A 56,035-nucleotide genomic window follows, 5' to 3' on the forward strand; every position below is an offset into this window, starting at 1 on the left:
CGCTTCGTATGTCATTCGCTGACCGTTTTGGCTCCCGGGCTCAGCAGGCAGGCATCGCCATAGGAATAGAAGCGATAGTGCTGCGCGATAGCATGGGCGTAGGCGGCGCGCATCACATCCAGCCCGGAAAACGCCGAGACCAGCATGAAGAGCGTGGAGCGCGGCAGGTGGAAATTGGTCATCAGCCGGTCGACATAGCGGAAGCGGTAGCCCGGCGTGATGAAGATATCCGTGGCGCCCTTGAAGGGATGGAGCACGCCCTCTTCGTCCGCTGCGCTTTCCAGAAGCCGCATGGCCGTTGTGCCGACCGCGACAACCTTGCCGCCGCGCGCCTTCACCTCGTTCAGGGCATCCGCGGTCGCCTGATCGATGATGCCGGTCTCCGAATGCATCACGTGATCGGCGGTGTCCTCCACCTTCACCGGCAGGAACGTCCCCGGCCCCACATGAAGCGTGAGCCAGTGGCGCTCAATGCCGCGCTTGTCGAGAGCCTCCATCAATCCGTCGGTGAAGTGGAGCCCGGCCGTTGGGGCCGCAACCGCGCCCTCCTTCTTCGCATAGATGGTCTGATAGTCTTTCCGGTCGCTCTCTTCGGCGGGACGCTTGGAGGCGATGTAGGGCGGCAGCGGCATGGCGCCGTGACGGGCGATCGCCTCGTCGAGCGCCGGTCCAGAGAGATCGAAGGCCAGGGTCACGGCACCGCCCTCACCTCGGGAGTCCACCGTCGCGTCGAGACGGCCGGAGAGGCAGACATCGCCTTCGCCGCCGAAGCTGATGCGGTCGCCCTGCCGGAGACGCTTGGCCGGCCGGGCGAATCCGTGCCACCGGTTCTCGCCGGCCCGTTCGGTCAAGTTGACCGTGATGAACGCTTCCGCGTCTTCGCGCCGGCGGACGCCTTTCAGCTCCGCCGGGATCACGCGGGTATCGTTGAAGACGATGGCATCGCCCGGACCCAGCAGTTCCGGCAAATCGCGAACCGTGCAGTCCCTTAACGCGCCGGTGGCGCCATCGACGGCGAGCATCCGCGCGGAATCCCGCGGGCTGACGGGGCGAAGAGCGATCAGCTCCTCAGGCAGGTCGAAATCGAAGAGATCGGTGCGCACGAAGATCAGCGGCTAGAGAAGCCGCACCATAAGCGCGCCCACGACCACCAGGACCGCGCCGGTGACGCGGCCGACGGAGAGATCGCGCTCCAGAAGATCGAACAGGGCGAAGCGGTCGAGAAGCAGCGCTGTGAAAAGCTGGCCGGCAATGGCGAGCGCCATGACCGCAGCAATGCCGATCTTGGGCGCCAGCACAATGGTCATGGTGACGAAGCCTGCGCCAAGCAGCCCGCCTGCAAAGATCATATAGACCGGCATGGCGGCGATCGCGCCGAGATTGGTCTCGCTGCGCGCAAACAGCGCGGTGAGCAGGATTAGGGCGACGGTGCCCACGCAGAAGGAGAGCGTGGCGGCGGCGATGGGGCTCCCGAGATGGGTGGCTGCCTGGGCGTTGATCGGCGCCTGCAGCGCAATGAAGCCGCCGCCGACAAACGCCACCAGGGTGAGCAAAATCGCCTGCAGCCCCATTGCTTTGCTCTTTCGTTCTGCCGCCTCTTCTGAGCTGCCGCGCCCTACTGGACGTCGGCGGCCACGCGGACGGTTTCCATCTTGTCCGGGTTCGCCGGCGGCTCGCCGCGGGTGATCTGATCGACATTTTCCATGCCGTCGACGACCTTACCCCAGACCGTGTACTGGCCGTTCAAGAAGGGGCCGTCGGCGAACATGATGAAGAACTGGCTGTTGGCGCTGTCCGGGTGCTGGGCGCGGGCCGCACCAACGGTGCCGCGGGTGAACGGCTCTTGCGAGAACTCCGCCGGTACGTCCGGATAGTCGGAGCCGCCCATGCCGGTCCCGTCGGGATCGCCGGTCTGGGCCATGAAGCCCTCGATCACGCGGTGGAAGATAACGCCGTCATAGAAGCCCTCCCGGGCGAGCTTCTTGATGCGCTCCACGTGCTTGGGCGCGAGGTCGGGACGCAGCTCGATGGTCACCGGGCCTTTGGTCGTCTCGATAATCAGAGTGTCTTCTGTGCTAGCGGCCATGGGGGCCTCCCTTGTCTTGCTGTTGCGGCGCTTGCTTACTGCTGAAGCGCTTGTTTGGCTTTTTCTTGCGATGCCGCGTCGGCGTCCGCCGCGATCTGCATCTTCACGATCTTGTCCGGGTTCTGCACGGTGCCAGAGGGCGGCGCGCCGCGCTTGATCGCATCGACATGCTCCATGCCGTCGACCACCTCGCCCCAGACCGTGTACTGGCCGTTCAGGGACGACGCCTCATCGAACATGATGAAGAACTGGCTGTTGGCGCTGTCGGGATCCTGGCTGCGGGCCGCGCCGACCGTGCCGCGCACGAAGGGCTCGTTAGAGAATTCGGCCGCGACGTCCGGATAGTCGGAGCCGCCCATGCCGGTGCCCGTCGGATCGCCGGTCTGGGCCATGAACCCGTCGAGCACCCGGTGGAACACGATGCCGTCGTAGAAGCCTTCCCGGGTCAGCTTCTTGATGCGCTCAACATGGTTGGGCGCCAGGTCGGGACGAAGGAGAATGGTGACCCGGCCGTCCTTCAGATCGAGAAGCACGGTGTTCTCAAGGGTCTTCTCGGGCGCTGCCTGAACAGTCGTCGCGACAGGCGCGAACGCGAACAGCAAGCCGGCGACAAGCGCGATACGGGCGAAAATCATTTGGACAGTTTCCTCTTGAATGCGTCTGCGACGCAGGCCGGAACGAAGGGCGTGACGTCGCCTCCCATTTGGGCAATTTGCCGAACAAGGGTGGCGGTGATGTGTCGTGTGCCGGGCGACGAGGCCAGGAACATGGTTTCGAGCTGGGGGGAAAGCGCGGCGTTCATGCCGGCCATCTGCATCTCATAATCGAAATCGGCGGCGTCGCGCAGGCCCCGGATGATGATGGTCGCGCCTTCAGCCTTGGCCGCATCGACAACGAGCTTGTCGAAGGTCGCGATCTCGACGTCAAGCCCGGTATCCTTGGCCACTGTGTGAAGGCTCTGCTTGGCGAGATCGATGCGCTCGCCGGCGGAGAACATGGGATGCTTCTGGTGATGGATGCCGATAGCGATCACCAACCGGTCCACCAGCCGGGCGGCCCGGCGCACGATGTCGACATGGCCGAAGGTGATGGGATCGAAGCTTCCGGGATAGATGGCTGTTCGCATACGGCAGGAACTCCGGGCGCCCGAACCGGAATCATCCCCGATGGATGACGTTCGCGGCGCGTGAGCGCCCTTCTAGCCGGGCCGTACCGTTTTCGGCAAGACCGCAGGGGCGATTGGGTGAAGCGATCGTGTAGCGCACAAAAAGAAAGGCCCGGCGAATGCCGAGCCTTTCCATTTGAGCGAAGTCAGCTGTATGCCGACAATCTATCGGCTACAGGCCCCCTAAGACATCGCTCAAATTGAATCGGTAGCCGACGCCGGCGGAGACGATCAACGGATCTAGATCCACATCGCCGCTGATGCCTGTGCCGGCCCAGTCCACGTCGGTGTTGAGCCAGGTCTTCTTCACATCGGCGTTCAGGTACCAGCCATTGCCCAGGGAATAGTCCATGCCGGCTTGAAGGGTGAAGCCTAAGGCATCGTCGATATTTACTTTGGTGGCGCCAAGGGCGTTCGAGCCGGTGCCCTCGTCGAAGAAGGCGATGTACTGCAAGCCCGCACCGACATACGGCTTGAACTTGCCGCCCGGGTTGAAGTGGTACTGAGCGGTCAGGGCCGGCGGGAAGATCCAGGTGTCGGCAATCTCGCCCAGCGCTGCGATGGAGCCGGTGGCTTTCACATCGTGCTTGGCAAAGCAGCAGAACAGCTCGAGGGCCAGATTGTCGGTGAAGAAGTAGGTCAGCGTCGCCGCCGGGATGACCTCGTCGCTCACCTCGGCGCCGGCGCCGGGAATGACGGTGCCGCCCGCCTTCACAGTAGCGTCCGTGTCGGGCAGCACGCCGGTCACCAGGCCGCGCACCATGAAGTCCCCATGCTCGTCGCCAGCCGTTGCCGGCCCGCTTGCGAAGGTCGCTCCGGTGAGCGCCAGCGCCGCGACGAGTGCAATCGTCAGTTTGTTCATCTCAACGTCCCCCAAATTCCCGGTCGGGCCCGCCCCCGGCGAATCCCGCGTGGTTTTTCTATTTTTGTGACAGAAGGGCTGGGGCATGCCAGTCCCGATCCTGCAACTCGGCTGATAAAGATCAGATCGAGATAAGTTCGGCTCGCTACTGTTGCGCCCAAGCAACGTTTTTGTCGCCTGCGGTCAAAAGCTTGGAGCCTGTCCAAAATGCCGCAGAAGAAAGCTCGTCCGCAGCTCCGAAGCACCCCATCTGTCGTAATAGGGCAACACAAAATGAGGGGGCGGCCCCCTGGAAAAGAGAGCCGCATTAGCTGAAATGAACGCGCCCGATTGGGGCAGAATTCCCAGACCGATCGTCGAACAAGCTTCCATCATCCGCACACGGCCGGGACAGACCCTGGCGAATAAAGTCGACGGCGACGAAGCCGTCTATGTGGTCCGCTCCGGAGCACTGATGCAGTCTCTGACACTGACCCACGCGCTCCGCCAGATCACCGCAATCTTCCATCCCGGAACCATGGTTCGGACAGCCTCCGCGCCGTCCAGCCTGGCCAGGATCGTCGCGGTCCGCGCCGGAGAAATCTTGCGGCTGCGCTGGCCGGTCTTCTCCGAGCTCATGGAGAGCAATACCGAGATCTGCCGCTATTTCTGCCGGGTCACCGCGCTGGAAGACGCGCTAAAAGCCATCCACATGGCTGCGCTCGGAAGGTTCGATACCCAGCAACGGGTCGCAACCTATCTGGTGGAGCTCGCCATGCGCAGCGGCGTGCGGAACACTGCCGGCAACCCCGTCTGCGAGATGCCACTGTCCCGCGCCGAGATGGCCGATTATCTGGGGCTGAACGCCGATACCCTGTCCCGCACCATGTCGGGCCTCCGGGCCAAGGGACTGATCCGCCACGAGGACCGGAACCGGACGGTGGTCTGTCAGTTCGACGCCCTGGCGGCGCTCACCCCGGCAGCGGAGGCGCTCACGACCCTGCTCGGCTAACGAGCGGGGGCACGCCTCCCACATGTCTCCTGTCCTGTGACAGCAGAGCCTACGCTTCGGACTCGTCGTCCGAATTGTCCTCGGAATCGCCGCCAGACTCGTCCTGCGGCTCGCCGTCCTCCTCGTCGTCATCTTCCTCGCCATTCTCGACATCCGCCGGGATGTGCTCGATGGAGACGACCTGCTCGTCGCTGGCCGTGGAGAAGACGGTGACGCCCTGGGTGGAGCGGCCGACGATGCTGATATCGATGACCGGCACCCGGATCAGCTGACCCCGGTTGGTGACCAGCATGATCTGGTCGTCCTCCTCCACGGGGAAGGAGCGGATCAGCTTGCCGTTCCGGGCGTTGACGGTCATGGCGATGATGCCTTTGCCGCCGCGTCCCGAGGTCCGGTATTCGTAAGCGCTCGTGCGCTTGCCGAAGCCGTTCTCGGAGATGGTGAGCACGAATTGCTCGTGGGCGCTGAGCTCGGCGTAGCGTTCCGGCGTCAGCACGACCTCTTCGTCGCTGCCTTCCTCCCGATCGGTCTCCGGCTCCATCTCCGCGCCGCCGCGGCGGATCTGGTTGGCCTGGCGAAGATAGGTCGCGCGCTCCGCGGGACTCGCATCGACATGGGTCAGGATCGACATTGAGATCATCGAATCGCCCTTGGCCAGACGGATGCCACGGACGCCGGTGGAGTCACGGCCCTTGAAGACGCGCACATCGGTGACGGGGAAGCGGATCGCCTGCCCCTTCGCCGTGGTGAGCAGCACATCCTGCGCTTCGCTGCAGGTGTGGACGTCGACGATCCAGTCGCCCTCGTCCAGCTTCATGGCGATCTTGCCGTTCTGGCGCACCTCGACGAAGTCGGAGAGCTTGTTGCGGCGAACCGCACCGACATTGGTGGCGAACATCACGTCCAGATCGGCCCAGCTGTCCTCGTCCTCCGGGAGGGGCAGGATGCTGGTGATGTTCTCGTCCTTGCCGAGCGGCAGCAGGTTCACGAGCGCCTTGCCGCGGGCCTGGGGCGCTGCGACGGGCAGCTTCCAGACCTTCATCTTGTAGACCATGCCACCGGAGGTGAAGAACAGGACCGGCGTGTGAGTGCTGGCGATGAAGATGCGAGTGACGAAATCCTCGTCCCGGGTCGACATGCCGGAGCGGCCCTTGCCGCCGCGGCGCTGGGCCCGGTAGGTCGAAAGCGGCACGCGCTTGATGTAGCCCTTGTGGGACACGGTCACGACCATGTCCTCGCGGGCGATCAGATCCTCGTCCTCGACCTCGCCTTCCGCATCGACGATCTCGGTCTTGCGCGGCGTGTCGAACTTGTCGCGCACCTCTGCGAGCTCGTCCTTCACGATGTCGATGATGCGGGCGCGGGAGCGCAGGATGTCGAGATATTCCTGGATCTCGTCTCCGAGCTTGTGGAGCTCGTCTCCCACCTCGTCGCGTCCCAGCGCGGTGAGGCGATGGAGGCGCAGATCGAGGATGGCGCGGGCCTGCTCCTCGGAAAGCTTGTAGGTGCCCTGCTCCGAAACCTTGTGTCGCGGATCGGCGATCAGCTCGACCAGGGGCGCGATATCGCGAGCCGGCCAGTCGCGCTCCATCAACTGCTCGCGGGCCGTGGCCGGGTTGGGCGCTTGGCGGATCAGCTTGATGATCTCGTCGATATTGGCGACCGCGATGGCGAGTCCGACCAATACGTGGGCCCGGTCGCGGGCCTTCTTCAGAAGGTACTTGGTGCGCCGGCCGACGACCTCTTCGCGGAAGTCGGTGAAGGCGGCGATCATATCCTTCAGATTGAGCTGCTCGGGGCGCCCGCCATTGAGCGCGACGAGGTTGCAACCGAAGGTGCTCTGGAGCTGCGAAAAGCGGTAGAGCTGGTTCAACACCACATCCGCCATGGCATCGCGCTTGAGCTCGACAACAACTCGCATGCCCTGGCGGTCGGACTCGTCGCGGATGTCGGAGATGCCTTCGATGCGCTTTTCGCGGACCAGGTCGGCGATCTTCTCGATCATCGAGGCCTTGTTCACCTGATACGGGATCTCGGTGATGATCAGGGCCTCGCGGTCCTTGCGAACCATCTCCGTGGAGACCCGGCCGCGCATGACCACGGAGCCCCTGCCCTTATGGTACGCGGAGCGGATGCCCATGCGGCCCAGGATGATGCCGCCAGTCGGGAAGTCCGGACCGGGCAGAATTTCGATCAGCTCGTCGATGGTGATGGCCGGATTGTCGAGATAGGCAAAGCAGGCGTCGATCACCTCGCCCAGATTATGGGGCGGGATGTTGGTCGCCATGCCGACGGCGATGCCACCGCCGCCATTGACCAGCAGATTCGGGAACTTGGCCGGCAGAACGACCGGCTCCTGCTCGCGGCCGTCGTAGTTGTCCTGGAAATCGACCGTGTCCTTGTCGAGATCGTCGAGCAGCGACATGGCCGGCTTGGCGAGCCGCACCTCGGTGTAACGCTCGGCCGCCGGCGGGTCGCCATCCACGGAGCCGAAATTGCCTTGGCCGTCGAGCAGCGGCAGGCGCATGGAGAATTCCTGCGCCAGGCGGACCAGCGCGTCGTAGATCGCCTGGTTACCATGGGGGTGGTACTTACCCATGGTGTCGCCGGTCACGCGGGCGGACTTATTGTAAGGCCGGTCCGGCGTGTAGTTGTTCTGGAACATCGAGTAGAGAATGCGTCGATGCACCGGCTTCAGCCCGTCGCGCACATCGGGCAGCGCACGGCTGACGATGACGCTCATCGCATAGTCCAGATAGGACCGCTTCATCTCGTCGACGAGCGAGATGGGGCTGATGTCAGAGGGGTCTCCGGACCCTTCCGGCGATTCCGTGTTGTCGTCGTCAGTCAATGGCCGAAAACCGTTACTCGAAGGCGGGATGAACGCGGCGGAGGCGAAACGCTACGAAGCGCGCTCACCGGTGCCGAAAAGGTGCGTTCCTGAAGGGCCCTGTATACCCGATTTGGCGCTTTCACCGCAACTCTTCGAACCGTCATTTGCCGGCCTCTTTTTCGGCACTTTTCGTGAATTATTTCAGCAACTTGTCGATTCGCTTAAAGGCTGCCTCCGCGGCGGCCTTCCGCGGCTCGGCATGAGTGGATCGAGACGGGGCGGCACTTTGTCAGAATGCGGAACGATTCTGTGCGGGCGGCGTTGACCCGCTCTGTCCGCACGGAGACGATCGAAGCCTTATTTCAAGGCATTTCGCTGTCCCGAACATTGCGGAGAAAGAACATATGAAGCGCTTTTTTATTGGCCTGTCTGCCGGCGCGCTACTTTGCGCCAGCACCGCTTTTGCTCAGCAAGCCGAGGAAGAACCCGTCGCACCGCCTCACCCGACAGAGACCATGGAGCAATCGAAGAATGCCGGTCAGGTGAACGGCGTTCCGGCCAAGACGGCGCGTTTCATCACCGAACAGGCGCCGACCGATGCGCTCGCAAGCGATCTGATCGGCGAGCCCGTGCTGAACCCGGCCCGGGAGACGGTCGGCGAGATCAACGACGTGATCGGCGGCGATGACGGCCGGATTCGCGGTGTGGTTATCGGGGTCGGCGGGTTTCTCGGTATTGGCGAGAAGAATGTGGCCGTCCACTATGAGGATGTGGTGGTGACCCGGAACGACAACGGCTCCATCGAGATCCTGGCGAACCTGACCAAGGACACGTTGAGCGCTGCACCTGCCTATCACCGGCTGGAAGAGCAGAGCGTGGTGCCTAAGGACGGCGGTGACGCGAAGCATACCTATTGAGCCGCAACGCTGAAGCACGGCGGCACGGGCACCGAAAACCACGCTCCACGGGCTGAGGGGCAGAACTTAAGGAGGGGCAACGAACATGGCTTCAGGTTCGCATAAGGTGATCTATGCGGCGCTCGGCGCCAATTTCATCATCGCGGTCAGCAAGTTCGGCGGAGCTTTCTATACCGGCTCCTCGGCCATGTTCTCAGAGGCCGTCCACTCGGTGGTGGATACGGGCAATCAGGGCTTGCTGTTGCTCGGCATCAGCCGCTCGAAGCGTCCACCTGACCGCATCCACCCCTTCGGCTATGGCGCTGAGGTCTTCTTCTGGGCCTTCGTCGTCGCCATCCTGATCTTCGCCGTCGGTGCGGGCATCTCCTTCTACGAAGGGGTGATCAAGCTGCTCGAGCCCCACCCCATCACCAACGCCTGGGTGAACTACATCATCCTGACCGGCGCCATGGGCTTTGAGGCCTTCGCCTGGTGGATCGCCTATAAGGAGTTCCGCGCTTCCCAGGATACCCAGCGCGCGTTCCGGCCCTTGCAGGCCGTGCGGCAATCCAAGGATCCTACGGTGTTCACGGTGCTTTTCGAGGACACGGCCGCCCTGCTCGGCCTGGTCGCGGCACTGGTCGGCGTTTTCCTGAGCGACTTCTACGGAATCGTTTGGGCGGACGGTGTCGCATCGCTCGTGATCGCCGCCATTCTTGCGGGCGCTGCCATCCTGCTGGCCTACGAGACCAAGGGGCTCCTGATCGGCGAGGCGGCGAGCCGTCCGGTGACCGAAAGCATCCGCAAGATGGTCGAAGCGTCACCGAAGATTCTGCACATCAACGAGTTTCGAACCATGCATCTGGCGCCGCGGGAGATCCTATTGGCGCTGAGCGTCGACTTCGCCGACGAGATGAGCTCGGTGGAGGTGGAAGAGGCCGTGAGCCAGTTGGAGATGAAGATCAAGAAGGCGCATCCCAATGTCTCGCGCATCTTCATCGAGGTGCAGTCCGAGCGCCGGCATGACCAATTCGCCGCAGAGGAAGAGAATAACCGCTCGGAGTCTTGAAGCACTCCTCGTCCCCGCCCACGTGGCGATTGCCTGCGGCCGGGCCCCTATCGGGTCCGGGCCGCGAGCACCCAACGCGCCCACCCCGTCAAGAAGGGACATTTCATGCGCCAGCTTCTGCTCGCCCTCCTCTTTTCCTTTTCTCTCGCCGCTTCCTTCGCCCTGCCCCTGACCGTCCCGGCGGCGCATGCGGCCGACTACATCCTCGACCCGGCCCATACCCAGGTGCGCTTCTCCTGGCACCATTTCGGATTTTCCGTGCCGGAGGCCAACTTCAACGAGGTGACCGGCACCTTGAAGGTGGACGACGAGGATCCGAGCACGGCTGAGCTCTCCGTCACCATCCCGGTAAAGAGCATCGACACCCATGTCCCGGTGCTAAATGAGCACCTCCTCACCAAACCTGAATACTTCAAGGTCGAAGAGCATCCGGACATCACGTTCGAGAGCAAAGAAATCCGCAATGTCAGCGAGGACGGGAAGCGCTTCGAGGTCGTCGGCACCCTCACCGTGAACGGGATCGCGAAAGAGGTCGTGCTGGATGCCAAGCTGAACAAGAAGGGGCCGCACCCGATGTTCGACGGCGCCCCGGCGGCTGGCTTCAATGCGACCACCACTCTGAAGCGCTCGGTTTTCGGCCTGGACGCCTATGTGCCCAATGTGAGCGACGAGATGGAGGTGCGCATCACGGCGGAGGCCATCGAGGCGGACGCCTATGCCAAGAAGATGGAAGAGCGCAAAGCCCAGCAGGAGTAGCGGCCGCGCTTACGACCCCTTCGACTCCTGCGGGTCGAGCTCCGGCTTCCGCCGGCCGCCGCGCCACAAGTCCAGCCGCCCCCGAACATTGGTGGCAAAGGACGCGGCGCGCCGGCTGGTCGCCTCTTTGCGCTGGAGGGCCGGATGTTCCACCAGATGCCAGGAGAGCGCGGCCACGCCCAACGTGATGGGAAAGCTGATCGCGAACAGCGCCGGAGCGGCGATGGCGGGCATCAGTGTCACGATGGTCTGCTGAATCGGCCAGCACAGGATGTAAAGGCCGTAGGAATAGTCGCCCAGCCGGTTGAAGCCGCGCAGCGGACCGCCGGGCACCAACGCCACCCAAAGCACGCCATAGGCCAGCGCGACGTGGAAGGTGAACTCCGCGATTGACGTCTGGCTGGTCGCCGCGGCCAGGACGCCCAAGCCGATCATCCAGATCCAATTCAGGCGAATCCGGTCGGCGAAGACATAGCAGGCGCCGCCCAGGAAGAAGCTCAGCCCGAACCGGGCGAGGCTGTCGATCGCCGCCATTTGGCCGCGCAGATCGGTTCCGAAGGTGACGAGCAGATAAGCGGCAAGGAGCGCGGCCAGCGTATAGACGATCCGTCGATGCATCAGCGCGCCGACAAGGGCGAGCCCGCCCAGGATGCCGTAGCAGATCGCTTCGTAGCGAAGCGTCCAAAGGGGCGAGTTCACGATCCCCTGCTGGCGCACGTCGTCGAACACGCCCGGCAAGGTTTCCGAGTGGCTCACGAGCATCCCGGTCAGCGGGGCGTAGATCCAGGCTTTCAGATCGCCGAAATATTCGGAAAAGCTCCGGTCGCTGATCAGGGGCCCGAGCACGAAGGCGATGACGAAGGAGACGACGAGCAGCGCCGGGAAGAGCCGTAGGACACGCGCGATGGTGAAGTCCAGAACCGTCGGACGGGTCAGCACGCTGCGGGTGACAAGGAAGCCGGAGACGACGAAGAAGACGTCCACGGCGATGCGGCCCAGAGGCACTACGAGCAGGTCGATGGTGAGCGGCCCGAGAACGAGCAGCCGCGGCTCGCCCGTGCCCGCAAGAGCGACGGAATGATCCAGCAGAACCACCGTTGCGGCCAGGAAGCGGATCAGATTGAAATTGTTGTCCCGTCCGGTCAGACGCGCGGCGATGGTCGGCGCCTGGAAAGGCCGGTTATCGGTCGCGTTTTCTGGTCGGTTCGGGTCCATTCCACATCTTAACGATTGGCCCCGCGCCCGTCCGGATGATTAGAATCAGAGTTAAATTCTGCAGCCTGTCTTAGGCCTCTGGCAGGAGACGTAACCGCCCTGCCATTTCATGGCCTTAGAACGGGATTTCGTCGTCGAGCTCCTTGTCGTAGGAGCCGCCGCCCAGAGCGCTGGTGCGGCCGAAATCGCCATCGTCAGACGAGCGCCCGCCGGAACCGCCGCCGCTATCGCTCATCCCACCGCCGCCCTGGCGGCTGTCCAGCATCGTCAGGACCGAGTTGAAGCCCTGGAGGACCACTTCGGTGGAATAGCGCTCCTGACCGGACTGGTCCTCCCATTTGCGGGTCTGCAGCTGGCCTTCCAGATAGACCTTGGAGCCCTTGCGTAGATACTGCTCGGCAATCCGGCACAGGCCTTCGTTGAAGATCACCACGCGGTGCCATTCGGTCCGCTCGCGGCGCTCGCCGGAATTCTTGTCGCGCCAGCTATCGCTGGTCGCCACGCGCAGATTCGCAATCGGCCGCCCGTCCTGAGTGTGACGAATCTCCGGATCGGCCCCGAGATTGCCGATCAAAATCACCTTGTTCACCGATCCGGCCATTGCCTAAACCTCCGTCGTGGTCACCCGGTCGTCGCCGAGTGTTCTTACTTGATCATTTTGGCTTAGCCCCGACCCTAGCCCGCGGCGGGTTGTCTCCGCCAGAGCCGCCGGCACTCGTCCACAGGCCAATCAAACACTATCTATCCTGCGGGCGCTCAAGCCGTCTCGAGGAATGTACTGGTTTTGTTCTTGTGCGTCCAGAGGCCTTAAACCCGAAGATTGCCCCGCGAGGGTAATATGCCTTATGAAACGCCTGCCCGTCCTTGTCGATTAGGACAAGAGAGGCCCGGCTGGGACAGCCCCCGCCGCGGGCAAAGAACGCTCCGAGAAGAGGATAAGAATGCAGCGTAGCGCGCCATCGCATCTCTCCCCTGCGCAGCTGAAGAAGCGGCGCCGCCAGGACCCACGCGTCAAATATTTCGGGTTCACCTGGCGCCAGTGGGAGTTTCTGTTCGTCCTGTTCGGCAACTGGATCTTCGCGCTCGCCTTCCTGATCGTCTGCAAGCTGGTCTGGGATTGGCAGCCTGCCCAGTGGGAAACGACCGGCGACAAGATCGGCCTGGTGATCAAGGATTCGGTCTTTGCGATCCTGCCCGGCGTGATCGGCATCTGCATCGTGGCGGCGCAACGGCTTAACCCGAACATGTTCGTGGGCCAGATGGCGAAGCCGAACTCCTCGCTCGACATCAACACCCGGTTCATCCTGAACACCTTCGAGCAGTTCACCGCCTATTTCGTGGCCCATGCGGCGCTGGCGATCTATTCGCCGCCGGAAGAGGCGCGCACGGTGGTGATCCTGACGGCGCTCTTCGTGCTCGGCCGTATCCTGTTTTGGATCGGCTACCACAAGAACCCGCATCTCCGGGCCTTCGGCTTCGGGCTGACCTTCTATCCGACGGTCGCGGCCTATATTTGCCTGGTCATCTACATGACGACGGGAATCCGCGTCCCGCTTTAAACAAGCGACCCAGATCCGAGCCGCCCGGTGACCATGGAGCACTCCGTTCGACCCGCGTCATCCTGAGGTGCGAGCGGAGCGAGCCTCGAAGGAAGACGTGGCCCGCATGCTTCGAGGCGCGCCTTTGGCGCGCACCTCAGCATGACGGGGTCTGAGAAACTGGCATAGCTTTTGGCCTGCGAGGCCCCCGCCCTAGCCTCCGTGCTTGAAGACGCCGGCCTGCCATTCCTTGATCCAGTCCATAGGCCAGAGCAGCATCACGACGTTCAGGGTGAGGTTGTCGCGGATCATCACCCCAGTGAACAGCTCCAGAGCCACCGCCACGGTCACCGTTAGCCAGACGGGCCATCTGGAAGCCAGCCAGAACCCCAACACCATGGCGAGGATGTCCATCACCGAGTTGATGACGCTGTCGCCGTAGTAGTCGAGAGCGATGGTGGCGTCCCGATAGCGCTGAATCACTGCGTCGGTGTTCTCGACGATCTCCCATCCGCATTCCACCAGAAGCGCCAGGACCAGCCGCGCGCCGAAGGACAGCCGCCTGCCGAAAGCGAGCCACAGCAGACCGTAGAAGATGAAGCCATGGATGACGTGGGAGGGCGTGTACCAGTCGGTAAGGTGCTGGGAGTTCTCCGAGCTCACCACCTCGCCGTGCCAGAGCTTCACGTAACCGCATTTGCAGATGGGCACACGGCCCATGGCGAGCAGGATCGCGGCTGTGGCGAGGATAATTCCGGTGGCGGCGAGAAGGTAGGCAGTCTGCTGGCGGGTGAGTCGCATGACGGCGGAGTGTGGCCGAACGCTCCGCGCCGCGCTACGGCCTTTCGCGCGAGCGCCCTGCCCCCTATCCTCTGCCCCTAAACCTACCTGCGAATCCCGGACCGACCATGAAACAGACCCAAGCCCTGGCGCTGATGAAGACCGGCGCGAGCGTCTTCCTCACCGGGCAGCCGGGCAGCGGCAAGACCCACACGGTGAACCGCTACATCGCCGCGCTTCGCCAGGCGAGGATCCCGGTCGCTTACACGGCCTCGACGGGAATCGCGGCCACCCACGGCAACGGCATCACCATCCATGCCTGGAGCGGCATCGGGGTGAACAGCTCTTTGAGCCGTCGCGACCTGGATAAGATCGCGTCCAACCGGCGCGTGGCTTCGCGGATCGAGAAGACCCGGGTGCTGATTATCGACGAAATCTCCATGCTGCCGGCCTACGCCCTCGATCTGGTCGATGCGGTCTGCCGCCATGTGCGCAAGAACGCGGCGCCCTTCGGCGGGCTCCAAGTCATCCTCGTGGGCGATTTCTTCCAGCTTCCGCCAGTGGTGCGGCGGGAGACGAACGATGCCTCGCTGTTCGGCGACATGGAGGAGACCGGTCCGGTGTTCGCATACGGCTCCGCCGCCTGGCGGGATCTGGCGCCGACGGTGTGCTACCTGTCGGAGCAGCATCGCCAGAGCGACCATGGCTTTCTCGATTTGCTGTCGGCCATCCGCCGCAACGAGTGCGGACGGGAGCATCAGGCTATCCTGCAACAGCGGACTATTACCCGCGATGCCCTCCCCTCCGACTGCACCCGGCTCTTCACCCACAATGCCGGCGTGGACGAGATCAACGGGCGCGAGCTGCGCAAGCTCGCGGGCGAAGAGAAGCGCTTCGTCATGCATGCCAAGGGGCCGGAGGTGTTTGTGAACACCCTGAAGCGCGGCTGCCTCTCGCCGGAGCAGCTCATCCTGAAGGAAGGCGCCGTGGTGATGTTCACCAAGAACGATCCCGCCTTACGTTTCGTGAACGGGACGCTCGGCGAGGTAATCTCTTTCGACGACGAGACCGGCAACCCGATCATCCGCACACGCACAGGCAAGATGATCGTGGCTGAGCCGACCAAGTGGAAGATCGACGAGAACGGCACGGAGCGGGCCTCCATCACCCAGCTTCCCCTTCGCCTCGCCTGGGCCATGACAGTGCATAAGAGCCAGGGCATGTCTCTGGATGCGGCGGTGATCGACCTCTCCCGGGCCTTCGAATACGGCCAGGGCTACGTCGCGCTGTCGCGCCTCCGGGGTCTATCCGGACTTCACTTGCTGGGGCTGAACGCCCGCGCCCTTCAGGTGCATCCGGCAGCCGTGGAGCAGGACGAGACCTTCCAGTCTCTCTCCCAGACGGCGCTGCAGGCGGCGCATGAGGCCGGCTCGGAAGCCATCGCCTCGAAACAGCGGGAATTCCTGGCCGATGCGCTGGAGGGCGTCGAAGCCACGGAGGCTGCCGCCTCGCCGCACGTGGCAGCGGCCCGGGCCGACGGTCATGCGAAGGCCTATGCGCCCTGGAGCGAGGACGAGGAGAAGGCTTTGATCCGGCGCCACGAGGCGGGCGAGAGCGTCTCGGCGATCGCCGCCGCCCACGGGCGCAAACCCGGCGCCATCCGCTCGCGGCTCAAGAAGCTGGAGCTGATTTGAGCCTCCCGGCAAGCGCCCGTCATCCTGAGGTGCTCGCATCGCGAGCCTCGAAGGAGACGACTCCATGCTTCGAGGCATGGCTTGCAGCCATGCACCTCAGCATGACGTGGTTGATTGGGGCGAACGCCTGGATCCAAACACACCCGCAGCGCGTATTAGCTGGATGCCGGCGTTCGTCGGCATGACGAAGACCATCAAGCCGTCGCACCCCTCTTGTTCCTTTGGATAGACGCGCTTAAGCCTTGCGGACGGCCTATCGCCCCCCGACATTGGTGCTCATGACATCCAAGACCATTTCCGTGCGCGGCGCGCGGGAACATAACCTGAAAAACGTGACCCTGGACCTGCCGCGGGAAGAGCTCGTGGTGATGACCGGGCTGTCCGGCTCCGGCAAGTCTTCGCTCGCCTTCGACACGATCTATGCGGAGGGCCAGCGGCGCTATGTGGAGTCGCTGTCGGCTTATGCGCGCCAGTTCCTGGACATGATGCAGAAGCCGGATGTGGACTCCATCGAGGGTCTGTCCCCGGCGATCTCCATCGAGCAGAAGACCACCTCGAAGAACCCGCGCTCCACGGTCGGCACGGTCACCGAAATCTACGACTATATGCGGCTGCTGTTCGCGCGGGTGGGCGTGCCCTATTCGCCGGCTACCGGCTTGCCCATCGAGAGCCAGACCGTCAGCCAGATGGTCGACAAGGTGCTGGAGCTTGAGGAAGGCACGCGGCTCTATCTGCTGGCGCCGATCGTGCGCGGCCGCAAGGGCGAGTACAAAAAGGAGCTGGCGGAGCTTCTGAAGAAGGGCTTCCAGCGGGTGAAGATCGACGGCGCGTTCCACGAGATCGGCGACGCCCCTGCCCTGGACAAGAAGTTCAAGCACGACATCGACGTGGTGGTGGACCGCATCGTGGTGCGTGACGACATGGCGACACGGCTGGCCGACAGCTTCGAGACGGCGCTGGCCTTGTCCGACGGGATCGCCGTGGCCGAGTTCGCTGACGCACGCGATGAGAAAGGCGAGCCGGAACGGCTGATCTTCTCCTCCCGCTTCGCCTGCCCGGTCTCCGGCTTCACCATCGAGGAAATCGAGCCGCGGCTGTTCTCTTTCAACAACCCGTTTGGCGCCTGCCCCGCTTGCGACGGGCTCGGCACGGAGCTCACCTTCGAGGCCGATCTCGTGGTGCCCGACGAGAGTTTGAGCCTGGACCGCGGCGCCATCACCGCCTGGGCACGCACCGGCGCCTCCTCCCCCTATTACCAGCAGACGCTTTCGGCCATCGCCAAACACTACAAGCAACGCATGACGACGCCGTGGAAGGATCTGCCGGAGGAGTTCCGCGCGGTGCTGCTGTTCGGCTCCGGCGACGAGGAGATCACCTTCACCTATGACGACGGGGTGCGCCGCTATTCGACCACCAAGCCGTTCGAAGGGGTGATCACCAATATCGACCGGCGCTGGCGGGAGACGGAATCCAATTGGGTGCGGGACGAGCTTTCCCGCTACCAGTCGAGCCAGCCCTGCCAGGTCTGCAACGGCTACCGGCTGAAGCCCCAGGCGCTCGCGGTGAAGATCGCCGGGATGCATATCGGCGAGGTTTCGGAGATGTCAATCCGCCAGGCGAACAAATGGTTCGACCAGGTGGGCGAAACGCTCTCCCCCCAGAAACAGGAAATCGCCAGCCGCATCCTGAAGGAGATCCGCGAGCGCTTGCGCTTCCTGAACGATGTCGGCCTCGACTACCTCACGCTCTCCCGCGCCTCCGGCACCCTGTCCGGTGGCGAGAGCCAGCGTATTCGCCTCGCCTCCCAGATCGGCTCAGGGCTCACGGGCGTGCTCTACGTGCTGGACGAGCCCTCCATCGGCCTGCATCAGCGGGACAACGCCCGCCTGCTGGAGACGCTCAAAGCCTTACGCGATCTCGGCAACTCGGTGATCGTCGTGGAGCATGACGAGGACGCCATCCTGGAGGCCGACTACGTCGTCGATATGGGCCCCGGCGCGGGCATCCATGGCGGCCAGGTGGTCTCCGAAGGCACGCCGGCCCAGATCATGGCCGATCCCGAAAGCCTCACCGGGCAATATCTCACGGGGATGAAGCAAATCCCCCTGCCGAAGAAGCGGCGGGAGCCGGGGCGCAAGAAGGTCTCGGTGATCGGGGCGCGGGAGAACAACCTCAAGAACGTCTCCGCCGATATCCCGCTCGGGCTGTTCACCTGCGTCACCGGCGTCTCCGGCGGCGGCAAGTCCACCTTCCTCATCGAGACGCTCTACCGCGCCGTGGCCCGCAAGCTGACCGGGGCGCGGGAGATCCCCGGCGCCCATGACAAGATCGAGGGGCTGGAGCATCTGGACAAGGTCATCGATATCGACCAGAGCCCGATCGGCCGCACGCCGCGCTCCAACCCGGCCACCTATACGGGCGCCTTCACGCCGATCCGCGAATGGTTCTCCGAGCTGCCCGAAGCCAAGGCGCGCGGCTACAAGCCCGGGCGCTTCTCCTTCAACGTGAAGGGCGGGCGCTGCGAGGCCTGCCAGGGCGACGGGCTGATCAAGATCGAGATGCACTTCCTGCCGGACGTCTTCGTCACCTGCGATGTCTGCAAGGGCAAGCGCTATAACCGCGAGACCCTGGACATCAAGTTCAAGGGCAAGTCCATCGCCGACGTGCTCGACATGACGGTCGAGGAAGCGGCGGACTTCTTCAAGGCGGTGCCGGTGATCCGGGACAAGCTGGAGACCCTGAAGCGGGTGGGCTTAGGGTATATCCATGTGGGCCAGCAGGCGACGACGCTATCGGGCGGCGAGGCCCAGCGCATCAAGCTCTCGCGCGAGCTCTCGAAGCGCGCCACGGGCCGCACCCTCTATATCCTCGACGAGCCGACCACGGGCCTCCACTTCCACGACGTGGCGAAGCTCCTGGAGGTGCTCCACGAGCTGGTGAACCAGGGGAACACGGTCGTCGTCATCGAGCATAATCTGGAGGTGATCAAGACCGCCGATTGGATCCTCGATCTCGGCCCGGAAGGCGGCGACGGCGGCGGCCGCATCGTCGCCGAAGGCACGCCGGAGGATGTGGCCAAGGTGCCGGAGAGCTATACGGGGCAGTACCTCAAGGAGCTACTCGGCCGGCGGAAGAAGACGGGGAGTGCGGCGGCGAAGGCGGGCGCGGCCGAGGCTGCGGAGTAAACTCAGTTAGCTTACTTGATCGACCGAACATGCTCTCGAATGTGCCGTTTCAGGCTCTTGCCGATTGCACGTCCGAGCAGAACGGGTACCGCGTTGCCAATATGCCGTGCAGTGTCACCAATCCGAATTTCTCCCTCAGCACTAAATTCATAGTAGTCAGGAAACGATTGGATTCTGGCGGCCTCCCTGAGGGAGATAGCTCGATCCTGTACCGGGTGACCGAATCTACCGGTACCAAGCGTTGTGCAATGAGTTGTCATGGTGGGAGCAGGACTATCCCAACGCATCCGACCATACACAGTCGACATGTACGACCGGCCAGAGGCACGCCGGTAGCAATCCGGCATCAGATCTTGGCTCCAACTTTTGGCGCTGCCACCATCTTCGGGGGTCGCCCTGATACGTTTCTTGTTAAGCTGGCTCAGTCTGCTCGATCTGTGTAGCGGATCGTTTGCGTCTGCAGCCCCATCTGCTAGCGGCGGCAAGTCAGAAATTGCCTGCCGAACCGTGACTAAATTTTCTTCCCGATGGGTCTCATCGATCAGTTTGATCGGACCAAGCTTGGATGCGAGCAAGACGAGCCGCTGACGTTTCTGCGGAACACCGAATCTGGACGCATCAACGGTTCTAAAGGAAACGTGGTAGTCTAAGCGGCGCAGTATCTTGATAAAGGTCGCGAAAATTTCATACTTCGCCTCGTTGGCAAGATCCGGCACATTTTCCATTGAGACGATCTCAGGCTTCACTTTCCTGATAAGCTGCGTAAACCGATAAAGTGGGTACCATCTCTCACGCGCTTGCAAGGGATCGAGGTCGCGCCGATTTAGGGATGAGTAAGGCTGACATGGAGCGCATCCGACGAGCACACGCACGGAGGCGTCGCCGAAGAGGTCGAGTAGCTCACCAGACGTGAAGCGAGCAATGTTGCGCTTGATGAAAGTTGAGCCGTTGTTTTTTTCGAACGCGTACTCGCAGGTACTATCATTGTCTACACCGGCGACAACCTGAAGCCCCTCAAGCAGTAGACCGTGCGATAGGCCCCCCACCCCGCAAAAGAGGTCAACAACTTTTACTCTCCCTCTGGCGAAACACCGAGGAGCTTTGAAAGTGGTAGCGGGCATGAGTTTAAGAGCCGCGGTTAAACATGAACAATTTGCCGAATCGGTTCGGCACCACGAATGTGGGGTACATAAACTTGAGCCCCTCCCCCCCCCTCGCTTCCAGCGGCTGATTCGGTGGCAAATATCCAGAGGGTTGGACGGTCAGCTTGCCTCGCCTCGGTCAATGCAGCGCCAGAGAGAACACCTGTTGATATGAAGCCTCCCTCATCGACGCGACGGTCAGCGGTGCGGAATCGCAAAATTATGCGGTTCTGAAAAGACCCTGCCACCTTTCGGATAACTGTCGCAATCGAGGGGTCACGCCAAGTATTTTTGGACCGAGTCTTTATTAGGCGCACCAGAGCCTCTGCTTCATTCGGAGATATTTCCGCTCCATCGCCGGCCAGCTGTTCGATCTCGGCCTCATTGGCGTCGTCTGCACCGAAATGGCTGCCCAATATCTGGAGCATTCGCTCGTAGGCTGCTTCCGCCTGCGGCACGATCACGTAGTTGGGATAGATTTGTTTTCCGGGATTGAGTGTATCAACTTTGTTGACGTCGAGTACGCCCGTTCGCGTCGTCCGCAGGTTAAAGGTGTACTCGATTGGAAACGTCTCGGGGTGCTCCTGATGACCTTCTATGAATTCTCTCAAGTCCGCGTCGGATTGGTGAATATCGCGGAACCGGTAGTAGAGCTGACGCGGAACAAATAAGCGCGTGTAGGCCAAGGTTCTCTCGCGATAGCCAAACATTCGGGCGTGTTGATGCATCGTATCGAGCTGCGACACCCGCGAGGTGCGTACGTAGTAAGTCACGAGGAGATCGCGAATTGCGATCCCGCGTCCAAGCGTGTTGCCTCCGATGAGGAAATTCATGCCTCGTCCGTAGGCAATTCCTTGGCGCTTCACGCGAGCGTTTATTACCAGTAGGCGACGCGACGGCAGGTATTGGACAATTGTCTGCTTAACGTCGTCGAACGGAGGTGCGTCGGGGCCGAGTGTCTGTCGAAGGTCGTCGTATGCACTCCGAAGCTCTGCCTCGATGCCTTCGCTATTGTCGAGAAGCGCGGAATAAACCTCCGTCAAAAATACATTGATGCGTTCTTCCGCAATCTCCTGCTCATCATTCTTCAGGCTTGGATGGCAAAGATAAGAGAAGCCCTTCTCAGGTAGATTTATGTTGATAATGGCGGAAGCCGCTGACACGAGAAAAAACAGTAACGATCTTCGGAGACCTTCAGGCATTGGTTGCGCGCGATCGAGGAGTTGAGCCTGTTCTCCAGCGCCCACCAATGAAATGTAGTTTGGATTATCTTCCGGCTCATCCGAGCGGAAGAAGGTATCGCCACCCGTGTATGTATTTCCCGGGGGAAGCATGACTATGAACGAAGGCCGATGGGACGATTCGGCACTCTGCAAAAGCACTGCCTGTGGAGTGCCGGTGACGCTCACATAGACGTTACGGGGAACTGCTGTGCGTAGCCGAGTCTGGATAACCTCGTTTATTCTACTTGGTGCGACTGCTATCCTAGATGTCGATCTCCTCCGCGTGTTCGTATCAAGCGAAGCTTGGTCACCCTCATCATCGAATACGAGCGTAGGGTACTGCTCTGCTCCAATCGCTCGCAAAAAATCAGCTATGTTATGAAGGCTGGTACTACCTTTGGAGCAAACCAACAGTAGATGACCATTTCCTTGCTCAAGGTGCACCCTCGTGTTGGGAACCTCCCTCTCAAGGTCGTTATCTTTCGTGAACATCATCAGCCCAGGCAGGCCGATGGAAAAATCTCCGTGCGTCTGATGGACGAGGTCATTGATATTGCTTGTCATGACCACCGAGATCCGGAAGCCGTTGTCGAACGCCATGGCCGTGCTTGCGATCATCGCGCGAGTCTTGCCGCTTTGGATGCGGCCATAAACCAGCCCGGTAATCTGCGTATTGGGTATTCGGGCCTCGTCTAATTCGCCGGCCGGCGTCGTTCCATAGGAATTGACGACAGCACGAATGATATTCGTCGCATTGCGCTCGGCATCCAATCGCTCGTCGCCCTCAAGCTGTAACGCATCAAGGGTCTGCCGGAAAAATGGACCGTCAACAATCATTGGAACGTCTTCAGGTAGGAATCACAACTTATACTAGCATGACAGATATAATGTCCAAGGCCGAAAGAAGCGTACGGATGAGTCTCGTACGCTGAGCGCGGAGCTTTATCCGCTGGGGTTCCACCAACCTTATCCCCACCCGGGAAACCTGCCGTATCGTCCCCTCAACTCGTCCTGTTAAGGGGCGTTGTCGCGAAGGCGTTCGTGATGCGGGACGGGGTGCGGCGCCTGCGGGCGTGCCTTTTACGCGGGGCGCGCCCTTTCACATCGAAGACCACTTGGGCGGCGGCGGGGCTCCCCCGGAGCCATTACGAGCCCCTGCCAAGACGCACAGGTTTGAGTGCCGGCGTGTAGAGACCGGAGAATGACCGGGATCGAAGCGGGGGCCCCGCCGAAGACACCACCATGCGCTGAGCAAGCGGCCCGCGGATGCCCGGGTCGAGCCCGGGCATGACGGGTGAGGATGGGGCGGGCGCCTTCACGCTTAGAGGTGCCAACACACGCCCAGAGCAAGCGGTCAGGTAACGGCATGGATCACCGGGTCGCTCGACGCCTTGCCGGCGCTTTGCGCCGGGGCGTCGCGGCCCGGTGATGACGTGAGTGGAAGGCCTAGAGAGGTCCCCGCATGGCGGGCTTCGAGGCCCGGCTCTCATCCTGAGGTGCATGCCGAAGGCGTGCCTCGAAGGACGGCCGGGCATCCCGGATCGGGTCCGGGACAGGCTCTCAGCATGACGCGACGCGGATTGGGTTCGCTGGCCCTGGCCTGCACCCTTCGAGACGGGCCTTCGGCCCCCTCAGGGTGAGGAGATGGGCCGGTGCGGATGTCGGGCTGCTGGGCCGCCGCGTCAATCCTCATGGTGAGGGCGCGCCGGAAGGGCGCGCGTCTCGAACCATGAGCCCCCCACCGTTAGAGGAAGCGGCCTGCCCCGACCGCCCGATTTCCCCTTGTCCGGCCAGCCCCGCGTGCATATTTATGGGCTATCGGCGTTTCGCCGCAGGCTGACCGTTTTTCGCTCGCGCCCGGTCAGGCTTTTCCAACCATTCTTGAGACCACGGCAAGCAGGTTTTAGACTTCGCGCGTGCCGTAAGGTGCTCATTGCGCGGGCGCCGATGTGAGAGACTGACTGCATGGATCCCGAACACGAAGCGCCCCACGACGACGTCGTCTACCCTTCCGCCATTCCCTTCGTTCTGCTCCACCTGGCCTGTTTCGCGGCGATCTGGACCGGGGTGACGGTGGAAGCCGTGGTGCTGTGCATCGCGCTCTACTGGCTGCGCATCTTCGCCATCGGCGCCGGCTATCACCGCTATTTCTCCCACCGCGCCTATTCCACCAGCCGCGTCTTCCAGTTCGCGCTCGCCTTCCTGGCTCAGAGCACGGCGCAGAAGAGCGTGCTGTGGTGGGCGTCCAAGCACCGGCATCACCATCTTCATTCGGATACCGAGAACGACGTGCATTCGCCGCGCCATACGGGGTTCTTCTATAGCCATGTGGGGTGGATCTTCGCCGCCAAGCACGACGAGCCCGAGCTTGAGCTGGTCGGCGACCTGACGCGTTACCCCGAGATCGTATGGCTGCATAAGCTGGAGCTGCTTCCGGCGATCCTGCTGGCTGCGCTGTGCTTCGCCATCGCCGGGTGGTCCGGTCTCATCGTCGGCTTCGTCTGGAGCACAGTGCTGGTCTATCACGCCACGTTCTGCATCAACTCGCTCGCCCATGTTTCGGGCAGCACGCGCTACGTGACGGGGGACGATTCCCGCAACAACTGGCTGCTCGCGATCTTTACCATGGGCGAAGGCTGGCACAACAATCACCACGCCTATCAGAGCAGCGCGCGGCAGGGCTTCCGGCGCTGGGAGATCGATCCGACCTATTACATCCTGAAGGGTCTGGAGCGGGTGCGCCTGATCTGGGACGTGAAGACGCCGCCGGCCCATGTACTGCGCAACGAGCAGCGGCTCGGCTCCAAGGTGGTGCGCAAGGCGGCGGAGCAGCTCGCCGGGCAGTTCAACGCCGAGCGGATCGCCCTAGCGCTGGCCTCGACCTTGCGCAGCTCGGAGCTTTCCATGCTCCAGGCCCATCACCGCACCACCGAACTTTTGGCGACCATGCACCTGCCCCATATGCCGACCCGCGACGAGCTCGTGGCGACGGCGCGGCAGCTCTTCGCCAAGACGCCCTCCCTCGACGAGATTATCGACAAGGCCCACGAGATGTTGCTGGCCTCGGTCAGCGCGCGGCTCAACTCGGAGCTTTGTGAAGACGGCGGCGCAGCGGGACGCGGCTCGCGGTCTTAAAGTCTCGCTAGCGCCTCAGCCCAGATCACTCGGGTCACGCGACGCCGACCGGCGCATTACGCCGGGGCGTCGCGGCCCGGTGATGACGATAGTGGGGTGTCCGAGTCCTAAGCGCGGGCGGCGACCCAGACGCCGTTGCATTTGCCCGACGGGCCGACGCCATGCCACTTGCCTTGGGCCTGCTGGCGGCCGAAGCGGCCGGTGCCCCAGGCGGTGCGCGGGCCGGCGATGCCCTTGATCTTCACATTCCCGGCCGGCCCCACATGACCGCCGAGATGGATCTTGTGAAACACGAAGCGGCCGCCGGTGGCGGAGATCTCCCCGCCGGTCACAGCGACGTCGATCTTGATCTTTCCGCAATGGCCGGTGGTGGTCTGAAGCAGCATGTCCCACTTGCCGTCGAAGCGGCTGGCATGGGCCGACGGAACGGCGAGCAGCGCGAGAGAAGCGGCCGCGAGCGCGGCGACGGAAAGGCGGGTGGCGGTCTTATTGGTGACGGTCTTGCGAGAGGCAGTCTTGGTTTTGGTAGAGGCAGTCTGGGAAATCATCGTAGTCCTCATGAGTGAGGTGAGTGAGTTGACGCAACGCGTGCACGCCCGGTCCTTCGAGCCCTGCGTGCACGAGGCTTTTAAGCCTGCAACTCAAGAAGCTGCGCCCGTTTTGTTACCAAAAGAATACGACAAAACGCCCGGACCGTGAGGTCCGAGCGCTTCCGTTTGTCCGGTTTGGCGGATGCTTGTCCGGCGATCGGTCTGATCGTTCAGCCGCCTAGAACGTGATCCAGACACCGTCGCGGTAGTAGCCGCGGCCCTCGCCCGGGTCGCGCCAGCGGTAGCGGTCGGCCTGGGCCTGATCCCACTCCCAGTCGTCGCCATAGATATGGAGCTGGGCCCGGTTCGGGTAATCGTGCTTCTTCTTCACCCGCCAGCAATCGCCGGCTTCGTTGCAGACCACGGCGGCCTGCGCGCTGCTCGTCACGATGATCGCCATGCCCAGCAGGGCCGTGGCACCCAATACAATCGCTTTCAGCATCGTTCTTCTCCTCCTCCTCGCGCCTCGAAACCAAAACGCCGCGTCTCGCGGTTTGGTTGCGCAGGAGAATCCCGACAACTTTCTTCAATTTCAGTGGTTTAGCGATCGCGCGTGGATGCCTGGGAATGGATCGCCACGACCCGCACTGCCCTGGCCTTCCAAAAGACCCAGGAAGATTCGGCAATCGTTTTGCTCTAAACATGACTATTTTAGTCTTGTTTGTCACAAAACCGTTACCTAGACCGGAAGAAGGGAAAAAATCGTTCTGGTTCGGTGATTTGGACGGGTTTCTTAGGGCGTCGGCCGACCTCATTCGGCATGCCATATTACGCTTGCGGAGGCCTTTAGGCTTCACCCACCGCTATTGCCGGATCGCTCTCTTCACTGCCGCGGCGCGACTTCTAGAATTCGCCGCCGGGCAGAGTCTCTGGAGCGCGAAGCTCCATGAACTGTCCGCGCGCGATTACGCCCGCGTAGACGCCCTTCCCTCGGCCATCGCCGCTTACGAGACTGCAACCGCCTATCCCGGCAGTCCGGCCGCCTGGCATCTGAAGCTCGCGCAGCTGCTGATAAAGTCCAAGCATTTCAAGCAGGCCGCGATGGCCTATGAGACTGCAGTGTCGCGGGACGGCAGGGAGGCGTCGTGGCATTACGAGCTCGGCCGTGCCCACGAACTCTCGCAAAACTGGGCCAGCGCGGAGGCGGCCTTCGCCGGCGCGGTCGCGCGGGACGATGTGCGCGCAGATTATCACGCCAAGGTCGGGCAAATGCGCAGCTTCCAGCAGAACTGGGACGGCGCCACCGAGGCCTATCTCGCCGCGCTTGAGCGCGATCCAGACAAGGAGAACTATCGCTACCAGGCGGCCCGCTATCTCTCTCAGGCCGGCCGTGCGGCCGAGGCAGAGGAGATCATGGAGCCGGTCTGCGCGGAGAACGACGCTCTGCTGCGCGACTTTCTGAAATCCCGCTATCCCGGCCAGGACGTCCCCTTTAGCGCCCGCACCATGCTGGTAGGCGGCGCCCAGACCCGCTCAGCGAGAGAGATTCAGGTGGAAGGGCCGAACGGGGTGGAGCTCTTCTTCGAGCATACGGTGCAGGATCCTGCCCGCAGCGCAGGCCGCCGGAAGTTCTACGAAGACATGTGGCAGGCCACGGGCCGCGGAACGCCGGACCTTCTGCCGGAGCTGCATCACTATGTTGTCGGCGCGCGGTTCGCCTATTTCCTCTACGACTTTCTGCCAAGCCATACCTCGGCCCAGCCCCTGGACCGGGCTCAGTCGATGGCCATCGTGGACCGGCTCAGCGAGATCACCACGCGGCTGCTGCCGATCCTCGGCGAGCCGGACAACAAAGCGGCGATCTATGCGCAGATCAGCCATGTGAATGCGCAGACCTATCTCGCGGTGGCAGCGCGGCATCATGCAGACGGGCCGGAGGAGGCGGAGGATCTGCGCGCGCTTTCGGCGCGATGGCCGTCGCACAAGGCGAGGTTCAAGGCGCTGCCCCAGACCCTCGTTCATGGCGATCTGCATCACGGCAATCTCCTTCTGGATCACGCGGGCCGGATCAAGATCATCGATTGGGACCTGAGCGGGGTTGGGCCGATGGGCCTAGATCTCGTCCACTTCTTCGCCGGAAGAATCGACGCGGACGGGCTGGATGATCTCGCCGACCGGTATTTCGACGCGGTGGAGCCAGCGTTCAGCCGGTCAGACCGGCGCTACACGGTGGCCCTTCTGTCTGTGATGTGGTCGATCGCCAAGAACCGGCGCCCGGACCAGAAATGGATCCACGCGCTGGCGACAGCGTGAGGCGAAAGCCGTTCCCCATTCCTCGTGCTTCAAGCCACCGAAGATGACGCCCGCGATCTGCTATAAGGGCGGAAAACCAAACGCGCCCAATCACTCTAGGGAGGAACGAGAATGGCCGGACCGACTTTGCGACACCTGCTTGTGCTGCCCGATGCCCCTGCCCCCATTTCCGACAGCGTGCTGGTGCTGATCGACTGTCAGCAGACCTATCGCGAAGGCATCATGAAGCTTGAGGGCGTGGAGCCTGCGCTTCACGAGGCCGCGGTGCTGCTCAAGCGGTTTCGCGATGCAGGCCGGCCGGTGATCCACATCATGCACGACGCGGGACCGGACACGCCTTACGACGTGAACGCGCCGATCGGCCAGATCGCGGAATCCGTCGCGCCGATCGAAGGCGAAACGGTGATCGTGAAAAACCTGCCGAGCTCGTTCGAGGGTACGGACCTGGACGATGAGCTGAAGCGGCTCGGCGCAAAGAACGTCGTCTATGCCGGCTTCATGACCCATATGTGCGTGAACTCGACCGCGCGGGCCTCCTTCAATCGCGGCTATGCCACGACGGTGGTGGCGAACGCCACGGCCACGCGGGACCTGCCCGAACGGTGGGCCGGTAAGACGGTGCCGGCGGCAGAGGTGCAGGAGGCTAGCCTCTCGGCCCTTGCAGATCTCTTCGCGGTCATCGTGCCGGACACGGGCGCGCTAAAGGACTGAGCTTCCACGCCTGGGCGGGAAACGTCTCCATCAAGCCCTAATAGACCGCCGGCACCCAGCGCTGGCTGTCCTTGGGGGGACGGACATAGCCCGTCTCCTTCTGGCGCGGGGTGAGCTCGATGGGCGGGCGCTCGATCTCCTGATACGGGATCTGGGAGAGAAGGTGCGAGATGCAGTTGAGCCGCGCCTTCTTCTTCACATCGGCATTCACGACATACCAGGGCGAGAACTCGGTGTCGGTGTGCTCCTGCATGATGTCCTTGGCGCGGGAGTACTCGACCCATTTCTCGCGGGACTTCAGGTCCATGGGCGAGAGCTTCCAACGCTTGATGGGGTTTTCGATGCGTCCCTTGAAGCGCTTCTCCTGCTCCTCATCGGAAACGGAGAACCAGTATTTGATGAGGATCACGCCGGAGCGGATCAGCATCTCTTCGAAGAGCGGGGTCGCTCGCAGGAACTCCCAATACTCCTCCTCGGAGCAGAAGCCCATGACGCGCTCCACCCCGGCGCGGTTGTACCAGGAGCGGTCGAACAGCACGATCTCTCCGGCAGCCGGCAGTTGGGGGACGTATCGCTGGAAGTACCATTGGGTCTTCTCGCGCTCCGTCGGCGTGCCCAGCGCCACGACCTTGCAGACCCGAGGGTTCAGACTCTCGGTGATTCGCTTGATCACGCCGCCCTTGCCGGCCGCGTCGCGCCCTTCGAAGATCACGGCGACGCGCAGGCCCTGGCTGCTGACCCATTCCTGCAGCTTGATCAGCTCGAACTGCAGCTTCACGAGCTCGTCGATATAGTCGTATTTCTTCTTACCGGACGTCTTTGCCTTCTTGGGTCCCTTGGCCTTGATCTTCTTGCCGTTCGCGTTGGGCTTCTTCTTCGACTTCTTTGGAGGCTTGCCGTCGGCACCCGGCAGATGCCAGTGGCGCTCGATCTTGTCCTCTTCTATCACGTCCGCGCGGACTTCACCGTCATCCGGCCCGTCCTTCGCGCCCTGATGGACTCCATTCGCTTTTGTCATGATGCTCACCCCCGGCCCGGCACACGCGTCGCGTGCCAATCTTTTCGATTCCACGCCGATAACTTGAGAAGTCAAGGCGGCCGAGTCAGACATCGTCAGGGTTTCAGCGCCGTTTGCTTGGAGTGCGAAAACTTTGCCCAAGCAGAAGCGTTTCAAACAGAAGCGCTTTACTCAGACGCTGCTTCAATTCGAGGCGGTCATATGGGCCGATGAACAAATAAGTTGCACGCCGCGATTTTGCGCGCAAACGCCGTTAATCCGCGCCGATCAGTTCAGGTGGGACGTTTCTCGGGTCGAAGTTCTTCGCCTTACCGTATTTCACCTGGCGCCAGATGATAGGCCCACCGATGAGGAGGATGACGACCACCATAAGCGTGCCGTTTAGGCTCGGCCCGCCGGCGCCTAGGGAGGCGAAGAAGAACCCCAGCATGACGACGGCGAGCAGGCCGACGATGGTCCAGGCGATCCACAGCCCCGTGCTGCCGGCGATGAAGTCGGCTTCTGGGTTGGCGTCGGCAACCTTCTCCGCCAGCCCGCGGATCAGCGGAGCATAGGTGCCCCGCCGATCCTCGAAATTGCCGAGGCTGATATAGCTGTGGGAGCGGATCTTGACGCCGCTGCCGCCTTTCCGCTCCACCGCACATTGATAGATGCGGCCACCATAGGAGGCGTAGTCGATGAGCTGGAGGCTCCCGATGGCTGCGTAAGGAATACGCCCCTGCTTGCCCTTGTCGTCGCGCCATTCGAGCGCGTCCGGTTCAAGCGACCAGCTCCGTTCGCGATCGGTGATCGCATTGCGCACGCGATGTGTCAGCTCCCCCATAAGGCGAGTTTGGCCGAGGCCGCACCCGCCGTCCAGTCTCCTTCCGTGACAGGTCGCCTTGAGATCTATGCCTTTCCGGCCCGGGTGGCCTCGGGCACCTCGATCAGCTTGCCGCTCTTCACATCGTAGATGTAGCCATAGATGGGCACATCGGCTGGCACCAGCGGATGAGACCGGATGCGCGCCACGTCGGTGGTCACGCTCTCCGCCTGATCGGCGATGGTCAGCCAGTCGATGAAATCGCCTTCCGCCGAACCGGGTCCCTGGCCAACATCCTTCCAGCCGTCGGGACCGATCTCCGCCGTGTCCAAGCTCTGCTTCAGAAGCCCGCGCATGATGTCGTCGGTGAAGGTTTCCATGCCGCAATCGGTGTGGTGAACCACGAACCACTCATTGGTGCCGAGCAGCTTATGGGAGATCACCAAGGAGCGGATGGCATCGTCGCTGGCGCGGCCGCCGGCGTTGCGGATAACATGGGCGTCGCCCTCGGCGAGGCCCGCGAACTTTGCCGGGTCGAGCCGCGCATCCATGCAGGTCAGGATGGCGAAACGGCGTGCCGGCGGCATGGGGAGCTCGGCCTTGTCGCCGAAGCTTTCCGCATACTCCGAATTGGCGCCTAGAACCTCATCGCGAGTCTTGGACATTCCCTCCTCCTTCGTTTTGTCTTTTGGGTTTGAACGGCAAACTTTGACATGGGAGCGCCGCCCGCGTCACCGTCGGTGGTAGTGCTTGAGCGGAGCCTGCAGAAGCGGCTATCGTCCGCGCCGAATTCCTAATCTCATTGTTGAAAGACACTGCATATGACCGAGAACCTGTCCCTGGACGAAGTCGAACGCCGCATTCAGATCGTGGAAGACAATCTGCGTGAGCTGCAGGAGCAGGCGGCGGCCTTCTCGGGTGCGGCCGATGAGGAGCGCAACGCCCAGCGCATCGCCGATCAGCAGGAGAAGCTGGACAAGCTGATGGCCCAGCGCGCCGAGCTGATGGGGAAAGACGGCTAGCCTATTAACAGAGCGTCATCCTGAGGTGCTCGCCAAGCGAGCCTCGAAGGGTGGCGCCCATGCTTCGAGGCACGCCTGCGGCGTGCTCCTCAGCATGACGATGATGAGTTGGGGAAGCCTACTCGGCCGGGATGGTGACCGTGCCGGTGCTCTTGCAGTCCGAAAAACTCGGGGAATCGCCGTATTCGAGGCAGGAGGCCGCACCGTCGGTCGGGCCCAGAGACATGGGCATGGGCTGACGCTCTTCAGTCACGCAGCCAGCGAGGGCCAACGGTACCAGTAGAATCAAAAAGCGCAGCACGGGGTCTCTCCTTTTCCGCAGCATTGCGGTGCTTCGAAGCGTTCAACTGATAGATATTACGCGATAAGCCCTTTACAAGACGTTCGCGCGGCGCCCAGGGCATTTCGCAAGGGTGCAACCTATCTCGGGACCAACGCCGATGGGGCCATTCCGATCCCTTTCTACCGTAATTTTTCTGCTCGTTTTGGCGGTTTTCTTCTCGCCTCTGGTCTCCGGACCTCTCCAGGCGGCCGATGCGGACGGCACGATCGTCAATGCCGTGCCGGAACCGGCGGATGCCGCGATTAGGGATCTCGAGCGGAAGGCGCTGATTGCGTTCTACGAGGCGCTCGGCGGGCCGGACTGGATCCAGCGGGACTTCTGGGCGAGCGACGAGCCTGTCGGACGATGGCACGGGATCGAAACCGATTCAGACGGTTACGTCGTCCGGCTCACAATCTACGACAATAATCTCGAAGGGCGCATGCCGGGCGCTATCTGCGATCTGGAGCGGCTGCACACGCTCCACCTCTCCTTCAACAAGATTTCCGGCCGCCTGCCCGAGGGGTTCGGACGGTGCCGGGCGATGAAGAATCTCTGGCTGAAGGGCAACAAGATCACCGGGTCCCTGCCCGACGGCGTGGCGATGCTGCCGGAGCTCGAATATCTCGATCTTCACGCCAACCAGATGTCGGGAAAGCTGCCCGAGCGCTGGGCGACGCCGAAGCTGGAGATCTTCCGCGGCGAGGACAACGACTTCACCGGCAAGCTGCCGGCAGCGCTCTTTCAGCAGCAAGCGCTCAAGGAGATCTTCCTGCACAACAACAAATTCAGCGGGAAGCTGCCGGGCACGCTGAGCCAGGCGAGGAGCCTGACCTCCCTGCTGCTGGCCAACAACCGGCTGACGGGATCGATCCCGCCAGATATCGGCGGGCTCACGAAGCTGACCGATCTCAGGTTGAACCGGAACAGGCTGACGGGCGAGATCCCCGAAAGCCTGGCGGAGATCGCGCCACTCCAGGTGCTGCGGCTGGACCACAACAACTTGTCGCCGCCCGTGCCTGAGGGGCTCCAAGAACGGCTGACAGTCTTCGATGTGTCGGGAAATCCGAAAATCGACGCGGACTGATCATTCCGTCACACCGGCAAGAGCCGGTGTCCAGCGTCATGGCGCAGAGCAAATGGCTGGATTCCGGCTTGCGCCGGAATGACGGCTGATGATCTAGCGTAAGACTATTCGCCTTCGGGCTGCTGCAGCACCAGGGGAAGCACGGTACGGCCGGGCGGGTTGCCCTCGCCGTCGGAAGCGTCCTCGCCCATCACTTCGAGATGGCCGACCTGGCGCTTGTCGACCTCATAGGTCACGTCGAAATCGAACGTGCCGGCGCCGTCCACGCCGCCGCCAGACGTGTGGCCGCTTGCCAGCTCGGAGCCGTCGGCGCCGATCAGCTTCCACTGCACATTGCTCTCGAAAGTGCGCGAGCAGCCGGTGACGCCGAAGCCGGTGCGGACGCGATCGCCGGCGCGCGGGGTCATCACGATGACGAAGGCGGCATCGTCGAGGGCGCCGTCGTCGTTCTCGCAGTTCTTCGGATCGGGGTTGGGCTCGTACCAACCGCTCATGGCCGACGCGGGCTGGGGCTGGGCCGTCAATGCGGCCAGGCCAAGCGCCATCGCCGCCGCAATACCAAAAGTAAAATGCTTCATCGCCTCCTCCATCTCAGGGCTTGGCCGACTCCTCCCCGGGCCGGCGGCGTCAAACTACGCGGGCGCGCGGGCGCTGACAACGATTCGCTGGGGTTCGGCCGCCGCTTCTTGTTTTCCGCTAAAGCGCTTCCAGAAGGCCGGGCAGAACGTTCTTCGCTTTCTCGTAGATGCCGGGCGCCTCGCTTTCACGCGGGCCGCCGATGCCGATCTGGAAATCCTGGTCGACCGTGTGGGCGGTGAGCAGCTCCGTCAGCCAGACGCCGGCGCGCTCCACGTCGTCCTCGCTCTCCGCGTTCATCACCATAAGGGGCTTGTCGTATTTCTCGGCGAAGCCTTCCGCGAGCTTCGCCCCCTTGGAGCCGGCAAGGCCCGACCCATCGGTGATCAGCAGCACGGCGTCGCTGTCGCGCACGTTCCATTCGGTGCGCTGGGCGGGGTCTTCAGACGGTGTCTCGCGAAGCTTCGGATAGGCGGCGAGCAGGCCCGGCGGCTCGGTCATGTCTTCCGCCCAACCGCCGCGGGGGCACCAGCCGCCATAGTCGACGTCTTCTTCCAAGGCGACATCGAGGGCGGCGCGGTCCACGCCTGTCTGTCCGCCAGTGATGATCAACGCCATATGATCTGTCTCCCTGCTATGCTTACGCTATCTTCGGCGCAGCCATTTCAGCGCGCCTTCGCTCATGCCTTTGAACTTCGGATCGCCGTCGAGACGGCCCACGAAAAGCTCTGACGGCTTCGCCTCCCGCTTCACCGCATGATAGAGCCGCGACTGGGGCGCCGACGTGCGGACGAGATAGAGTCCGGGCGCAAGCCGGACTGTGTCGGCACCCTCGAGGATACCCTCATCGTCCGCATCGGAGGTTAAGGCAACGACATAGAGCGCCGCCGATTCTTCATCGCGATCCATTCACGGGCAAACGGAATAGGCGGCGGCTGCGTTCCCATCGGGTCGGCAGAGGCGCGAGGGCTTTCGGCAGTGCTCGGGTTGGCAACGGGCAAGAGATAAGCTAGAGGCTGGCGACCGCCGCCCCCAAGGATAGGCAAATTTTGCGCGAACGCTTGAGACAGCTCTATTTCGGACGGAGCCAGGCCGCCCACCGTTTTCGGTTCGGGCTGCTGATCTTCGATGCGATCACGGTGGCTTTTATCGTCGCCACGTCCTTCCTGGAGCGGTCCCTAACGATCGAAGTGATCGACGTTACGATCGGTCTGGTGGTGCTCACCGACTTCCTTGCTCGCATCTACGCCCATGAGAAGCCATGGAAGGAATTCACCCATATCTCCACCTGGGCGGATATCGTCGCCATCATCTCGTTCCTGGCGCCGCTGGCCGACGAAGGTTTCGCGTTCCTTCGCATCCTGCGCACGCTGCGGCTGCTGCACACCTATCAGATGATCTCGCGGCTTCGGCAGGAAAGCGTCTTCTTCCGCCGGAACGAGGAAGCCGTGGTGGCCGTCGTCAACCTCTCGGTCTTCCTCTTCATCATGACCTCGGTGGTCTACGAGACCCAGCACTGGCGGAACCCGGCGATCGACAACTATGTCGATGCGCTCTACTTCACGGTAACGGCGCTGACCACGACGGGATTCGGCGACATCACCCTGGAGGGGTCGATTGGCCGGCTTGTGGCCGTGGTGATCATGATCTTCGGTGTGACCTTGTTCTTGCGGCTGCTGCAGACCCTGCTCCGCCCCTACAAGGTGCGCCACCCTTGCCCGTCCTGCGGCTTGCAGCGCCACGAGGCCGACGCAGTCCACTGCAAGGCCTGCGGCGAGCTACTCAAGATCCCCGACGAGGGGCGGTACTAATCTCCCGCCGTCGCCGCTGCGAGCTCCTGGTCAAGGGAGAGCGTACGCTGCAAAGCCGGCCGGGCCACGAGCCGCTCCACATAGGCTTCGAGCTCCTGCATCTGGTGCAGCAGACCGAACATCATGCCCCAGCGCAATGTCGAGCCGAGCACGACATCGGCGGCTGTAAACCGATCGCCCAGGAGATACTCCCCCTCACTGACCGCTTCGCGCAGGACGTCCAGCACGAGGTCGAAGCTGCCGTAGCCCAGCGTGCCGCTGAAGGGCTCCTCTTTGCGCGGATAGGCCTGATCCGTCATGGCAGGCTCCAGACAGCCGGGGCTGAAGAACAACCATTTTAGATACTGGCCGCGCGCCGGGTCGCCCACGGGGACGTTTAGGCCCGCTTCCGGGAATTCGTCCGCCAGATAGGTGCAGATGGCGGCCACCTCGGTCACGACCGCATCGCCGTGGCGCAGCGCCGGCACCTTCCCCATGGGGTTGATCTTGCGGTATTCGGCTTGGCGTTGAATGCCGCTTTGCAAGTCCAAAACCTCAAGCTCATAGGGCTCGCCCAGCTCCTCGAGCATCCATCGGGCGATGGACGAGCGTGTCGGCGCGGCGTGATAGAGCGTCAACGATGCCATGTTTTCTCCTCCCAGTTGCCAACACTTCCTAACGCCCAATCGGGGCTCCGGCGTGGCAGGCGGCTTGTAGGTGACTTGTGGGTGACTTGGCGAGCGCTTGGCGCCCATCGCCCGGCTTGCAGCGAAGGGCCGTTCCCGATAGCCAAGAGCTCATGAAACCAATTCACGTTATCGGTGGCGGCCTGGCCGGCTCCGAAGCTTCCTGGCAGGCCGCGGAGGCCGGGGTCCCGGTCGTGCTGCACGAAATGCGTCCCGTCCGCGAGACCCATGCCCATCAGACGGGCTCGTTCGCCGAGCTGGTCTGCTCCAACTCGTTTCGCTCCGACGATGCGGAAACCAATGCGGTCGGCCTGCTGCACGAGGAGATGCGCCGGGCGGGCTCGGTGATCATGGAGGCGGCCGATGCCCATAAGCTTCCCGCCGGCGGCGCGCTGGCCGTGGACCGCGAGCGGTTTGCCGCTGCGGTCACGGAGCGCCTGGAAGCCCACCCCAATATCGAGATCGTGCGGGAGGAGATCGAAGGCCTGCCGCCGGCCGACTGGGACAACGTCATTGTGGCGACCGGTCCCCTCACCGCCGAGAAGCTCGCGAACGCCATCGGCGAACTGACCGGCGAAGCCGAACTCGCCTTCTTCGACGCCATCGCCCCGATCATCCATCGCGAGAGCATCGACATGGACATCTGCTGGATGCAGTCCCGCTATGATAAGCCGGGCCCCGGCGGATCGGGCGCGGACTACATCAACTGCCCCATGGACAAGGAGCAGTACGAGCGGTTCATCGATGCGCTGATCGAAGGCGAAAAGACCCAGTTCAAGGAATGGGAGGCGAACACCCCCTATTTCGAAGGCTGCCTGCCCATCGAGGTGATGGCGGAGCGCGGTCGGGAGACCCTGCGCCACGGCCCCATGAAGCCCGTCGGGCTGACCAATGCTCACAAGCCGGACGAGAAGGCTCATGCGATCGTTCAGCTCAGGCAGGATAATGCGCTAGGCACGCTGTGGAATATGGTCGGCTTCCAGACCAAGCTGAAATATGGGGCGCAAACCGAGATCTTCCGGCTGATCCCCGGCCTCGAGAAGGCCGAGTTCGCCCGGCTCGGCGGGCTGCACCGGAACACGTTTCTCAACAGTCCCAGACTCCTGGACGGACAGCTTCGCCTCAAGGCCGAACCTCGCTTGCGCTTCGCCGGCCAGATCACCGGCGTGGAGGGCTATGTGGAATCGGCGGCCATCGGTCTGGTCACGGGCCGGTTCGCGTCCGCCGAGCGGCTTGGCAGCACGGGCTTCCCGCCCCCACCCACAACGGCGCTGGGCGCGCTGGTGGCCCATATCACCGGCGGGCATCTGACGTCGGACGATAACCGCTTCCAGCCCATGAACATCAATTTCGGGCTGCTGCCGCCCCTCACCGAACCGGTCGAGAAGGTGAAGGGGAAGAAGGCGAAGACTCAGGCCCGCAGGAAGGCCATGACCGCGCGGGCCTTGCGGGATGTCGACGCGTGGCTGGAAGGCGCCCCGGCCGTTGCCGCCGAATAGACTCTTGAGTCTTCGCTAGGGCCGCCAGGTGGTGAGCCGCCAAAGCCGGTGGAGCGGATTGATATCCGCAAGATCCGCCATGGGGTCTTCTATCGCCTCCAACGCCTTCAGATAAGGCTCCACCAGGGCGAGCGGCTTGAAGGCGGCTTGGGCCTGTTTCGGCAATGCGCGGATCAGGGGCTTGGCGGTTTCGAGCTCTTCTCGGGCCTGGCGGCGCAGCTCGCTCATCAGCCCTAAAAAGGTCGGGTCCGCGTGACCGGCCATGAGCCGTTGATCGGCCCCGGTCTGGAGGCTCTGGACGGGAAGATAGAGGCGGTTCTGGGCTGCATGAACCGTCACGGCCCGCATCAGCCCCGTCAGCCCGTAAGCGCGGCCAGCGGCACACGCGGCGGGTCCTGCCCTCTCCCGATCACACCCCAGACATTCGCATGCCAGCAGAAAGGCTTGGCCGGCCGTGTTGTCGAGATAGATGAGGAGGCTCGCGCTGTCCGGCATGATGCGTTCCAGCACGTCGAAGCGGCGCGCATCGATCATCGGATCGAGCCGGGATGCGGGAAGTTCGTGGCGCTGCAGAGCCGCGCCCATTGCATCGGCGACCGGGTGGCCTGTCGCCTCCCCGGAGGCGGCGACCTGCATGGCGTCCCGCCACCATTGCAGGCGGATCTCACCTAGGGTCGGCTCAGTCACCTCGTCGGCGATCTGGGCGAGCTCGGCATTGAAGGCATAGAGGGCGAACAGCGCATCCCGGGCGCCGGCGGGCGCGAAGAGCGCGGCGAGATAGCGGTCGGGATCCTTCTCCCGCGCCATCTCGCGAATGATCTTGCGCCGTTCGGCGTCGTCCAAAGCTGAAGCTCCCCTCATCCGCTCCACTCTATCGGGATCGGAAGGCTGCCACGGCTTGCGGCTACGCTGAAGTCTTAGGAGTCGCCTAGACGCTCGCCGGGACTCCGGATTTCGGACGTTTCGTGGTGGACGAAGCGCCCCAATCCCGGCGCATGCCCAGGATCAGCAGCAGCGGCGCGGCAACGAAGATCGAGGAATACGCGCCCACGATGATGCCGAACAGCATGGCGATATTGAAGTTCTCGATCACCTTGCCGCCCCAGAGATAGAGCGCCAGCACCGCCAGGAAGGTGGTGAAATGGGTCAGCAGGGTACGGGACAAGGTCTCGTTGATGGCAAGATCGATCAGATCGGCCATGGGCAGCTTGCGGTATTTGCGCAAATTCTCGCGGATACGGTCGAACACCACGACCGTATCGTTCAGCGAATAACCAATGATGGTGAGAATCGCAGCGAGGGCCGCCAGATTGAACTCGAGCTGCAGGACGCAGAACAGGCCGATGGCGCCGACCACATCATGGGTCAGCGCGGCGATAGCCGCCACAGCGAACTGCCATTCGAAGCGCAGCCACACATAGACGAGGATCGCCAGCATCGCGACGACCACCGCGATGGTGCCCATATAGATGAGCTCCGACGAAATCGTGGGGCCGACGGTCTCCACGCGGCGATACTCGACATCGTCGCCGAGCGCCGCCTTGACCTTGTCGACCGAGGCCTGCTGGGCCTTCTCGCTCCCCTGCTCCTGGATACGGATCAGCACGTCGTTGGGCGCGCCGAAACGCTGAATCTGCACCTCACCGATATCAAGCGTGTTGAGGGTCTCGCGCAAGGATGCGAGATCCGCCTCCTCCGTCTTGGTGCCAATTTCGATCAGCGTGCCGCCTTCGAAATCGATGCCGAAATTCAGGTCGTAGACCTGCAGGGCCACCAAGGACAGGATCATCATCAGGGCAGAAACGAAGAAGCTGATGCCCCGCATGCCGACGAAGTCGACCTTCGTATCCGGCGGGACGAAACTGAAGCCTCGAAACATCGCGCGTCTCCTAAATCGGCACGACTTGCGGCCGGGTCCACCGCAGCCAGAAGGATACGATCATCCTGGAGAAGGTCACGGCGGTGAACATCGAGCAGACAATGCCGATGCACAGGGTCACGGCGAAGCCGCGCACCGGGCCGGACCCGAGCCAGAACAGGACCAGGGTAGAAATCAGGGTGGTGACGTTGGAGTCGATGATGGTGGCCATGGCACGGGAATAGCCCGCATCGATGGCCGCTAGGGGCGATTTCCCGCTCCTCACCTCCTCCCGTATTCGCTCGAAGATCAGCACGTTGGAATCGACCGAAATACCGATGACCAGCACGATACCGGCGATGCCGGGCAGCGTGAGGGTCGCGCCAATCAGGGAGAGCGCGGCGAAGATCAGCACCGCGTTCAAGAGCAGCGCGAGATCCGCAAACAGTCCGAACAGGCCGTAGGCCAAGACCATGAAGACCATCACGGCAATGACCGCGATCACGGCGGCCCGCTTGCCGGACGCGATGGAGTCGGCGCCGAGGCTCGCGCCCACGGTGCGCTCCTCGATGGGCGTCAGCTTGGCGGGCAGCGCGCCGGAGCGCAGCAGAATGGCGAGGTCATTGGCCTCTTCCACGGTGAAGTTGCCGCTGATCTGACCGCTGCCGCCCAGGATCGGCTCCTGAATGCGCGGCGCGGAGATCACTTTGCCATCCAGCACGATGGCGAAGGGCAATCCGACATTCTCCTGGGTCGCACGGGCGAAGCGCTTGGCGCCGGTGGAATCGAAGCGGAAGGAGACGATGGGCTCGCCGGTGCGGCCGTCGAAGCCCGGCTGGGCGTCGACGAGGTTCTCGCCCGAGACCAGCACCTCATCCTTCAGCACGTACGGGATCTTCGGGTCCTCATCGGCGGAATAAGCCAGGATGGAGCCTGCCGGCGGACGCTTGCTGGCCTCGACTTGCTGGGGATCGGCGGATGGATCCACCATTTGGAAATCGAGCTTGCCGGTCTCGTTGATCAGGCCTTTGAGGCGCTGCACGTCCTGAATGCCCGGGAACTGCACGAGAATGCGGTCGCGGCCCTGACGCTGAATGCTGGGCTCGGACGTGCCGAACGCATCGATACGGCGGCGGATGGTCTCGATGGAGGACTCGATCGCGCCGTTGATGCGTGCATTTAGGCCCGCCTCGGTGATGGCCAGGGTGACGGTGCGGTTATCGCCCTCCTGCACATCGATGTTCTTCTCGCCACCCATGCCGAAGCCGGTGGTGTCGATCGGCACGGAGAGCTCGTCGAGGGCGGAGACGGCCTTGTCGAAGTCGGAATTTTCTCTGATCCGCACCGAGACGCTCTTGGACTTCGGGTTGGATTGGAGATTGGTGTAGCCGATCCGCTCATCGCGGAGCGCGGAGCGCGTCTCGCCACGCAGCGTCTTCAGCCAATCGTCGACCAGCTGCTGCTCGTCGATCTCGTAGAGAAGATGGGCGCCGCCTTGCAGGTCGAGGCCGAGATTGACCTGCTTATGGGGCAGCCAATCCGGCACCTCCGCCATGGTCTTGGCCGGGAAAACATTGGGCAGTGCGTAGGCCACGCCGAGAATCACGACGAGGAGAATCAGCACCACTTTCCATCTTTGGAAATGCAGCATCGCCGCAGAGCTCCGGGTTGACTAGACGATAAGGCCGATCGGGCGAGAGCAGGAGACGCGCATCAGGACGCGCTCCCGCGCTTCGAACGGCTGCCGCCGGTTTTGGTCGGCGTCTTTTCGTTGTTGTTGGCGGGCTCTGGCTTGCCGCGCACCTCGGAGATGGTCGATTTCAGCACGCGGATGCGCACGCCCTCGGAGACTTCGATCTGAATCTCGTCGTCGTCGACCTTGGTGATCTTGCCGAGAATGCCGCCGGCGGTGACGACATTGTCGCCGCGGCGCAGATTCCCGATCATCTCCTGATGCGCCTTCATCCGCCGTTGCTGCGGACGGATCATCAGAAAATACATGATACCGATGATCAGAACAGTCGGGATCAGGAGACTATTGAAATAGTCCATGGCGCCCGGAGCAGCTTGGGCTAAGACCGGCTCGATCATTTGCTCCCATCCCTCGTATTGCTTTAATTATGGCCGCCCAGTCGAAGGGCTTGATAAAGGAGGAAAACCCCTCCTCGTGTTGGCCGCGACTATAGCCAGCTAACGCGCCTTTGCAACGGCTGTGAAGGCATCGTAAAGCCTGTTTCTCGCAACCTCCCACCCGGTAGATCGCAACGATGGCTTCGCAGACGGATACGGAGAGCCTTTTGGCTCGAATAGCGGATGCTTTGGACCGCCTGGCTCCGGCGCGCGCAGAGGCGCCCGATTTCGACCGTGCGGAGGCCTTCGTATGGGCTGCGGAGCGGGAAACTTTGCAGCCAGTCGATAGCATCAACCGCCAGCCATTGCCCCTGCTGAAGGGCATCGATCACATGCGCGATGCCTTGGTGGAGAACACCGAACGCTTCGCCCACGGGCTTCCCGCCAACAACGCACTGCTGTGGGGCGCGCGCGGCATGGGCAAGAGCTCGCTTGTGAAGGCGGTGCATGGATCCGTCGCCGCACAGGTGGCGGACGATGCGGACACGCCGGATCTCAAGCTGATCGAGATCCACCGGGAGGATATCGGCTCCCTGCCCCAGCTCCTACATCTCCTGAAAGAGGCGCCCTACCGCTTCATCCTGTTCTGCGACGACCTCTCCTTCGAGGCCCAGGACACGTCCTACAAGTCGCTAAAGGCGGTTCTGGAAGGCGGCGTGGAAGGGCGCCCCGAAAACGTGATCTTCTACGCCACCTCCAACCGGCGGCATCTTCTGTCGCGGGAGATGATAGAGAACGAGCAGTCGACGGCGATCAATCCGTCGGAGGCGGTGGAGGAATCCGTCTCCCTGTCGGACCGGTTCGGGCTGTGGCTCGGCTTCCACAATTGCAGCCAGGACGAATACCTGCAGATGGTCCGCGGTTATGCGGAGCATTACGGGCTCGACATCCCGGACGAGGAGTTGAAGCGCGAGGCGCTCGCCTGGGCCATGGGCCGCGGCAGCCGCTCGGGCCGTGTCGCCTGGCAGTATATCCAGTCGCTCGCGGGCCGCCTCGGCAAGCGGTTCTAAGGAGCGCCGCCCCAACGAAAAAGGGGCGAGCCTTGCTCACCCCTTCCCCACGATCTCTCCTGAAATCGATGGCTAGTTCGCGCCGGCGGTCGCGGTGCTCATATATTTGAGCGGATCGACCGGACGGGAGCCCTTGCGCAGCTCGAAGTGAAGCTGCGGCTGGCTGACCGAGCCGGTGGCGCCGGCCTGGGCGATGGTCTGGCCGCGGGTGACCTTGTCGCCCCGCTTGACCGTGACGTTCTCGTTGTGGGCGTAAGCCGAGACCCAGTTGTTGGAGTGCCGGATCAGCACCAGGTTGCCGTAGCCCTTCAGCTCGTTGCCGGCATAGGCCACGACACCGTTCTCGGCCGCCTTGACCGAGGTGCCCTGGGGCACGGAGATGTCGATACCGTCGTTATGACCGCCGTCGGCGCGGGAGCCGAACTTCGAGATCACCCGACCATTCACGGGCCAGCGGAAGCGCTGACCGGACATGGGATCGGGAGACGGCAGGGTCTTGGTGCTCGCCACCTGGCTGCCGCTCTGGCTCTGGCTGGGAGACGGCGTGCTCGCTGCCTGCTGCTTCGGCTCGTCCTTCTTGGCGAAGTCGGGCGACTCGATCTTCTGGGTGCGCACGACCTGGACGTTGTTGTTGCTCTCAGGCGCCTTCGGCTGAGGCTTGGGCGCGGATTGCGCCTGCACCGTCGGCTGAGGCGCGCTGCCACCGCTCGGAATCTTCAGCTCCTGGCCGATCTGCAGGCTGCGCGCATTGGTAATATTGTTCGCGCTCGCCAGAGCCTGCTCGCTCACGCCATGCTTCTTGGCAATGGAGTTGAGGCTGTCACCGGCCTGGATGATGTAGGAATCGTCGCCCACGGTCGCGCCTTTGGCCGGGATCACGATCTTCTGGCCGGCCGTCAGGCCGATGCCCGACAGGTTGTTGGCCTTCTGGATCGCCTCGACGGAGACGCCGTAACGGAGCGAATAAAGATAGAGGCTATCGCCATTCTGCACGGTGATGGTCTTGGAGCCCGGGCCCGTGAGCGTCGCGCGATCGGCCGAGGCGACCTGGCGCGGCGGCATCGTGGGCTGCTGGACGGGCTGCTTCGGCGCGGGCGGCGTATAGACCGCCTGCTGCACCGGATATGTGTTGGTCGAGCCGGAATAGGTGTTGGTATTGGCGTTCGGCCGATACGACACGGGCGTCGGCTTGTAGCTGTTGCCGCCGCTATAGGAATTCCCGCTGCTGTAGGAATTGTTCGAATAGCTGTTGCTGTTGCCGCCGTAGCTATTGCTACCGCTGCTGCTGCCATAGCTGCTGTTGCTCGCGTAGCTGTTGCCGCTGTGATAGCGGCCGCGGCTATCGAAGCCCGGCGTGGTACGCGGCGGCGTCGTGCTGGCATAATTGCTGGAGCCGCCGCTTCCGCCGTAGACGGACTCCGGCGGCACGGGGCCGAGAGAGGCGGTCGTGGTCTGGTCGTAACCTGCCCCGCCATTGCTCGAAAGATTGTATGCCGGATTGTCGAAGCGGGAGCTGTTGCTGCAGCCCGCGACACCGGCGGTGGCCATGGCGGCAGCGGCCAAAATCGCGCCGCGCCCAAGGGTCGACCAGAACGCCGTTTCCCTCATTCCCAGAAACCCCCGTACTCGAAACTCGCTACTTGAAGAGGCAGTTAAGCGCTTATGCGGTAAACAGCGTCTTAACACCGATCTCTGTTTGACTTGGACGGGCACGAATCCGCTGTTCTTTTCGTCCGTCATGGCGTCTTCCGCTCCGCGCGGCTCCGATCCGTTGCCCATCGCTGTGCCGTCCTTCGCCCGCGCGTTCCTGATGATCTCTTCGCTCATGAGCGTTTCACCCGTCCCTTCACCAGGGGCACGAATCGGACGGGCAGAAGAGATCTTTCCGTGAATTCGTCGTCTTCGCCAAATTTGTCGACTTGGATGAGAGATTGGGAATCCCGGTTCTCGCCGATGGGGATGATCATCCGCCCGCCGACCTTCAGCTGATCGACCAAGGCTTCGGGCACTTCCGGCGCTGCCGCGGTGACGATGATCCGGTCGAACGGCGCCTGGGGCGGCCAGCCGATCCAGCCATCGCCGATGATGGTGCTGATATTGTCGATGCCGAGCTCTTCGAAATGCTCGTCGGCGAGCTTCTGTAGCTCCCGGTAGCGCTCGATGGTGTAGACGTGGCTGCACAGCTTGGAGAGCACGGCCGCCTGGTAGCCGGAGCCGGTGCCGATCTCGAGCACCTTATGATGCTCCTCCACCTCCAGCTTCTCGGTCATGAAGGCGACGACGTATGGCTGGGAGATGGTCTGCCCGCACTCGATGGGCAGCGCGATGTCCTGATAGGCGTGCTTCAGGAAGGACGGCTCGACGAAGATCTCGCGCGGCACGAGCTCCATGGCGCGCAGGACACGCGTGTCGCGGATGCCGCGGCGCCGGAGCTGCATGATCAGCCCGATCTGGTCTTGGGCGCTTGCCGCCATTAGGGGACTGCTCCGAATCAGAGTCGGTCCCAGAATATCCAATGATTCTAGGCGTCCGCGCCACGACTGCGTGACAGACTAGCTTTCGAGCGCCTTTTGCAGCTGCTCGCAGGTCGGCTGATGGGTGAAGTCGAGGCAGAGCGGCGTCACCGAAATAGCGTTCCGCTGCACCGCCCAGATATCGGTGCCTTCCGGCGGCGCGGACATCTGGCGGTTGATGCCGATCCAGTAATAGGCGCGGCCGCGCGTATCCATGCGGTCGTCGATATTGAGCAGGTCGGGGTCGCGCTGGCCCTGGCGGGTGATCTCCATGCCCGTCACCTCGTCGGGCTGGCAATCGGGAAAGTTCACGTTGAGCAGGATGCCTTGGGACCATTCGGAATCCAGGAGCTGCTTCACGAGCTTTGCGCCGTGGGCGAGCGGGGTCTCCCAGATGGGCACCCCCTGCTCCATGGGACCCGTCACCAGGCTCAGCGCAATGGAGCGAATGCCGAGCAGTGTGCCTTCGATGGCGCCGGCCACGGTGCCGGAATAGGTCACGTCGTCGGCGAGGTTCTGGCCGCGGTTCACGCCGGACAGGATGAGATCCGGCGGATGATCCAGCAGGAGCGAGCGCACCGCCATGATGACGCAATCAGTGGGCGTGCCCTTCACCGCATAGCGCTGCTTGCCGAGTTCGCGCATGCGCAGAGGCTCGGCGAGGGTCAGGGAATGGGACGCGCCGCTATTGTCGGTCTCGGGTGCTACGACCCACACGTCGTCGGAGATCTCATGAGCGATCTCCTCCAGCACCTCGATGCCGGGCGCTTCGATACCGTCGTCATTGGTGAGGACAATTCGCATGGTCACCTGCTGTTTTCTTGTTCGGACCGTATTCCTGAATCAATTCCGCAGGGCTCAACGTGCGGGCGGATCGATTCTTTCCATGCCCCCCATATAAGGCTTCAGCACGTCGGGAATGCGAATGCCGCCGTCCTCGTCCTGATAATTTTCCATCACGGCGATCAGCGCGCGCCCCACCGCGACGCCGGAGCCGTTAAGCGTATGGACCAGACGATTGTCCTTGGCGTCCTTCACCCGGTAGCGGGCGTTCATGCGGCGGGCCTGGAAATCGCCGCAGACCGAGCAGGATGAGATTTCGCGGTAGGTGTCCTGCCCCGGCAACCAGACCTCGATGTCGTAAGTCTTGCGGGCCGAGAAACCCATGTCCCCGGTCGACAGGGTCACGACGCGATACGGTAGCCCAAGGCGCTGCAGCACCGTTTCGGCGCAGCCGGTCATGCGCTCCAGCTCGTCGAGGGACTGATCGGGGGTCGTGATGGAGACCATCTCGACCTTGGAGAACTGATGCTGGCGGATCATGCCGCGTGTGTCGCGGCCCGCAGCCCCGGCCTCGGCCCGGAAGCACGGTGTGAAGGCGGTGACGCGCTTCGGCAGGGAATCCTCCGGCACGATCTCCTCGCGGACGAGATTTGTGAGCGGGACTTCGGCGGTCGGGATGAGCCAGAGGCGGCCGGCTTCTTGCTCGCCGTCTTCGAGCCGAACGGCGGCGAACTGGTCCTCTTCAAACTTCGGAAGCTGCCCGGTTCCGAACATGGTGTCGTCGCGGACGAGAAGCGGCGGCGCCACTTCCGTGTAGCCATGCTCGCTCGTGTGCAGGTCGAGCATGAAATGGCCCAGCGCCCGCTCCAGCCTGGCAAGCGCGCCCTGCAGCACCACGAAGCGAGCGCCGGACATCTTGGCGGCTGTCTCGAAATCCATCAGGCCGAGCGCCTCGCCGAGCTCGAAATGCTGCTTCGCCTCGAAGCTTAGCTTGGGCAGCTCACCCCATTTCCGAATCTCGACATTGGCGTCTTCGTCCGGACCGACGGGCACGTCGTCGAGGGGCATGTTGGGAATTCCGGCCAGCAGCTCGTGAAGCTCTGCATCGATGGCGCGCTCGGCGTCCTCGCCCTGCTTTACCTCCTCCTTCAGTCCGGCCACCTCGTCCATGAGGGTTTGGGCCAGCTTCTCGTCCTTGGCTTGCTTGGCCTTGCCGATCTGCTTGGACGCGGAATTGCGGCGCTCTTGGGCGTCCTGCAATTTCTGAATCGTCTCACGCCGTTGTTCGTCCAGCTTGAGGATTTGATTCAACTGGGCTTGGGGATCGTCGAAGCCGCGGTCGGTCAAGCCTTGCACGAAGGCGTCCTGATTATCGCGAATCCATTTGATATCGAGCACGAGGAACCCTGTTCTTTTCGCCGCTGAAAGTCGCCTCCCCTATACGGCCATAGCCGCGCTTTGTCATGGGGGTGCCTCCTTGTGACTCCGTCATTGCCGGGCTTGACCCGGGCATCCAGGAGCACAAGCTCTAGTGCCAGCCGCCCTGGATTGCCGGGTCAAGCCCGGCAATGACGTGCGAGGGATGGCGGGGCCTGCATGTTTCGAGACGCGGGCTGCGCCCGCCCTCACCAAGGAGAGATCAGGGTGCGTGTGGCCCCTCAAGCCGCGAGCATAGCATTTCGCCTCACACTGAGGGGGCCGAAGGCCCGTCTCGAAGGGTGTAGGCCCACAGGCGTGCCAAAGGACCCCCTACTCGTCGTCGGACGTGTCGTCGTCGTCCGTCTGGTTCGCTTTGGCGCGTTTTTTCTCGGCCATGGAGACCGAAAGGATCGACAGCTCGTAGAGCAAGATGGTGGGGATCCACAGAGCAAGCTGGCTGATGGGGTCCGGCGGGGTCAGCACGGCAGCGATCACAACCATGACCATGATGGCGTGGCGCCGGTATTTCCGGAGCCAGTCGGCGGTGATGATGCCGGCGCGGGCCAGAAGCGTCAGCACCACGGGAAGCTGGAAGCAGACGCCGAAGGCCAGGATCAGCGTCATGATGAGACTCAGATACTCGCTCACCCTCGCGGTGAGCGCGATCGTCACCCCGTCGTCTCCCGATTGCTGCATGGAGAGGAAGAAGGTCATGGCGAGCGGCATGGCCATGAAATAGACCAGCGCCGCGCCGATCAGAAACAGGATGGGCGTGGCGGCCAGAAACGGCAGGAAGGCCTTGCGCTCGTTCTTATAAAGGCCCGGCGCCACGAACATGTAGAGCTGGCTGGCGATCACCGGAAAGGCGATGAAGACAGCGCCGAACAAGGCGAGCTTCATCTGGGTAAAGAAGAACTCCTGGGGCGCGGTGTAGATCATCTCGATGGGCGTATTTACGCCCGCCGCCCAGCGATAGGGCCAGAGCAGGAGATTGTAGATCTGCTTGGCGAAGGCGAAGCAGACGATGAAGGCGGCGCCCACCGCCAGGATCGACCACATGAGCCGGCGGCGCAGCTCGACCAGATGGTCCATCAGCGGCGCTTTGCTGGCGTCGATATCGTCCTTGTCGTCGTCGGCGCTCACGAGGATTGCTCCTTCGTGGTGCTTTTGCCTGCGCCGCCTCTACCTGTGCCGCGGGGCTTGGCGGTCTTGGAGGCCGCGCGTTTGGAGGCACCGGTCTTGGGCGGGGCCTTGCCGGTCTGAGGCTTCGGCGTAGGGGTCGTCGACTTCGCAGTGGAGCGCGACGGACCGGTTTTTGATTTCGCGCGGGACGCCGTGGCGGATTTCGTTGCCGACGCCGATTTGGTTTTCGAGGTCGTGCTGCGCTTGGACGATGGGGCCTGGCTGGTCGCCGTCTTCGCGGTGCTCCGCTTTGTAGTGGTCTTTTTCGCTCCGCGTTTGGTCGACGGCTTGGGCGCCGGCGCCTGGACGCTGGTCGATTTGGGGGACGCAGCTGCTGCAGCTTCGCCAGTTCTCTTGGCCTGATTCTGGGGATGCGCCCTGGCCTCTTCCGGGACGGGCAGCATGGGCGGGCCCTTCACGCGCTCCGGCGTCTCGACGGCTTCCTGATAGCGGCGCTGCATCTCCTCCAGCTCCGCATCGCTGATGGCCTCGTCGAACTGGCGCTGGAAGTCGGAGGCCATGCGGCGAACCTTGCCGGCATAGGTGCCGAAGGTGCGCATCAAGCGCGGCAGGTCTTTCGGTCCGACCACCAGGATGGCCACCACCGCGATGACCAGAAGCTCCATCCAGCCGATGTCGAACATGAGTGCTGTCTTATTCGTTCACTGCGCAGGAGCGCGCCGTGCTGCGCCCGGAGATGAGATCAACCGGAATTGCGGCTGGAGCCGCTGGAGGACTTCCGGGCTGTCGTCTTGCGGGTCGTGGTTTTGCTGGCCGTGCTTTTCTTCGCGCTCGTGCCGCTGCGGCTGGAGGTCTTGCGCGCGGCCGGCTTGGACGCCGCCTTGGCCGTGGAACGGCGCGCAGGCGTCTTCTTGGCAGGCTTCGGCGCGGGCGGCGGCTCGACCGGCTGATGCTCGATGGTCTGGGTCTCAGCCTTTGAGATTTCGCGGGCCGGCGTGTGTTCGTCGTCGGTCGCCTCGTCGTCCTCGGCGAGGCCCTTCTTAAAGCTCTTGATGCCCTTGGCGACGTCTCCCATGAGGTCGGAAATCTTGTTCCGCCCGAAGAGGAGGATAAACACAACCAAGACGATAAGAATGTGAGACCAGCTTAGTCCCATGAAAAGCCTCTCGATTTAGCGGCGCGAGCCATGCCAGGGAAATTTGAAACACTATGGCAGGAAAGAGGTTCTGGCCGCAAGCAGGGTGCGCGATATAGCCACTGATAACCGCCTCATCTTCACGCCGGGAAAATCAGCGGCGCGGTCTCGCCCATCGCCAGCCCCACCTCGGTTCCGGGCGGCGGAACCGGGCCGGACGGACGCACGAAGACGGGACGTTCCACCCCGGCGACGGCAAGCTCCACCAGCAGCACATCGCCCAGAAAGCGGCTCTCCACCACGCTGGCCGGGGTCCCCTCACCTGCCGGCACCACATTCAGGTCGCGCTGGCGGATGCAGACCAGCACCTCCGTCTCGTCCGCGAGCTCCTTTGCTTCGAAGCTGCCGAAGGGTGTCTCCGCCTTGCCCGAGGCGACCCGCGACGGGATCTCGTTCAGATCGGAGAAGAAGCGCGCGGCGAAGATTTCTGACGGCGCCGAATAGAGCTCTTCCGCCGAGCCCACTTGGACCAGCCGTCCACCCCGCATCAGGGCGATGCGGTCTCCCATGCGCATGGCCTCCTCGCTGTCATGGGTGACGACGATGGCGGTGGCTTTCGTCTCGTGAAGAATGGCGAGGGTGTCGTCGCGCATCTGATCCCGCAGGCGGGAATCGAGACCGGAGAACGGCTCGTCCATCAGGAGCACCCCGGGCCTGGGGGCGATGGCGCGGGCCAGCGCCACCCGCTGCTGCTCACCGCCGGACAGAATGTGCGGGTATCGGTTTGCGTATGAGGCAAGGCCGACCCGCTCCAGGGCCAGAAGCCCCTCGCGCTTGGCTTCGGTGCGACCGAGATCGCGCAAGCCATAGGCGACGTTCTGCAGGACGGTGAGATGGGGAAACAGCGCGTAGTCCTGAAACATCAGGCCGATGCCGCGCTTCTCCGGCAGCACGAAGCGGTTGGGGCCGGCGACCTCCTCTCCGTCGAGGAGCACGCGGCCGCTGGTCGGGCGCTCCACGCCCGCGGCGATGCGCAGAAGCGTTGTCTTGCCGCAGCCGGAGGGACCCAGCAGGCAGAGAATCTCGCCGGCCGGAATATCGAGGCTGATGTCGTGGAGCGCGCAGGCATCGCCGAATTCGCGCCGGACATTTTCGAAGCTGAGCGGCTTGGCGAAGCTGACGCCGGCTTTCGGCACGATGGTGCCGCGGGCGTTTCGGCTCAGCTCGCCGTTCTCCCGGCGAAGGGTACGGCGCGGCGCTTTCAGGAACTCAAACACATCGACCCGACTGCCAACCGCCTCCGGTCAGTCAGCCGCTCCCATCCCGCTCCGGATCGGTCTCGTCCGCCTCGTCAGCGGTCTCGGAGTCGTCCTCGGCCATCGCCTCGGATTCAGGCTTAGTCTCTTCCGACCCGGCTTCTGCCGTGGCTTCGGTCTCCGCTTCTGCGGTGACCTCATCGACCTCGTCCGCGTCCTCAACGTCGGGTGCTGCGGCGTCGAACTCGTCGATCTCCTCGTCGTCTTCCAGGGGATCCTCGTCTTCGCTCAGCTCGGCCGCGTCGTTGGGCGACGGCATGGCGAAACCGGGCGGCAGGCTGGAATCGAGGAGCCCGGCTCCCTTCAGCTCGGCGAGACCGGGCAAATCCTCGATGCAGTCGAAGCCGAAATGCTCCAGGAAATACGGCGTCGTGCCATAGGTCACCGGACGGCCCGGCGCGCGGCGGCGGCCACGCAGCTTGATCCAGCCCGTCTCCAGCAGCACGTCGAGGGTGCCCTTGGAGATGCTGACGCCGCGGATCTCCTCGATCTCGGCACGGGTGACCGGCTGGTGATAGGCGATGATGGCAAGCGTCTCCAAGGCGGCGCGGGACAGGCGGCGCTGCTCCACGGGTTCGCGCTCAAGCAGGAAGCCCAGGTCTTCGGCCGTGCGGAAGGCCCATTTGCCGGCGACGCGCACCAGGTTCACGCCACGGCCGGCATAAAGCCCCTGCAGCTCTTCGAGCAGTGCTGCGACATCCTCATCGGCATTGAAGTGACGGCCGAGGGTCTTCTCGTCCAGAGGCTCGCTCGCGGCGAACAGCAACGCCTCCACGATACGCAGCTTCTCGCGCCGGTCGGCGGAGGGAAGCGACGTCACATTGGAGGGGAACGGGAGAGGCAAGCCCAGCTCGGGCCGGCCGGCATCGTGTTCCTCTTCTTCCACCTTGGCGGCTCTTTCCAGGTTTTTGACTGTCATCCGCGACCTCGTTCTTGTGTTCCTATAGCGTTTCTTCGGCAGTCCTGTGGCGGTCCGGCTCTTCGTCCTCACGGCGGCGCACCAGGAGCGGCGCGAACACCTTGGACTGGCGGAGCTCCACGGCCCCTTCCCGCGCCATCTCCAAGCTGGCATTGAGCCCGCTGGCGAGCGCCGTGCGCCGCACCTCCGGGTCGACCAGGAATTCGGCGAAGAGATCGTTGAGCGGCGCCCAGTCCACGGACATGCCGAGCAGGCGTTCCAGCTCGCTGCGGGCTTCCTTGATGGACCAAACGGTGCGCTTCTTCACCTCGAAGCTGCGCACGGAGTTGCGCTGGCGCTGCTGAGCGTAGGCCTTCAGCAGGTCGTAGACATTGGCGTCGTAGATCTGGCGGCGCTGGACGCGGATCGGCTCGGGATCGCCCCGCCGGAAGATATCGCGGCCCAGGCGCTTGCGGTTCATGAGCGTCGCGGCGGCCTCGCGCATGGCATCGAGACGCTTCAGCCGGAACTGCAGCATCAGGGCCATCTCCTCGCCGGAGGGTCCCTCCTCGTCATCCTCCTCGTCGGGCAGCAGGAGCTTCGACTTGATGAAGGTGAGCCAGGCGGCCATGACGAGATAGTCGGCGGCAAGCTCCAGCCGCAGCTTCCCGGCATCCTCGATGAAGCCGAGATATTGCTGGGCGAGCGCCAGGACAGAGATCTTGGACAGATCCACCTTCTGGGTGCGCGCCAGGGCGAGCAGCAGATCGAGGGGACCCTCGAAGCCTTCCACGTCGACGACCAGCGCCTCGTTGGGATCGCTCTCCCGCGGGGGATCGTCGTCCCAGCTTGCGAAATCGGGATCGGCGGAGGCGGTCGCCTTGGACGGTTCGGCCTGCTCCGCCTCGGCGTCGGAGTTTCCGTTCTCCTGGGGAGTCTCGTCTTGCGGTGTTTCGTCTTCAGCCATGGCTACCCCTCCGCCCAGACGATGGGGGTGCCCTCGACCTGGGCGAGCATGGCGAGCGCCTCTTCGTGGTCGAAGGGATCCGGTGCATGGAGTGCGGCTATGGCGCGGTCGAAGCGGGCTTTGGACTCGCCGATCAGCGCCGGCACGGCCTCCGCGACGTCTTCCATCTCGGAGAGCTTGCCGCTGCAGTGAAGCGCGACATCGCATCCGGCGGCGATCGCGCCCGCCGCCTTCTCGCGCATGGTGCCAGAAAGCGCCTTCATGCCGAGGTCGTCACACATCACGAGTCCTTCGAGGCCGATGGTCTTCCGAATCACTTCTCCCATTATAACGGGCGAGATGCTGGCTGGCCGGTCGGAATCGAAAACGGGCAGAAGCACATGGGCGGTCATGGCAAGCGGCGCATTCTTCAGAGCCTGGAACGGCTTGAAGTCGACGGCCTCCAGCTCTTCGGTACTCGCCTCGATCTTCGGCAAGGATAGATGGCTGTCGGCCTCGGCCCGGCCGTGGCCCGGCACATGCTTGATGACGGGCAGCACGCCGCCGGCGAGATAGCCGTCCATGACGGCACGGCCGAGAATAGCGATGGTTTCGGGGTCGGTGCCGTAGGCCCGATCCCCGATGATCTCATGGGCTCCCGGCTGGGGCACATCGAGAACCGGCGCGCAGTTGGTGTTGATGCCAAGGCCATGGAGCTGATGGGCGATGAGACGCGCGCCATAGAAGGCGGCGCGTTTCCCGGTCTCCGCATCCTTGGCGTAGAGGTCGCCATAGGCGCGGGCCGTGGGCATCTGGGGCCAGGCCGGCGGCTTCAGCCGCTGCACCCTGCCCCCTTCCTGATCGATCAGGATGAGGACCTCGTCGGCGCCCACGGCATGCTTGAAGCTGTCGGTGAGCGACCGGATCTGCTCCGGCGTCTCGCAATTGCGGGCGAAGAGGATCAGGCCGCAGGGACGGCTGCGCCCGAAAAAGCTTTTCTCGGCCTCGGTCAGCTCCGGGCCTGAGCAGCTTGCGATAAAGGCTTGAAATGCCATCTAAGCGGGCTATCCGGGGCGGCTCACCCCGTCAAGCCCGCTTATTGACTGCATCCACTGCTTTGGGGGCAGCGGGTCTTACTGTGCCATCACCAGGCAGTCGTTGAGCCCTTGCGACTTCAACTGACCGCAGAGCTGGGAGGCATCGGCCTGGCTGTTCATGGGACCGACCTGGAGACGGTACCAGACGCCCTTGTCGCCGAGATTCACGCGGCTGACCATCGGCCGATAGTTGGCGAGCAGAGTCGGATATTTCTGCTGCATATCGGCGAAGGCGGCGAGCGCCGAGGTCTGGTCCTTCTTGGAGGCGACCTGGACCACGTATTTCTGGTTGGTGGCCGGCGCGGGTGCCGCTTCCGGCTGTGCCTGGGGCTCGATGGAGGCCGTGGTGGTCGGCTCCGACTGAGCGCCCGCCGCATCGGCGTTCGCGGTCGCCTGGCCACCATCGACGGAGCCATCCGGACGGACCGTCAGGGTCTTGACCTTGCGCGGACCGGAATCGGGATCGGCGGAGGCCGTGGCTCCGGTGTTGCCACCGTTGGCGGCCAGCTCCGGCATGTCAGGCATATCGGTCTGGGCCGGCATGTTCGGCAGGGCCAGCTCTTCCTGGCGCGGCACGAGGCGATCGGCCTCGGGCTGGTCGCCATTCTCCAGCCGGTCGTAGATCAGCTTGTTCTTGTGGGGGAACTCCTTGCCGCCGGGCTGGTCAGGCGCTTCCTTGACCGGAGTGTTCTCCGCCGTGATCAGGGGCGGCTCGCCGGACAGACCGCCGCCACTCTGCTTGTAGGCAAAGGCCAGCGCACCGCCCAGGGCGATGGCGCCGAGCACGGCGCCGCCCAGCATGATGCCGCTGCGGCGGCCCATATATTTGGAAAGAATGCCCGCCTTCACCGCACCGCCGGTGCCCATGAAGTCGGCGTCGGCCTGAGGCTCGGCGTCGGCGTTCTGGTAGTCCTCACCCGGCTGGCCATAGGTCAGCGGGATCTCCGGTGCACCGTCGTAAGCGGCCTCGTAGGTCTGAACGGACTGATTGGGATCCTGGGCCGCATACTCGCCGTCGGGATACTGTCCCTCGCCATAATAGGCGTTCGGGTCATACGAGTTCGGATCTTGGGGCTGCTCGGCGTAGCTCTGATCGCCATAAGCCTGACCGTTGCTATAAGCGGCCTGCTCCTGCTCGGCAGCGTATCCTTCGGCCGGCGCATAAGCGTCGTAGCCTTGGGTATCGTAACCTTGGGCGTCATAGCCCTGCTGGTCGTAGCCCTGAGCGGCCTCGTCGCCATAAGCCTCGAAGCTCTGCTCGACCGGCGGCTGCTCGGCGTATTCCGCCGCTTCTTCCATGCCGAGATCCAGGGGCTCGTCCTCGACGGCACCGGCATCCTGATAGGCGCCGCTCTGATAGGCCTGCTGAGGAGCCTGGCCGTACTCGGCGCCCTGATAATCCTGCTCCTGGTAGGGCTGCTGGCCGTAAGCCTGCTCGTCATAGCCCTGCTGGTCGTAGGACTGCTCGGCATAGGCGCCTTCAGAATACCCTTCGGCCACGTAGCCACCCTCTTCCTGGTAGTAGCCTTGCGGAGTCTCGTAGCCTTCCTGAGCCGGATACCCCTGGCCTTCCTGACCGGGATAGCTCTGGGGATCGGCGTAGCCCTGATTGTGATGAGCGTATTGCTCACCCTGATAGGCGCCGCCTTGCGCGGTCTCGTCGTAGGTGTAATCCGCAGGCGCCGGCTGGGTCTCGTAACCCTGATCCTGGGGATAGGCCTGCTCGGGCGCGCGGGTCACCGGCGTATAAGACGGCATGCGCGCGAACATGGTCGAGCCGGCGGCAAGTCCGGTGGCCGCTCGCGGACGCGGCGCGGGGCGCTGCCCCTGCTGACCGTGTGCGGCGTTTCCAGGCCGACCAGCCTGCTGATCCTTGATAGACATGGCTACTCCCCTCGAACCCCTCCGATTGGTGGGTTCAGTGCAACTCTTCAACCGGTGTGACGCCGAGAATGCCCAGTCCAGACGACAAAATACGCTTGACAGCTGACACAAGCGCAACACGAGAATTCGTCAAATCTGGGTCGTTTTGGTGAATAAAACGTAATTGTGGCGAGTCTTTGCCTCGATTCCATAGGCTATGGAAGTCACTCGCAAGGTCATGCAGGTAGAACGCAATGCGGTGCGGTTCATGGGCAGAAGCGGCCTGCTGCACGATCCGCGGGTAGTCCGCCATCCGGCGAATCAGAGTCAGCTCTGCTTCGTCGTTCAACAGATCTATCGCGGCCTGCCCCAACGCATCGCCCCCTGGATCCAACGCGGGAAAGACCTCCCGCACATTACGCAACACCGAACACGCCCGGGCATGGGCGTACTGAACATAGAACACCGGGTTGTCTCTCGACTGCTCCGTGACTTTCGCGAAGTCGAAGTCGAGAGGCGCGTCGTTCTTCCGAAACAACATCATGAAACGAACGGGGCCTGAGCCCACCTCGTCCACGACGTCCCTCAGAGTTACGAACGTCCCGGCGCGTTTAGACATCTTTACAGGCGTCCCAGACCGAAACAAGCGAACCAGCTGACAAAGCTTAATATCGAGATCGACCTCTTCGCCGAGCAAAGCTTTGAGGGCCGCTTTCATGCGCTTTACATGGCCCGAGTGGTCGGCGCCCCAGACGTCGATCATGGTGTTAAAGCCGCGTCTGAACTTCTCCCGGTGATAGGCCACGTCGGAAGCAAAATATGTCGGCGAGCCGTCGGATTTCAGGAGCGCCCGGTCGAGATCGTCGCCGAACTCGGTGGAGCGGAAGAGGAGCTGCTCCCGGTCTTCCCACTCCTCGTCGACCTGGCCCTTCGGGGGCGGCAGCCGGCCTTCATACACAACCCCCTTCTCCGTGAGGTCGGCGATGGTCTCCATCACG

General features: G+C 63.1%; 53 protein-coding genes and 1 pseudogene (1 of these 54 cut by a window edge). 15 read left to right on the top strand and 39 right to left on the bottom strand.

All coding sequences use genetic code 11. The features are described from left to right. Positions 1-11: 11 nt before the first annotated feature. The 6 genes from queA to ACFQ2F_RS10205 form a co-directional block, all read right to left on the bottom strand. Positions 12-1,103, bottom strand: a complete 1,092-nt coding sequence (queA, locus tag ACFQ2F_RS10180; protein WP_379089473.1) for a tRNA preQ1(34) S-adenosylmethionine ribosyltransferase-isomerase QueA — start codon at positions 1,101-1,103, stop codon at positions 12-14. Positions 1,104-1,115: 12 nt separating this feature from the next. Then, positions 1,116-1,571: a DMT family transporter gene (locus ACFQ2F_RS10185; RefSeq protein WP_379089475.1), complete on the bottom strand. Its 456-nt coding sequence runs from the start codon at positions 1,569-1,571 to the stop codon at positions 1,116-1,118. A gap of 44 nt (positions 1,572-1,615) precedes the next feature. Continuing rightward, a complete protein-coding gene (locus tag ACFQ2F_RS10190; protein ID WP_379089477.1) occupies positions 1,616-2,086 on the bottom strand; it encodes a peptidylprolyl isomerase in 471 nt (156 codons plus the stop codon). Positions 2,087-2,121: 35 nt separating this feature from the next. Then, on the bottom strand, positions 2,122-2,721 hold the full coding sequence (locus ACFQ2F_RS10195) for a peptidylprolyl isomerase (RefSeq protein WP_379089479.1): 600 nt from the start codon (positions 2,719-2,721) through the stop codon (positions 2,122-2,124). Beyond that, positions 2,718-3,212, bottom strand: a complete 495-nt coding sequence (gene coaD, locus ACFQ2F_RS10200; protein ID WP_379089481.1) for a pantetheine-phosphate adenylyltransferase — start codon at positions 3,210-3,212, stop codon at positions 2,718-2,720. The genes ACFQ2F_RS10195 and coaD overlap by 4 nt, the downstream gene beginning before the upstream one ends. A gap of 211 nt (positions 3,213-3,423) precedes the next feature. Continuing rightward, positions 3,424-4,113 (bottom strand): OmpW/AlkL family protein, encoded by a 690-nt coding sequence (locus ACFQ2F_RS10205; RefSeq protein WP_379089483.1) that lies wholly within the window; start codon positions 4,111-4,113, stop codon positions 3,424-3,426. A gap of 316 nt (positions 4,114-4,429) precedes the next feature. Between ACFQ2F_RS10205 and ACFQ2F_RS10210 the strand changes: the two genes are divergently transcribed. Continuing rightward, entirely contained in the window at positions 4,430-5,104 is a 675-nt protein-coding gene (locus ACFQ2F_RS10210) for a Crp/Fnr family transcriptional regulator (RefSeq protein WP_379089485.1), read from the top strand. A 49-nt stretch (positions 5,105-5,153) separates the two neighbouring features. Here the strand turns inward: ACFQ2F_RS10210 and gyrA are convergent, their stop codons facing one another. Continuing rightward, the gene (gene gyrA / locus ACFQ2F_RS10215; RefSeq protein WP_379089487.1) at positions 5,154-7,955 is read right to left on the bottom strand and encodes a DNA gyrase subunit A; all 2,802 of its coding nucleotides are present in this window, start codon (positions 7,953-7,955) and stop codon (positions 5,154-5,156) included. 386 nt (positions 7,956-8,341) lie between these two features. Between gyrA and ACFQ2F_RS10220 the strand changes: the two genes are divergently transcribed. From ACFQ2F_RS10220 to ACFQ2F_RS10230, 3 genes are all read left to right on the top strand, one after another. Beyond that, positions 8,342-8,854 carry a PRC-barrel domain-containing protein gene (locus ACFQ2F_RS10220; RefSeq protein ID WP_379089490.1) on the top strand — a complete coding sequence of 171 codons (513 nt, stop codon included), beginning with the start codon at positions 8,342-8,344 and terminating at the stop codon, positions 8,852-8,854. Positions 8,855-8,939: 85 nt separating this feature from the next. Next, positions 8,940-9,902: a cation diffusion facilitator family transporter gene (locus ACFQ2F_RS10225; protein WP_379089492.1), complete on the top strand. Its 963-nt coding sequence runs from the start codon at positions 8,940-8,942 to the stop codon at positions 9,900-9,902. Between the two features lie 105 nt (positions 9,903-10,007). Continuing rightward, on the top strand, positions 10,008-10,658 hold the full coding sequence (locus ACFQ2F_RS10230; RefSeq protein ID WP_379089494.1) for a YceI family protein: 651 nt from the start codon (positions 10,008-10,010) through the stop codon (positions 10,656-10,658). Positions 10,659-10,667: 9 nt separating this feature from the next. Here the strand turns inward: ACFQ2F_RS10230 and ACFQ2F_RS10235 are convergent, their stop codons facing one another. Both ACFQ2F_RS10235 and ACFQ2F_RS10240 read right to left on the bottom strand, forming a co-directional pair. After that, positions 10,668-11,873, bottom strand: coding sequence for an acyltransferase family protein (locus ACFQ2F_RS10235; RefSeq protein ID WP_379089496.1), 1,206 nt, complete (start codon positions 11,871-11,873; stop codon positions 10,668-10,670). Between the two features lie 115 nt (positions 11,874-11,988). After that, complete coding sequence (locus tag ACFQ2F_RS10240) at positions 11,989-12,474, bottom strand: single-stranded DNA-binding protein (protein ID WP_379089498.1); 486 nt, start codon at positions 12,472-12,474, stop codon at positions 11,989-11,991. 340 nt (positions 12,475-12,814) lie between these two features. Here ACFQ2F_RS10240 and ACFQ2F_RS10245 point away from each other — a divergent pair, with 340 nt between their 5' ends. Then, positions 12,815-13,432: an MAPEG family protein gene (locus ACFQ2F_RS10245; protein ID WP_379089500.1), complete on the top strand. Its 618-nt coding sequence runs from the start codon at positions 12,815-12,817 to the stop codon at positions 13,430-13,432. Positions 13,433-13,624: 192 nt separating this feature from the next. Here ACFQ2F_RS10245 and ACFQ2F_RS10250 read toward each other — a convergent pair whose 3' ends face one another. Continuing rightward, entirely contained in the window at positions 13,625-14,212 is a 588-nt protein-coding gene (locus ACFQ2F_RS10250; protein ID WP_379089502.1) for a DUF2585 domain-containing protein, read from the bottom strand. Between the two features lie 107 nt (positions 14,213-14,319). Between ACFQ2F_RS10250 and ACFQ2F_RS10255 the strand changes: the two genes are divergently transcribed. After that, positions 14,320-15,885, top strand: coding sequence for an ATP-dependent DNA helicase (locus ACFQ2F_RS10255; protein ID WP_379089504.1), 1,566 nt, complete (start codon positions 14,320-14,322; stop codon positions 15,883-15,885). 278 nt (positions 15,886-16,163) lie between these two features. Then, a complete protein-coding gene (gene uvrA / locus ACFQ2F_RS10260; RefSeq protein WP_379089508.1) occupies positions 16,164-19,070 on the top strand; it encodes an excinuclease ABC subunit UvrA in 2,907 nt (968 codons plus the stop codon). A gap of 11 nt (positions 19,071-19,081) precedes the next feature. Here the strand turns inward: uvrA and ACFQ2F_RS10265 are convergent, their stop codons facing one another. Together ACFQ2F_RS10265 and ACFQ2F_RS10270 are read right to left on the bottom strand one after the other, a co-directional pair. Further along, complete coding sequence (locus ACFQ2F_RS10265) at positions 19,082-20,191, bottom strand: DNA cytosine methyltransferase (RefSeq protein WP_379089510.1); 1,110 nt, start codon at positions 20,189-20,191, stop codon at positions 19,082-19,084. A gap of 17 nt (positions 20,192-20,208) precedes the next feature. Next, positions 20,209-22,272 (bottom strand): Z1 domain-containing protein, encoded by a 2,064-nt coding sequence (locus tag ACFQ2F_RS10270; protein ID WP_379089511.1) that lies wholly within the window; start codon positions 22,270-22,272, stop codon positions 20,209-20,211. 1,128 nt (positions 22,273-23,400) lie between these two features. Here ACFQ2F_RS10270 and ACFQ2F_RS10275 point away from each other — a divergent pair. Beyond that, positions 23,401-24,570 (top strand): acyl-CoA desaturase, encoded by a 1,170-nt coding sequence (locus tag ACFQ2F_RS10275; protein ID WP_379089513.1) that lies wholly within the window; start codon positions 23,401-23,403, stop codon positions 24,568-24,570. Between the two features lie 107 nt (positions 24,571-24,677). Here ACFQ2F_RS10275 and ACFQ2F_RS15295 read toward each other — a convergent pair whose 3' ends face one another. After that, a complete protein-coding gene (locus ACFQ2F_RS15295) occupies positions 24,678-25,118 on the bottom strand; it encodes a hypothetical protein (protein WP_449288918.1) in 441 nt (146 codons plus the stop codon). A gap of 220 nt (positions 25,119-25,338) precedes the next feature. Continuing rightward, positions 25,339-25,602, bottom strand: coding sequence for a hypothetical protein (locus ACFQ2F_RS10280; protein ID WP_379089515.1), 264 nt, complete (start codon positions 25,600-25,602; stop codon positions 25,339-25,341). 332 nt (positions 25,603-25,934) lie between these two features. Between ACFQ2F_RS10280 and ACFQ2F_RS10285 the strand changes: the two genes are divergently transcribed. After that, entirely contained in the window at positions 25,935-27,413 is a 1,479-nt protein-coding gene (locus ACFQ2F_RS10285) for a phosphotransferase (RefSeq protein WP_379089517.1), read from the top strand. Between the two features lie 111 nt (positions 27,414-27,524). Then, positions 27,525-28,124 carry a cysteine hydrolase family protein gene (locus tag ACFQ2F_RS10290; protein ID WP_379089519.1) on the top strand — a complete coding sequence of 200 codons (600 nt, stop codon included), beginning with the start codon at positions 27,525-27,527 and terminating at the stop codon, positions 28,122-28,124. A gap of 37 nt (positions 28,125-28,161) precedes the next feature. On the opposite strand, the gene ppk2 is transcribed toward ACFQ2F_RS10290, so the two are convergent. The 3 genes from ppk2 to ACFQ2F_RS10305 form a co-directional block, all read right to left on the bottom strand. Next, on the bottom strand, positions 28,162-29,142 hold the full coding sequence (gene ppk2 / locus ACFQ2F_RS10295; RefSeq protein WP_379089522.1) for a polyphosphate kinase 2: 981 nt from the start codon (positions 29,140-29,142) through the stop codon (positions 28,162-28,164). A 253-nt stretch (positions 29,143-29,395) separates the two neighbouring features. Continuing rightward, a complete protein-coding gene (locus tag ACFQ2F_RS10300) occupies positions 29,396-29,944 on the bottom strand; it encodes a hypothetical protein (protein WP_379089525.1) in 549 nt (182 codons plus the stop codon). Between the two features lie 86 nt (positions 29,945-30,030). Then, positions 30,031-30,609, bottom strand: a complete 579-nt coding sequence (locus tag ACFQ2F_RS10305) for a beta-class carbonic anhydrase (protein WP_379089527.1) — start codon at positions 30,607-30,609, stop codon at positions 30,031-30,033. A gap of 156 nt (positions 30,610-30,765) precedes the next feature. Between ACFQ2F_RS10305 and ACFQ2F_RS10310 the strand changes: the two genes are divergently transcribed. Further along, complete coding sequence (locus tag ACFQ2F_RS10310) at positions 30,766-30,966, top strand: hypothetical protein (RefSeq protein WP_379089529.1); 201 nt, start codon at positions 30,766-30,768, stop codon at positions 30,964-30,966. A 118-nt stretch (positions 30,967-31,084) separates the two neighbouring features. Here the strand turns inward: ACFQ2F_RS10310 and ACFQ2F_RS10315 are convergent, their stop codons facing one another. Further along, positions 31,085-31,267: a hypothetical protein gene (locus ACFQ2F_RS10315; RefSeq protein ID WP_379089531.1), complete on the bottom strand. Its 183-nt coding sequence runs from the start codon at positions 31,265-31,267 to the stop codon at positions 31,085-31,087. A 184-nt stretch (positions 31,268-31,451) separates the two neighbouring features. On the opposite strand from ACFQ2F_RS10315, the gene ACFQ2F_RS10320 reads away from it, so the two are divergent. Further along, positions 31,452-32,375: a leucine-rich repeat domain-containing protein gene (locus tag ACFQ2F_RS10320; RefSeq protein ID WP_379089533.1), complete on the top strand. Its 924-nt coding sequence runs from the start codon at positions 31,452-31,454 to the stop codon at positions 32,373-32,375. A gap of 104 nt (positions 32,376-32,479) precedes the next feature. On the opposite strand, the gene ACFQ2F_RS10325 is transcribed toward ACFQ2F_RS10320, so the two are convergent. The 3 genes from ACFQ2F_RS10325 to ACFQ2F_RS10335 form a co-directional block, all read right to left on the bottom strand. Then, entirely contained in the window at positions 32,480-32,953 is a 474-nt protein-coding gene (locus ACFQ2F_RS10325; protein ID WP_379089535.1) for a Gmad2 immunoglobulin-like domain-containing protein, read from the bottom strand. A gap of 118 nt (positions 32,954-33,071) precedes the next feature. Then, positions 33,072-33,569: a putative molybdenum carrier protein gene (locus ACFQ2F_RS10330; RefSeq protein WP_379089537.1), complete on the bottom strand. Its 498-nt coding sequence runs from the start codon at positions 33,567-33,569 to the stop codon at positions 33,072-33,074. A 27-nt stretch (positions 33,570-33,596) separates the two neighbouring features. Continuing rightward, a complete protein-coding gene (locus ACFQ2F_RS10335) occupies positions 33,597-33,860 on the bottom strand; it encodes a hypothetical protein (protein WP_379089539.1) in 264 nt (87 codons plus the stop codon). A 140-nt stretch (positions 33,861-34,000) separates the two neighbouring features. Here ACFQ2F_RS10335 and ACFQ2F_RS10340 point away from each other — a divergent pair, with 140 nt between their 5' ends. Next, positions 34,001-34,762 (top strand): potassium channel family protein, encoded by a 762-nt coding sequence (locus ACFQ2F_RS10340; protein WP_379089541.1) that lies wholly within the window; start codon positions 34,001-34,003, stop codon positions 34,760-34,762. On the opposite strand, the gene ACFQ2F_RS10345 is transcribed toward ACFQ2F_RS10340, so the two are convergent. Continuing rightward, positions 34,759-35,388: a glutathione S-transferase family protein gene (locus ACFQ2F_RS10345; RefSeq protein WP_379089543.1), complete on the bottom strand. Its 630-nt coding sequence runs from the start codon at positions 35,386-35,388 to the stop codon at positions 34,759-34,761. The two genes, ACFQ2F_RS10340 and ACFQ2F_RS10345, sit on opposite strands and share 4 nt — an antisense overlap. A gap of 152 nt (positions 35,389-35,540) precedes the next feature. Between ACFQ2F_RS10345 and trmFO the strand changes: the two genes are divergently transcribed. Beyond that, positions 35,541-36,926: a methylenetetrahydrofolate--tRNA-(uracil(54)-C(5))-methyltransferase (FADH(2)-oxidizing) TrmFO gene (gene trmFO / locus ACFQ2F_RS10350; protein WP_379089545.1), complete on the top strand. Its 1,386-nt coding sequence runs from the start codon at positions 35,541-35,543 to the stop codon at positions 36,924-36,926. A gap of 15 nt (positions 36,927-36,941) precedes the next feature. On the opposite strand, the gene ACFQ2F_RS10355 is transcribed toward trmFO, so the two are convergent. The 4 genes from ACFQ2F_RS10355 to yajC form a co-directional block, all read right to left on the bottom strand. Next, complete coding sequence (locus ACFQ2F_RS10355; protein ID WP_379089547.1) at positions 36,942-37,769, bottom strand: phytoene/squalene synthase family protein; 828 nt, start codon at positions 37,767-37,769, stop codon at positions 36,942-36,944. Positions 37,770-37,854: 85 nt separating this feature from the next. Continuing rightward, the gene (secF, locus tag ACFQ2F_RS10360; RefSeq protein ID WP_379089549.1) at positions 37,855-38,805 is read right to left on the bottom strand and encodes a protein translocase subunit SecF; all 951 of its coding nucleotides are present in this window, start codon (positions 38,803-38,805) and stop codon (positions 37,855-37,857) included. A gap of 10 nt (positions 38,806-38,815) precedes the next feature. Continuing rightward, a complete protein-coding gene (gene secD / locus ACFQ2F_RS10365) occupies positions 38,816-40,408 on the bottom strand; it encodes a protein translocase subunit SecD (protein ID WP_379089551.1) in 1,593 nt (530 codons plus the stop codon). Positions 40,409-40,497: 89 nt separating this feature from the next. Continuing rightward, a complete protein-coding gene (yajC, locus tag ACFQ2F_RS10370; RefSeq protein ID WP_379089554.1) occupies positions 40,498-40,875 on the bottom strand; it encodes a preprotein translocase subunit YajC in 378 nt (125 codons plus the stop codon). A 176-nt stretch (positions 40,876-41,051) separates the two neighbouring features. Between yajC and ACFQ2F_RS10375 the strand changes: the two genes are divergently transcribed. Next, complete coding sequence (locus ACFQ2F_RS10375; RefSeq protein WP_379089556.1) at positions 41,052-41,924, top strand: ATP-binding protein; 873 nt, start codon at positions 41,052-41,054, stop codon at positions 41,922-41,924. 72 nt (positions 41,925-41,996) lie between these two features. On the opposite strand, the gene ACFQ2F_RS10380 is transcribed toward ACFQ2F_RS10375, so the two are convergent. The 13 genes and pseudogenes from ACFQ2F_RS10380 to argS form a co-directional block, all read right to left on the bottom strand. Beyond that, entirely contained in the window at positions 41,997-43,532 is a 1,536-nt protein-coding gene (locus ACFQ2F_RS10380; RefSeq protein WP_379089558.1) for a peptidoglycan DD-metalloendopeptidase family protein, read from the bottom strand. Between the two features lie 215 nt (positions 43,533-43,747). Further along, entirely contained in the window at positions 43,748-44,398 is a 651-nt protein-coding gene (locus tag ACFQ2F_RS10385) for a protein-L-isoaspartate(D-aspartate) O-methyltransferase (RefSeq protein WP_379089560.1), read from the bottom strand. Positions 44,399-44,476: 78 nt separating this feature from the next. Beyond that, positions 44,477-45,241: a 5'/3'-nucleotidase SurE gene (gene surE, locus ACFQ2F_RS10390; protein ID WP_379090671.1), complete on the bottom strand. Its 765-nt coding sequence runs from the start codon at positions 45,239-45,241 to the stop codon at positions 44,477-44,479. A gap of 54 nt (positions 45,242-45,295) precedes the next feature. Further along, entirely contained in the window at positions 45,296-46,618 is a 1,323-nt protein-coding gene (gene serS, locus ACFQ2F_RS10395; protein ID WP_379089563.1) for a serine--tRNA ligase, read from the bottom strand. A gap of 351 nt (positions 46,619-46,969) precedes the next feature. Next, positions 46,970-47,731 (bottom strand): twin-arginine translocase subunit TatC, encoded by a 762-nt coding sequence (tatC, locus tag ACFQ2F_RS10400; protein WP_379090673.1) that lies wholly within the window; start codon positions 47,729-47,731, stop codon positions 46,970-46,972. 47 nt (positions 47,732-47,778) lie between these two features. Continuing rightward, positions 47,779-48,465, bottom strand: a complete 687-nt coding sequence (gene tatB, locus ACFQ2F_RS10405; RefSeq protein WP_379089566.1) for a Sec-independent protein translocase protein TatB — start codon at positions 48,463-48,465, stop codon at positions 47,779-47,781. A 326-nt stretch (positions 48,466-48,791) separates the two neighbouring features. After that, positions 48,792-48,938, bottom strand: a pseudogene (gene tatA / locus ACFQ2F_RS10410) (twin-arginine translocase TatA/TatE family subunit); the annotation flags it as partial. A 119-nt stretch (positions 48,939-49,057) separates the two neighbouring features. Next, positions 49,058-50,140 (bottom strand): ABC transporter ATP-binding protein, encoded by a 1,083-nt coding sequence (locus tag ACFQ2F_RS10415; RefSeq protein ID WP_379090675.1) that lies wholly within the window; start codon positions 50,138-50,140, stop codon positions 49,058-49,060. Positions 50,141-50,225: 85 nt separating this feature from the next. Beyond that, a complete protein-coding gene (scpB, locus tag ACFQ2F_RS10420) occupies positions 50,226-51,152 on the bottom strand; it encodes an SMC-Scp complex subunit ScpB (RefSeq protein WP_379089568.1) in 927 nt (308 codons plus the stop codon). A gap of 22 nt (positions 51,153-51,174) precedes the next feature. Then, the gene (locus ACFQ2F_RS10425) at positions 51,175-52,098 is read right to left on the bottom strand and encodes a segregation and condensation protein A (RefSeq protein ID WP_379089571.1); all 924 of its coding nucleotides are present in this window, start codon (positions 52,096-52,098) and stop codon (positions 51,175-51,177) included. Between the two features lie 2 nt (positions 52,099-52,100). Beyond that, positions 52,101-53,132 (bottom strand): beta-N-acetylhexosaminidase, encoded by a 1,032-nt coding sequence (nagZ, locus tag ACFQ2F_RS10430; protein ID WP_379089573.1) that lies wholly within the window; start codon positions 53,130-53,132, stop codon positions 52,101-52,103. Positions 53,133-53,210: 78 nt separating this feature from the next. Continuing rightward, entirely contained in the window at positions 53,211-55,058 is a 1,848-nt protein-coding gene (locus tag ACFQ2F_RS10435) for an SPOR domain-containing protein (protein ID WP_379089576.1), read from the bottom strand. A gap of 34 nt (positions 55,059-55,092) precedes the next feature. Beyond that, on the bottom strand, positions 55,093-56,035 hold the 3' portion of the coding sequence (gene argS / locus ACFQ2F_RS10440; protein ID WP_379089578.1) for an arginine--tRNA ligase. 815 nt of this gene lie beyond the right edge of the window; only the last 943 of its 1,758 coding nucleotides appear in the window; its start codon lies beyond the right edge, outside the window; its stop codon occupies positions 55,093-55,095.

The organism is Methyloligella solikamskensis (genome assembly GCF_042676065.1).
In the GTDB taxonomy this organism is placed as follows: domain Bacteria; phylum Pseudomonadota; class Alphaproteobacteria; order Rhizobiales; family Methyloligellaceae; genus Methyloligella; species Methyloligella solikamskensis.

What these genes read in the sequence shown, in the direction of transcription:
- ACFQ2F_RS10185 (WP_379089475.1), bottom strand. Translation starts at nt 1,571, where the DNA reads ATGGGGCTGCAGGCGATTTTGCTCACCCTGGTGGCGTTTGTCGGCGGC.
- ACFQ2F_RS10190 (WP_379089477.1), bottom strand. Translation starts at nt 2,086, where the DNA reads ATGGCCGCTAGCACAGAAGACACTCTGATTATCGAGACGACCAAAGGC.
- ACFQ2F_RS10195 (WP_379089479.1), bottom strand. Translation starts at nt 2,721, where the DNA reads ATGATTTTCGCCCGTATCGCGCTTGTCGCCGGCTTGCTGTTCGCGTTC.
- coaD (WP_379089481.1), bottom strand. Translation starts at nt 3,212, where the DNA reads ATGCGAACAGCCATCTATCCCGGAAGCTTCGATCCCATCACCTTCGGC.
- ACFQ2F_RS10205 (WP_379089483.1), bottom strand. Translation starts at nt 4,113, where the DNA reads ATGAACAAACTGACGATTGCACTCGTCGCGGCGCTGGCGCTCACCGGA.
- ACFQ2F_RS10210 (WP_379089485.1), top strand. Translation starts at nt 4,430, where the DNA reads ATGAACGCGCCCGATTGGGGCAGAATTCCCAGACCGATCGTCGAACAA.
- ACFQ2F_RS10220 (WP_379089490.1), top strand. Translation starts at nt 8,342, where the DNA reads ATGAAGCGCTTTTTTATTGGCCTGTCTGCCGGCGCGCTACTTTGCGCC.
- ACFQ2F_RS10225 (WP_379089492.1), top strand. Translation starts at nt 8,940, where the DNA reads ATGGCTTCAGGTTCGCATAAGGTGATCTATGCGGCGCTCGGCGCCAAT.
- ACFQ2F_RS10230 (WP_379089494.1), top strand. Translation starts at nt 10,008, where the DNA reads ATGCGCCAGCTTCTGCTCGCCCTCCTCTTTTCCTTTTCTCTCGCCGCT.
- ACFQ2F_RS10235 (WP_379089496.1), bottom strand. Translation starts at nt 11,873, where the DNA reads ATGGACCCGAACCGACCAGAAAACGCGACCGATAACCGGCCTTTCCAG.
- ACFQ2F_RS10240 (WP_379089498.1), bottom strand. Translation starts at nt 12,474, where the DNA reads ATGGCCGGATCGGTGAACAAGGTGATTTTGATCGGCAATCTCGGGGCC.
- ACFQ2F_RS10245 (WP_379089500.1), top strand. Translation starts at nt 12,815, where the DNA reads ATGCAGCGTAGCGCGCCATCGCATCTCTCCCCTGCGCAGCTGAAGAAG.
- ACFQ2F_RS10250 (WP_379089502.1), bottom strand. Translation starts at nt 14,212, where the DNA reads ATGCGACTCACCCGCCAGCAGACTGCCTACCTTCTCGCCGCCACCGGA.
- ACFQ2F_RS10255 (WP_379089504.1), top strand. Translation starts at nt 14,320, where the DNA reads ATGAAACAGACCCAAGCCCTGGCGCTGATGAAGACCGGCGCGAGCGTC.
- uvrA (WP_379089508.1), top strand. Translation starts at nt 16,164, where the DNA reads ATGACATCCAAGACCATTTCCGTGCGCGGCGCGCGGGAACATAACCTG.
- ACFQ2F_RS10265 (WP_379089510.1), bottom strand. Translation starts at nt 20,191, where the DNA reads ATGCCCGCTACCACTTTCAAAGCTCCTCGGTGTTTCGCCAGAGGGAGA.
- ACFQ2F_RS10270 (WP_379089511.1), bottom strand. Translation starts at nt 22,272, where the DNA reads ATGATTGTTGACGGTCCATTTTTCCGGCAGACCCTTGATGCGTTACAG.
- ACFQ2F_RS10275 (WP_379089513.1), top strand. Translation starts at nt 23,401, where the DNA reads ATGGATCCCGAACACGAAGCGCCCCACGACGACGTCGTCTACCCTTCC.
- ACFQ2F_RS15295 (WP_449288918.1), bottom strand. Translation starts at nt 25,118, where the DNA reads ATGATTTCCCAGACTGCCTCTACCAAAACCAAGACTGCCTCTCGCAAG.
- ACFQ2F_RS10280 (WP_379089515.1), bottom strand. Translation starts at nt 25,602, where the DNA reads ATGCTGAAAGCGATTGTATTGGGTGCCACGGCCCTGCTGGGCATGGCG.
- ACFQ2F_RS10290 (WP_379089519.1), top strand. Translation starts at nt 27,525, where the DNA reads ATGGCCGGACCGACTTTGCGACACCTGCTTGTGCTGCCCGATGCCCCT.
- ppk2 (WP_379089522.1), bottom strand. Translation starts at nt 29,142, where the DNA reads ATGACAAAAGCGAATGGAGTCCATCAGGGCGCGAAGGACGGGCCGGAT.
- ACFQ2F_RS10305 (WP_379089527.1), bottom strand. Translation starts at nt 30,609, where the DNA reads ATGTCCAAGACTCGCGATGAGGTTCTAGGCGCCAATTCGGAGTATGCG.
- ACFQ2F_RS10310 (WP_379089529.1), top strand. Translation starts at nt 30,766, where the DNA reads ATGACCGAGAACCTGTCCCTGGACGAAGTCGAACGCCGCATTCAGATC.
- ACFQ2F_RS10325 (WP_379089535.1), bottom strand. Translation starts at nt 32,953, where the DNA reads ATGAAGCATTTTACTTTTGGTATTGCGGCGGCGATGGCGCTTGGCCTG.
- ACFQ2F_RS10330 (WP_379089537.1), bottom strand. Translation starts at nt 33,569, where the DNA reads ATGGCGTTGATCATCACTGGCGGACAGACAGGCGTGGACCGCGCCGCC.
- ACFQ2F_RS10335 (WP_379089539.1), bottom strand. Translation starts at nt 33,860, where the DNA reads ATGGATCGCGATGAAGAATCGGCGGCGCTCTATGTCGTTGCCTTAACC.
- ACFQ2F_RS10345 (WP_379089543.1), bottom strand. Translation starts at nt 35,388, where the DNA reads ATGGCATCGTTGACGCTCTATCACGCCGCGCCGACACGCTCGTCCATC.
- trmFO (WP_379089545.1), top strand. Translation starts at nt 35,541, where the DNA reads ATGAAACCAATTCACGTTATCGGTGGCGGCCTGGCCGGCTCCGAAGCT.
- secF (WP_379089549.1), bottom strand. Translation starts at nt 38,805, where the DNA reads ATGTTTCGAGGCTTCAGTTTCGTCCCGCCGGATACGAAGGTCGACTTC.
- yajC (WP_379089554.1), bottom strand. Translation starts at nt 40,875, where the DNA reads ATGATCGAGCCGGTCTTAGCCCAAGCTGCTCCGGGCGCCATGGACTAT.
- ACFQ2F_RS10375 (WP_379089556.1), top strand. Translation starts at nt 41,052, where the DNA reads ATGGCTTCGCAGACGGATACGGAGAGCCTTTTGGCTCGAATAGCGGAT.
- ACFQ2F_RS10380 (WP_379089558.1), bottom strand. Translation starts at nt 43,532, where the DNA reads ATGAGGGAAACGGCGTTCTGGTCGACCCTTGGGCGCGGCGCGATTTTG.
- ACFQ2F_RS10385 (WP_379089560.1), bottom strand. Translation starts at nt 44,398, where the DNA reads ATGGCGGCAAGCGCCCAAGACCAGATCGGGCTGATCATGCAGCTCCGG.
- surE (WP_379090671.1), bottom strand. Translation starts at nt 45,241, where the DNA reads ATGCGAATTGTCCTCACCAATGACGACGGTATCGAAGCGCCCGGCATC.
- tatC (WP_379090673.1), bottom strand. Translation starts at nt 47,731, where the DNA reads ATGGACCATCTGGTCGAGCTGCGCCGCCGGCTCATGTGGTCGATCCTG.
- tatB (WP_379089566.1), bottom strand. Translation starts at nt 48,465, where the DNA reads ATGTTCGACATCGGCTGGATGGAGCTTCTGGTCATCGCGGTGGTGGCC.
- scpB (WP_379089568.1), bottom strand. Translation starts at nt 51,152, where the DNA reads ATGACAGTCAAAAACCTGGAAAGAGCCGCCAAGGTGGAAGAAGAGGAA.
- ACFQ2F_RS10425 (WP_379089571.1), bottom strand. Translation starts at nt 52,098, where the DNA reads ATGGCTGAAGACGAAACACCGCAAGACGAGACTCCCCAGGAGAACGGA.
- nagZ (WP_379089573.1), bottom strand. Translation starts at nt 53,132, where the DNA reads ATGGCATTTCAAGCCTTTATCGCAAGCTGCTCAGGCCCGGAGCTGACC.
- ACFQ2F_RS10435 (WP_379089576.1), bottom strand. Translation starts at nt 55,058, where the DNA reads ATGTCTATCAAGGATCAGCAGGCTGGTCGGCCTGGAAACGCCGCACAC.